Origin of the sequence: Jilunia laotingensis, from assembly GCF_014385165.1 — a bacterium.
In the GTDB taxonomy this organism is placed as follows: domain Bacteria; phylum Bacteroidota; class Bacteroidia; order Bacteroidales; family Bacteroidaceae; genus Bacteroides; species Bacteroides laotingensis.
The window spans coordinates 57672-115342 of sequence record NZ_JACRTF010000001.1 but is presented as its reverse complement, the minus strand read 5'-3'; the positions used below and the strand labels follow the sequence as shown (position 1 = coordinate 115342).

Sequence of the window (57671 nt, the reverse complement as noted above, 5' to 3'; positions counted from 1 at the left end):
TTAGAAGCAGAACAAGCCACTCTTTTAAATCAAGCGGGATATAATGTGAACAGACTGTCTAATGGAAAAAGGCTTGTACTAATAACCGGACATAGACGCGAAAATTTCGGAAATGGATTTATCTCAATATGCACTGCAATCAGAGATTTAAAAGATAAATATCAAGATGTGGACTTCGTCTATCCTATGCATTTGAATCCAAATGTCAGAAAACCCATTCACGAGGTATTTGGAGAAAACTTAGAAGGTATTGCAAATATGTTCTTTATTGAACCACTTGACTATCTTTCATTTGTATACTTAATGGAAAAATCCAATATAGTTCTTACCGATAGCGGTGGTATTCAGGAAGAAGCTCCCGGACTTGGCAAGCCGGTGCTGGTGATGCGCGATACGACCGAACGTCCCGAAGCCCTTTCTGCCGGTACCGTAAAACTTGTCGGCACTGATTACAACAGAATTGTTAATGAGGTATCTGCCCTTCTTGATGATGAGATACACTATAATGAAATGAGCCTAGCAGTTAATCCGTACGGAGATGGATTGGCTTGTGGTAGAATAGTTGATGTTTTGAGATAATGATTATTTTAGTTAGATCTAACGACATTATATCCGATTCCAGAGCTAAAAAGTATATTGATTTTTATAAGAAGAACAATATTTCTTATAAAATAATAGCTTGGAATCGTACAGGAACTCCCGACAAATTGCCCCATACTATTTATTACAACAAAGCCAGTAAATATAATCAAGGAGGATTCTATGCGGTTATTGACCGTATAAAATGGATGTACTTTGTTGTGAAAACATTATTCTCACTTAAAAGGGATTTAAAAATACATGCATGTGATTTGGATAGTGCATATCCAGCAGTAATATATAAGCGCCTGAGTAAAAGGAGTAATTATGTTCTTTTTGATGTTTTTGACTGGTTCTCTGACACTCTATATAATCAAGGAAAGCTAGTACTTCATACCTTTAAGATTATGGAAAAGGCTACTATTAGAAACTCTGACCATATTATTATCTGCGAAGAAGAAAGAGTTGGTCAAATCCCTTATAATATTAAAGGGAAGTACAGTGTCCTTCAGAATATTCCAGCATTTGACAACTCAGAGTTTTTATTCAAAGATAATTTATATCGTTTTGAAAACAATAAGTTTACGATCTCTTATGTAGGTGGTTTCTCTGAAGATAGATGTTTGGATAATTTAATTCATGGAGCTTCTGAAGGCCTTTATAATCTTTTAATAGCCGGATACGGCACGCAGTCTGTTATAGATAAATTGGCAAGTTTCAAAAGTTGTCCGAATATGAAATATTTTGGTAAGGTATCTTATACAGATGGTCTAAGAATCATGTATAATGCTGATTTAATCTATGCTATGTATTCAAAGATCAACCCTAACCACATATATGCAGCACCGAATAAATATTATGAAGCAATGTTTGTCGGAAAGCCTGTAATCACAACGGAAGGAATCATTGTAGGTGACAAAATTACAAAGAATAATTACGGATTTGCTATTGGTGAAAGATTTTTGGATTTACAGAACCTAATCATATCGTTGGAAAAAAATGATTTACTAATCAAATCATCTCTATTATTGAAGAGTTGGGCTGTATACAAAGATGTTACAGCTAATTATCTAAAAGGTTTTTATTCCCAATTATTGAAAATTTAAACACATTAATCGTTATGTCAATATTTAAAGACAAAACTTTGCTGATTACAGGTGGTACTGGCTCATTTGGAAATATGGTTCTTAAAAGATTTCTAGAAAGCGATATCAAAGAAATTCGTATTTTCTCCAGAGATGAGAAAAAACAAGATGATATGCGTCATCATCTTCAGGACCAATACCCGCCAGAAGTTGCCAATAAGGTAAAGTTCTATATTGGAGATGTACGCAATCGTCAAAGCGTAGATATTGTTATGCGCGGTGGTGTAGATTACATATTCTCTGCAGCTGCCCTAAAGCAGGTGCCATCATGTGAATTCTTTCCTATGCAAGCTGTTGAAACCAATGTTTACGGAACAAATAACGTACTTGAATCAGCCATTGCTCATGGTGTAAAAAATGTGGTAGTACTCTCTACCGATAAGGCAGCTTATCCGATCAATGCTATGGGTATCTCTAAAGCCATGATGGAAAAAGTAGCAACTGCGAAGGGACGTCAGCTTGGTACTAATGCAGAGACTACCATCTGCTGTACGCGCTATGGTAATGTGATGGCTTCCCGTGGTTCTGTCATCCCACTTTGGGTGGAGCAGATTGAAGCAGGCAAGCCTATTACAATTACAGATTCTCACATGACTCGTTTCATGATGACATTAAATGATGCGGTAGACTTGGTAATCTATGCTTTCGAACACGGGGAAAATGGTGACCTTTTTGTCCAAAAAGCACCGGCAGCAACACTTGATGTCTTGGCAGAAGCTTTAATACAAACTTATGCAAAGATTAATCCCAAATATGGCGAAACTAAAGTAAAAATTATTGGAACTCGCCACGGTGAGAAAATTTATGAAACTCTTGTCACTCGTGAAGAAATGTCACGCGCTATTGACATGGGTAATTATTATCGTATACCTTGTGATGGACGTGATTTGAATTATGATAAGGTCGAAGGTGGTAATCCTGATATTGATAAAATGGAAGAGTACCACAGTCATAATACCGCCCGTCTCGATGTTGACGGTATGAAAGAACTTCTGTTGAAACTTACATTTATCCGTGAAGATTTGGGTCTACAACCAAGAGCAAAAGCCCGTGAAATACGTTCTGAATAATGAAAATTCTGGTACTTGGAGCTACCGGTATGGCAGGGCATACCATAGCACTTTACTTTAAAGAACAAGGATATGAAGTGCATGCTTTTTCTCGCAAGCCATTTCCTTATTGTAAGTGGATTGAAGGAGATGCATTTGATACTGAAAAACTAAAGCATGTTGTCACCTCCGGTCATTATAATACCGTAATAAACTGCATAGGATTACTCAATCAGTATGCTGAATCAGCTCCAGAAAAAGCTATATACATCAACGGCTATTTACCTCATCAGATAGTAGCGTGGTTAAAAGATACGCCCACAAAATTTATCCAGATGAGTACAGACTGCGTCTTTGCAGGAAATGACGGTCCCTATGATGAGCAATCACTTCCCAACGGCCTGTCATACTATGATCGAACCAAAGCACTTGGTGAAGTAAATGATGATAAAAACCTCACATTTCGTAACTCCATTATCGGTCCAGATATAAATAAAAATGGCATAGGACTGTTCCATTGGTTTATACAGCAAAATGGTATCATTAATGGTTTTACGAAAGCTATTTGGACAGGGGTAACAACACTTACATTAGCTAAAGCTATGGATAAAGCCATACAAACTAACTTAACAGGTCTGTATAATTTAGTAAATAATGATAGTATTAGTAAATACAATCTCCTTTGCTTATTCAATAAGCATTTTAGGAATGACGAAATTAAAATAGAAAAATCGGGTAAGTTGGTTCTGGACAAAACTTTGATCTGCAAGCGTAATGATTTTGATTTTGTAGTACCTTCTTATGAACAAATGGTGATTGATATGAAAGAATGGGTAAATAATCACAAAGAATTGTATCCATTGTACATATAATGTTTAAATATGAATTTTAAGGGGAAAAAAATACTCATGTTTTATCCGTACGGCATTACAAAACACTATGGATACTACATTCAAAAAGAATTAGAGTCAAGAGGAGCCATCGTATATGCTTTTGACGAGCGGCCTTCTCAGTCATCAATGACAAAAATCATCATAAGATTGATGAAAAAAAAATTGCCACAAATTTTTATCAGTTATCTTAAAAAGGTTATTGGGCAAGTTGACACTGATTCTATTGACTATTTAATAGTTCTTAGAGGAGAGGCATTTACACCGATGTCACTTACTTATTTACGTAAGAAATTACCAAAGGCATACTTTATACTATACCTTTGGGATATATTGAAGGCTACAAATGTTTCAGAATGCTTCAATTACTTTGACAAAGTCCTTTCTTTTGATGAGGAAGACGCTAAATCTCATTTCGGTGTTCATTTTAGACCAACTTTTTTCTTGCCAATCTTTGAAACGATATCTTTACAAAAAGGAACTAAATACGACATTTCTTATGTAGCAACTATGGATAGAGTGCGTTATCCTATTTTATGCTCAATAAAAAATAACATTTATAATGACTGTAAGTTAAATATGCATTTATATGTAGTTAGCAAAATATTATACTATAGAAACAAATTTATCAGTTTTGGTAAATTCGGTAAACAAATAAAACCTCAGTATAATGCACTTAACTTATCTCAAATAGCAGAACTTACAAAACAGTCACGTTGTGTCCTAGATATTAGCTATCCAGATCAAGTTGGACTTTCGATGAGAGTTTACGAAGCTTTAGCCGCACATAGGAAATATATTACAACGAATGAATACGTAAAAAAATGCGACTTCTATTGTCCGGAAAATATTTTAGTGATAAATAGAGATAATCCGTATATTCCTCAAGAATTCGTTGAATCAAAGTATGTGGAAATTCCCAAAGAGATATTACAAAAATATTCTTTAAAACAATGGGTTGATGATGTGTTTTATCAGACCGATTCTAAAATATAAATAAGGAGGAAACCATATTATAATTGACATATTTGTTAGAATAATGAACATACTTATCACCGGAATTCACGGTTTCGTGGGAACCAATCTAGTTAGCGCCTTAAAACAACATCATGCGCTTTATGGATTGGATATTGTATTTCCTAAAAAAGAAGGAGTTGCAAAAACTTATACTTGGCATGATTTCGAACCGCAATCTTATCCTATGCAGAAGCTTCCGCAGTTTGACGCCATCATCCACCTTGCCGGCAAGGCACACGACACTAAAAATCAATCACAAACGCAAGTCTATTTCGATATTAATACAGGATTAACGCAGAAGATATTCGATTTCTTCTTGGAGAGCAATACCAAGAAGTTCATCTTTTTTAGCTCTGTGAAAGCTGCTGCCGACAGTGTGGCAGGAAATATGTTGACTGAAGATGTAATTCCCATACCGGTTGGCCCTTATGGGGAAAGTAAAATCAGGGCGGAAGAGTATATACGACAGCATCTTTCAAAAGAGAAGCAAGTTTACATTCTTCGTCCTTGCATGATTCATGGCCCCGGAAATAAGGGGAATCTGAACTTGCTTTATAATGTAGTGAAGAAGGGTATTCCATGGCCCTTGGGCGATTTTGAAAATCGTCGTTCGTTTACATCGATAGATAATCTTTGCTATGTACTAGAGGGGCTGCTGACCAGGGATGTAGCAAGTGGTATCTACCATATGGGTGATGATGAAGCAATGTCTACCAATGAACTGATCGAGACGATGTGTGAAGTGATGGGGAAGAATGCTCACATCTGGAGGATGAACAGGAAATTCATGGAAGGGTGTGCCGGACTGGGTACGTTACTGCATTTGCCTTTGAATACAGAGCGTCTTCGTAAGCTTACGGAGAATTATGTTGTGAGTAATGCCAAAATAAAAAAGGCATTGGATATTGAAAAAATGCCATTTACGGCAAAAGAAGGATTGGTGAAAACTATTCGAAGCTTTCTAGACTCCGGAAAAATATAACGGGATTACGTATAATAAAAACAATAGGTTATGTATTATCTTATCATATTGGTTCTGCTATTCCTGGCAGAACTTTTTTATTTCCGTATAGCCGATAAATGCAATATAATCGATAAGCCCAATGAGCGTAGTTCGCATACCCGGATTACTTTGCGCGGAGGCGGGATAATTTTCTATTTTGGTGCTTTGGTCTTTTTTCTGACGAACAGTTTCGAATATCCTTGGTTTATATTGGCTTTGACTTTGATTACCTTTATCAGTTTTGTGGATGACATTCGTTCCACTTCCCAAGGTTTGCGTTTGGCGTTTCATTTCGCGGCCATGGCATTGATGTTCTACCAGTGGGGATTGTTTTCGCTTCCTTGGTGGACGATTCTTGTGGCACTGATAGTCTGTACGGGTATCATTAATGCATATAACTTTATGGATGGCATCAATGGAATAACAGGAGGCTATTCTTTAATAATACTGGGTACGTTGGCTTATATAAACATTAAGATTGACTTTTTTGCAGATCAGCGTTTGATCCTTATAATGCTTTGCGCTGTATTAGTCTTTAATTTCTTTAATTTTCGAAAACGTGCCAGATGCTTCGCAGGTGATGTTGGCTCTGTGAGTATGGCTTTTGTTATTTTGTTTTTGATTGGTAAGTTGATTATAAAGACTGAAAATTTTAGTTGGGTTATTTTGTTAGTTGTTTATGGAGTTGATAGTGTCTTGACAATTATTCATCGTTTGCTGCTGCATGAGAATATCGGTTTACCACACCGGAAACATCTATATCAGATTATGGCGAACGAACTTGAAGTTTCTCATGTGATGGTATCTTTGATATATATGGCGGTGCAACTTGGAATTATTATCGGGTATATCAACTGTTATGCTTATGGGTATACATATCTTGTAGGAAGTATTATTCTGTTAAGTGTTATTTATATTTGGTTTATGAAGAAATATTTTAGTTTGCATTTACGGAAATAGTTAATGTGTTACTCCTTATTTATAATTTATATAATAATAGCCGGAACCTACGTTTTATTGGAATTCCGGCAGTTATTATTTATCCTATTTCTAAATTACTCATCCTCTCTGTCATTTGGAATTCGAACTCAGGATATTCATATAAACTGAACCGGGGTTCTGTTTTACCTGCCGTATATTTCCAAATGCTGGAATAGTCTTCCGGATCTTCTCCCATTTTTCCTAATTGCCTGAGATATGCGGCAATAGATTTGTTTTCTACTATGTAAATCTGTCCCATTTTGTCAATAATCGGGCTATGGCGACGAGTATCATCATGGTCGAAACGTAGAATGCGTTTACCATCTTCTGTAATTCCTATAAGATTGAATGTCATACTTTTGCCGATTGCTGGTAGATTGAGTACGCTTCGGTCGGTAGCAAGGAAGGGAAGATGGTGTTTTTTCATGAAACGACGGATGTGGGAGGCACTGTCTTCACCTCTCTCAAGTAAAGTGTAGAGTTCGGTAGCTTGTTCATTTGTCAATCGGCCAAATACCTTTTCTTCATATTGTTCTTGGAGTGAACGGCTGTTGGGTGTGAACATAGCGTAGTTTTCGTTGAAGCCTTTTACTGAGAATGTATAATAGCAGACCACCCCTAATGAATTGAGAATCTGGCGTAGTCGGGTGGTATGTCCCCTGCGTGAAGCTGCTACGGTATAGACCAATTGGTTAGTGATTAACCATCCGGCTGATAGTATTTTATCGATTGCTTCTTTAGTTTCGGGTGTGATCTCTAAAGGAGTCTGTAAGTGTGTTTGGATAATGAACTGTTTAACACCTATAGCGGACGCTTTGTCTTTAAATTCACGCAGTATTTCTATCAACTCATCATTAATCCGCATAGGAAGATAGGCGGGTAATCTGGAACCAAGACGTACTCGCTGTAATTCAGCATATTTTTCTCCTTCCGGCCGTCCAAGGTTTGCTTTCCGTTTTCGTGCTGCCATGCGGTAGACCGCTTCAAGAATATTCCGTAGTGTTTTGTTTTGGCTCATTAAGGCATCACCACCCGTAATTAGGATGTCACGCAGTTGTGTGTCTTCTTCAAAATAATTCATGAGCCGCCGTAGTTTATGATCCCAGCTCTCTTTGGGGCGTAATGTGGCAAACTCAAAATTGAGACGTTCACTTTGAAAGTCGTACATGCGTTGGCAAGAAGCACACAACCCGCCACAGGCGCGTCCCATAGTGTCCGGAATTAAAATTGCAACTTCGGGATAGCGGCGGTGGATGTTGTGTCCGTCCGGTAATAACCATCCGGCAGCATTGGGCTTTCCGGCTTCAACAATATCTTCTTTTTCCCAAGCATGAATATTTCCGTATGTCTCGACTAAACGTGGTGAATAGAGGATATAACTGCGTATAGCATCATCGTTATATCCATCACCGGTAATATCGAGTAATGACAGATAGTAAGGTGTGGCGAAGAATGGCATTCCCTTTTTGCGGGCACGTGAAAGCAGATACATCGTTTCTGATGATAATGAGTTGCCTAGAAAACGATTTAATTCGGCAGGGCTTTTTATCGCCATCGATAAATGGAAGCGGAAATCATTCCACCATTGACTGACAAGTAAATATTTCTCTTCATAACTTAATCCTTCGTCAAACCGAAAACGGGTGGAACCTGATTTCCGGTTTTCTATTTTTTGGATTAACAGATGTAACATTCTCTCTTTGTTTTGGTTACGAAGTTCTATGACTTCTTTATCCAATCCGGTGGGCCATCGTTCGGTCCGGTTCTTTATTCGTTGGGAGGAAGGAAGTTGCCTATCCGGTTCTTCCAGACGTTTGAAAAGATAGAAAAGATCGATGAATAAATCTGTCGGCATCTCAACATTCTCTAAAGTTCCTGTGAGGAAGTGCCGGAGAAATACAAGTGTCTGTACTGACATGTCTCGGTCTGTAGACAGTTCATGTATCTGTGTGCCGTCATAATCAATCAGGAGTCGAATTTGCTTGCCTGTACTACTTTCAACTTGTGGATGAAGTGACAAGAAGCTGTCGAGGCGGTTTCTGAAGTCTTCGTCACTAAGACTTTCAGTTGCCAGCTGGCATAACTCCGGTAACTCCTGTTGATAAAGTTGTTTTAATTGGGAAAGAGTAAAGGTTAGCATTTTCTTTTGTTTCATAAGCGATTGTTTTTGGGAAGGTTTATAATCAGAATAGTTGCCTAAAAATAACAAAAAAAGCGGAGGTAATTATCCTCCGCTTTTTGATAGCCTGTTTCTTTTACGATTCTTTTTTGTTTCGTAACATTTATGCTTTTGTTTCGTCGTCTTTACGTTTTGGCTCTTTTTTTGCCAGTAAAACGATGTTGTAGACATATTCTGTCATCCATTGTTCGGAGTAACCAAGACGTTCTTTGTACTGCCGTACAGTAGCTGCTGTTTTGTGTACGTCATCAGCTTTCCATACGGTTTTAGTACATACGTCATGTACGGTCTTTTCCGTCATGGAACGAAGTGCTTTCTTGAAGACGGAAGGCATACGGAATTTCCATTGCATAAGATTTCCCATCAACATCATTAAGTCGTTAGAGAAACCTTGATACATGAAAAGGTAGGGTTGGATGTCGTTTTGGTTACGACAGTTTTTCTTGATGGAAGTGTCGATTTCCTTGAAAAAAGATTCACTAATGCCATAATCCTCCATTAGCATTTTCCGAGATGCCGATTTTTCAGCTAATCCCAGTTTTCCACCTTGTGTCGGGACTTTAAAGAGGCGTTTGAATTGTGCCACATCCGGTAAAAATCGAATGTTAGTGATACCAAGATTGACGGCAATGACAGATTGAAAATATACGCGCGTCAATGACACGAAATCTTCTACATTGCCAACTGCTTTACCATCGGCTTCAGATTTTTTCTTGAATAAATTAGCGAATATGCTCATAGTTATGATAATTACAAATTAGAATCTTACTGTTGCGAGTGCAAAAGTACGAAATAAGTTGATTTACACCAACTATTCGTAATTCGTAATTTATACTTAATGTTCTTTACCAGCATTCAATGTCTTTTTCAATATCTTTCATTTTGTCTTTGGTGAAGACAGGGCTTTTGATGCCTGCTTTCTTTTGCGCGCGATAATCCTTTAATAATCTGAATGCATATTTTCCTAGAAAACTAATAGCTATCAGATTGCAGATCGCCATTAGCCCCATGGTGATATCCGCTAAGCTCCAAACAAAATCAAGGGTGGCAAGCGAACCGAAAAGTACCATCCCACCTACTAAAATTCTATATCCATAGACCACCCATTTCCGTTGAGTCAGATAGCGAATATTGGCTTCGCCATAATAATAATTTCCAATGATACTGCTGAATGCAAAAAAGAAGAGAGCGATCGCCACAAAGATACCTCCGGAGGCACCTATTTCGTTATTTAGGGCATGTTGTGTGAGTTGTACGCCATTGGCAGAACCATCGAGAGGGGCACCACTGAACAGAATTATAAATGCTGTACAAGTACAGATAATTAATGTGTCGGTAAAAACTCCTAACGTCTGAATCAGTCCTTGCTTCACCGGATGGGATACAAAGGCAGTGGCTGCAACATTCGGAGCTGAACCCATACCGGCTTCGTTACTGAATAACCCGCGTTTGATGCCCTGCATCAATGCTACACCAACACCTCCGGCTATAGCCTGTTGCCATCCGAATGCATGGCTGACGATTGTTTTGATGACTCCAGGCAGATGTGTAATATTTAATAATACAATGATGAGTGCCAAGCCTATGTAGGCTAATGCCATTACGGGAACAATGATACTGCTAACCTTTGCTATGCGTTGGATTCCCCCAAAAATGATGATGAGTGTAAGTCCGGTAATAATAATTCCCATAGGTACGTGATTGAATCCGAAAGCATGTTCGATAGCTGCACATATGGTGTTACTCTGTACCGAATTGAAAGCGAATCCAAATGTAATGGTGATGAGTATCGCAAATAAGATTCCCATCCATGGCTTTTTCAATCCTTTTTTCATGTAATAAGCTGGTCCGCCGATAAAAGAATCTTTGCCCTTTGTCTTGTATAACTGCGCTAAAGTGGACTCTACAAATGCACTTGAAGCTCCCAATAAAGCAATAATCCACATCCAAAATACGGCACCGGGTCCTCCAACCGCTATTGCGGTGGCTACACCTGCCAAGTTACCGGTTCCTACGCGACTGGCCAACGATATGGCAAAAGCTTGAAAAGAAGAAATATGCTTTTCTCCTTTTTCTCCTTTCCCTGTGGAATCACCTAACAGGCGTACCATTTCACGGATCATGCGGAATTGTACAAAATGCGTCTTAAAGGTAAACCATATTGCACATCCTAACAACAGGGCTATCAGGATATAAGTCCAAAGTACATCATTAATTGTAGTTATCCAATTATAAATCCAATTCATTTATTTCTTATTTCAGTCGGAAGTAAAATTTATGATTCTCGAATATCGGTTCCACTATATCGAATCGGATAAATTTTGCCAGCAGGTGTTCTGCTGCCCGGCGGGATATATTGGCTTGGCGACAGTAGCGATTCAATGAAAGTGATGAATTTTGTTCCAATAAGTCGAGTAGGAGCTGTTCGCGTTCTGTATACTCTATCAGCTCTCCTATAGGGCTGCCACTTTGTTGCCATACTTTCAAATGTACCGGAGTGGCCAGTATATTCTCATCTTTAATACGTATGTAAGCAAGTGGTTTACCTGTTTCATCTTTGGCGTATACAGGTTTGGTTTCACTTTCATCTATCTGCACTACTAATACAGAACGTCCATCTACGTGAAATGTTTGCATGGAGTAGTGAACTTCGGGCAAACAATAGAGTTGAGCCGCTGCCTCAATCATATATTTCTCTTCGTCTGAACGTACACCGGCAATTTTGCCATTATCTTTAACGCCGATTAGTAAGCGTCCTCCATCAGTGTTTGAGAAAGCTGACAGAGTTTTTGCTATTTTACGGGCATCGGAAATCTCGAATTTAAAGTCTTGTTGTTGATGCTCTCCTTCAGCTATTAAAACATGTATGTAATCGTTGTCAGTACGTGGTTTCATAGATGCAAAAGTACGGAAAAAAGGCGAATACATAGCTTTTCGATTTATTTTCGGTGATTATTTCAAAAAAAATATTGTTTTTATGTGTTTATTTCGGGAAAGAGTGTATTTTTGCCAATCATTATTAACGAAGAAATAAAAAGAATTATGAAAGAATTAGTAGAAAAGATTGCAGCTTTGGTAGCTGAATTCAACAAGGATGCAAATGCACAGATCGAGAACGGTAACAAGGCTGCTGGAACACGTGCCCGCAAGGCTTCATTGGAAATTGAAAAAGTAATGAAAGAGTTCCGTAAAGTATCTTTGGAAGAATCTAAGAAGTAATTTGCCGAATAGCAAGAAACGTGAAAGCCAAACCTAAAGAGGTCTGGCTTTTTTATTTTCCATTCAAGTTTTTATAAGTTTGATTCTTACCTATGATCATAGGTAAGAATCAAAACATTATCCGGCATATTTTTATGCCTTTGATTTTCAGTTTATCCTTTCACTGCTACCTTGAATACGTTTTCTCCCACTTTGACAATATACATGCCCTTTTGAACAGGGAAGTCTGCTCTTCCTGTAACATTGCGAGATATGATGGATATACCATCCATAGCATAAATGGTAGCCGGTTGCATGTTTTCAGTGATGATGGTGATATGATTCTTTTCACCATATACTTGGATTCCTGCTTCAATCTCACTAATGCCGCTTAAAATAGAAACTTCAACTGCTTCAGAGGCATTAGATTCACCACGATCATAAACGACAGACACCTGATATTTATGGTTGCCTTCCGGTAGATTAGTATCTACGAAGGTCGGTTCGGTCAATAAGGCGTCATTGATTTTCTGACCGTTTCGGAAGATATTGTATCCGCTTACTTTGAGTGCATATATTGCAGAAGTGTAGCTGATATCATCAATCAATATACCCCACCCGTCTTCTGCCATATAATGGATTGCAAAATAGCGGGCTTCTTCCGGTAATGTAGCTTCTACCTTTTCCCACTCAAATCCAGCTTCGCCCTCTTGAAGTACTTTGAATTCTTTGGGATCTTGTGTGGTGGTTGAATACATTATCTGATAATATTCTTCTGTTGTTTTTTCGTTGATACGATGAATATAGAAACTAACTTTTGTTCCTCCTAAAACTTCAGGGGAAATCAGGTAATCATCATTGTAAGGTGCTACTCCATCAATATTAACATTTGCATACCAAGAAATGAAGCATTGATCTCCTGTTCTTGGTTGTATGGATGGATACAATTCCGGGGTCGCTTCTATATAGGCGGGTGCCCAAACTTGGAAGGCTTGGTTTACTCCTTTATTGGGATAATCTGGCAAATCGCTCATAGAGCCGCAACCATGTTGGTCTCCATCATATGTTATCCAATTGCCTATATTGTTGATAGCGAATGGTTCATAATCTTCTACACTATCCTCGGTTTCTTTGACATCAGTCGGAATTACCGGAGGTGTCCAGGTTAAAGTAACTTCGTCCCCTTTAGCTGTACCATTTAAGTTTTCGATTCCCGGATACCAGGTACCTTTAATGGTTGTAGTAACAGAGGACGTTTGGTTGTTTTCCGTGTTTCTATCTTTATCATACGTAATAACAGCGTAGAATACGCTCTCTTTATCTGCTGTGGAAGCATTTAATATCACTTTGGCATCTACTGTTTTTGCCTCACCCGGTTCGATGTCATCTCCTTTTAAAGATTGTATCAGGTTGTCGTCCTGATATAAATCGATAGTATATCCGGAAGCTGCTTGCAGACCACGGTTAAAATATTCTATAGAATAAATACCTTCTTCATTGACATTTGCGTTGGTAGTACCACTGAATCCGGCAATTGCTAAATCGTAGTCCTCTTGTTCGTCAATATGAATATTGTCAACGTAGAAATACATCCAGTTATTATCGGTAGAACCTCTTAGACCAAATTGTACTTGTTTGGCATTTTTGAATTCGGATAAATCTATTCGGTGTTCTACCCATCCTTCTCTGTCATAAGCTGCTGTAATTGCTTCGCCTACTTGTATGAATTCACCACCATCAACTGAAATTTCAATTGCTATTTTTGTCATACCACCGTCAGCCTCTACGTCATCTGCATTCCAATGGAACATAAAGAAGCTGAAAGTGGGGTTCTTGCTACCACTCAAATCAAAAATAGGAGTTTTCAAACGGCTGTCTGCTCTGTCATCCCAACTGTTTTGGAATTTAATAAATCCTTTATCATCATCTTGCGGATAGACACCGGCACTTTTATCATTGGTGAGACATTCCCAACCGAATGATCCTTCTATTGACTCTGTAGTCCAAGGATATATATGGAATTGTCCTTTGGGGAAAGATTCCCATTCAGGTGTTGTGTATGGGGTACCTACAACGATGAAGCGTGCATCTGCGCTGCTGATTCCACTCTTTGTATCTGCAGTTACCGCATAATAATAACTTTCCTGTTTTCCTGTAACTTCCTGTTCAACTTGTATATCGGTATAAGTCAGTACTTTCAGGTCTTTTTCCAATTGCTCAAATTCGTCTCCATCCAAACTTCGCCATACGGAATAGGTTACATTATTAATATCGAAATAGCCTCCGTTAGCTCCTTTTTCTGGGGCTTTCCAAGTGAGACATACATGCATGTTGCCATCAACTGTTTTGGCTGTCATATCCTTGACAGGTTCTGAGATATCTGGGCCAATCCAGACTGTTTTAGAGTGGGCTAATCCTTCTTTTTGATCTATTAAAGCTACTATGCGATATGTGTTTTGGCCTAAAACAGGATTTTCATCTTTCCATTGAACAGGACTACCGGGAGTCGTTTCAATCTCTTTTGCTAATTCATCATTGCGATAAATATTAACTTTCAAAGGATTGGAAATTTCCGTATCGTTAATCAATTTATTCGGAGCATTAAATGATAACTCGGCAAAGGCTTCTCCCATTTCTCCCGGAATAACTTTCAGATTGTATACGGAATCTGGTATTTCGGAGGACATACCTGCTTCTAATTTTATGTCAAATAGATTTAGGTAAAAGCCTTCCAAACCGCTATAAGCATAAAATCCAATGTAATAATTACCGTCTTTCGGGGCTTTTACGACTGCTGAATAATCTGTTCTCCACCTATCATTAATATTTTGCAAATCAAGAACGGTTGAATGATCTTTCGGATCTGTAGATGTACCGATAGTTACTCTTAGATTAGAAGTAGCTCCCATATTGATGCTGAATCCGAGATCATATAAATTCTTACCGTCCAGATGAATAGCCGGTGTTATCAGCCAGTCATTGCCAACATGCTCATTATCGGAACAGAATTGCATTAATTTCTCATCTTCTTTCCAGAACCATAAGCTCATATTGTCATGACCGTCATTGTCAATGTCCAGATAGGTATATAATGCCTTGCATAACTCGCCATCACTGAAATCATCGTAAAATGGTAGTTCATACGCTCCAACGGAAAGTACTTTATTCGAAACTCCGGTTCCTCCCTCTTGTCCATTATATATGGCAGTCACTTCATAATAGTATTGTGCAGTTGCATTAGTCACTACATCCTCACAGGAAGTTACCCCTGCCTGAGTTGTTGTGATAAGCAGTCCTTCATCATCGCCAGCGTGGCGTACGACTTTATAGGATATTTCAGCCGGATTGATATATCCGTCATTCAATCCTTTTACCGGAGCCTTCCAAGTCAATGTTGCTTTTTTATCTTCTATATTAAGAATGATATCAGTCGGTGCGCTTGCATTGTCTTTCCCGATATAAACAGTTATACTGTTTTTAGGACCGTTACCGGAAGCATTTGATGCAATAGCATAGAGGGTATAAAGCTCGTTGGCTTTAAACGTATAGTTTTCTTTTTTCACGGTGGCACCAGGTGCGACATCTTGTTCGATTATTTTTTCTCCAGCTGAATAGATGGTTACTTTTACCGTACCGGATAGGTTATCTCCTTTTCTGTCTTTTATCGGTGCTACGCAGGACAGTGTTCCTGTTAAACTACCATTTTGGTCGGGCGTAAATTTAAGATCGGATACAGATGATGGTGCTGTCTCTGAAATTTCCGGGGTTTCGATAAACATTCCTACAATTTCTTCACCATTTGGCATATCATCAATTTTATATGCAGCGCCACTCTGGGTATTTACTTCATATAATGCAGATTCGGTATCATTGATAAACGCCCAGTATAGTTTTCCGGTAATTGGATCACAAGTCATGGATTGGGCATATTTAGGAGCTAAGCCCGTACTTCCAATATAGGTTTCTTTTCCATCTTTATCCAATTTGTAAAGCGCTCCGTTGTCTGAAATACCATAGAGCGTACCATCGGGTGAGGCTGCCAAAGTGATAAATGACATACTGAGGTCACAAACTTTAGTAAAAGATCCATTCTCTTTATCCATTATACTAAGATAGAAGCTGTTTGAGTCGGCTCCATATGTTATACCATAAACATTGTCTGATATGGGATCGTAAGTTAGAGAAGAAGCATAAGGAATATTGCTCCACACCGTTTCGTTTTCGTATGAATTTATTTCTTCCCAAGTGTCACTGTTGTATACAGTGCATGATAAATATAATATTGATCCAAAGAATTCGGTTACAGAATAAATATAATATTTTCCTTTTGCGAAGACCGCTCTTGGCGAATTGAAATTCTCATTCTCTTTAATTGGAGTGAGAGTGAAATTACCTTTAGCCTCGAATGAATATATACCATAATGAAGGTTTTCTTCTGTCCAATTGTTTGCGGAAATTACACAGCCATTGATAATAGTCCCATCTCCGACAGATTTAGCAAAGTGCTTACCTGATGCGTAGTCCTTGGGTAATTTGAAAGGCATTGGTGTTTTGAAAGAACCGGATAATGAAAGTGGTTTACTTCGCGTCCATTGTAAGCCTTTAGTTGTCCCAGTTCGTTGGATTGGAACTTTAGCATTGGAAGATTTTTGTGCATTTACATTCAATGAACATAAGGCACCAATAACCAAAAGTAGTGTAAACAGATGTTTCATGTTTTTTTGATTAGAATGTTAATAATAGATTTAACTCACAAGATTGGAGTGCAATGATATGAATTTTATTATTGATAACGAAAAATATTGATATGTTTAAAAGCAACTTTTATTAATATATATATAGAAAAGATAGGAAATGATGGCTGGATATTAGTGTTTATGCGATTAATGCAGGTACATTGTTAACATTACCTATAGAATATTACAATGAGAATGATGAAAATATAGTATTTAATTATGACTCTTTATGGGGGAAGTGCAATCTATGTTCAGATATAAAGTAATTGTAGTTTAGGTGTCTATTACAGTTATTTGGGGGAAGACTGATGACGAGTGTTGAACGAGTCTTCCCCTTTATATATTTTGGAATCTTATTCTTTTTATTTATCGTTATCGATCAATTTCAGATACTCTCCATATCCTTCTTCCTGCATCTTATCTTTTGGGATAAAACGCAATGAAGCACTATTGATGCAGTAACGTAATCCGCCTTTGTCTTGTGGCCCGTCCGGGAAGACATGTCCCAAATGTGCATCACCCGTTTTACTGCGCACTTCAGTACGGATCATTCCGTGGGTAGTATCGATGTTTTCTTTGATCAAGGATTTATCTATCGGTTTAGTGAAACTTGGCCAACCACATCCGGAATCGAACTTGTCGGTTGAAATAAATAATGGCTCACCGGTAGTGATATCTACATAGATTCCAGGACGTTTTTCATTCCAATATTTGTTGTGGAATGCAGGTTCGGTAGCATTTTTTTGAGTAACGGCAAACTGTTCAGCGGTCAGTGTAGAACGAAGTGTTCCTTCGTCCGGCTTTTTATAAACAGGTTTTGCGGCAGTTTTAGCTGCATTGGCTTTTTTAGCTATCTCAAACAATGCGGGGTTAATGTGGCAGTAACCTCCCGGATGCTTATCCAGATAATCCTGATGATAATCTTCTGCTTTGTAAAAGTTGGATAAAGGTTTGATCTCTACAACAATCGGTTTTGAATAGTCCTTTGCCAGAGCCTGTACGGTTGCCTGAATAACAGGGAGGTCTGCTTTATCCGTATAGTAAATTCCGGTACGGTACTGGGAACCGCGGTCGTTACCTTGGCGGTTGATGCTGGTAGGGTCAATGGTTTTGAAGTACAGATCGATCAATAGGGGAAGTTTTACTTCTTGCGGATCATATACGACTTTTACAGTTTCGGCAAAGTTTGTATTTCCACTGCATACCTGTTCGTACGTAGGGTTGGCAATGTTTCCATTGGCATACCCTACTTCCGTGCTTTCTACTCCTCTGATTTGTTTCAGAAAATGTTCCGTACCCCAGAAACATCCACCGGCAAAGTATATTTCACTCTGATTCTTCATATTACTGTTCTTTTGTTTATTAAGATTATTACTCTGCACTCCTTGTGCGTTATTTATCACCGAACTACCCATTAAGAGCAGTATAGACATGACAATTGTTTTCATATTCTTTACTATATATCTATAACAATCAAAGTTCAACGACTTACTTGTTTGAAGCGACTTTTTTTAGTTATTTCACTATATAAATAACTTCTTATGCTTGTTTTTGGCATAAACAATCTGCTACTTTGCAGCAGAATCAAAGGTATAGGATATGGCAAAGCAACAATTCAACAAACTGATCTGGCTGGTAGATACGATTTACCGGAACGGCCCTGTAACTTTTGCGGAGATAAACCACCGTTGGAGGGCAGGAGATAGTACACGTGTCGATATCCCTTTACGGACATTTCATAACCATCGGCAGGCTATAGAGGAAATGTTCGATATAAACATTGAATGTGACAAAAGTACGAATACATACTACATTGCCGATGCGGAGGGTATGCTGGGTGATAAGCTTAAAATGTGGTTGTTGAATAGCTTTTCATTGAACAATATTCTGCAGGAACATGTAGATATGAAGAATCGCATCGTATTTGAAGAGGCTCCTTCGGGTTTGCAATACATGGACATTGCCGTGGAAGCAATGCGGGCAGGTAATATAGTATTGATGGATTATCAAGCTTATAATTGGGATCGTCCTAAGCATGTGTTACTTGAGCCTTATTTCTTGAAACAGTTCCGTCATCGATGGTATTTGATCGGGATAAATCGTGAGTATAAGGCTTTCCGTGCTTACTCGCTCGACAGGGTAAAACAGATGGTAATGGGAGAAGATACATTTACATTTCCGAGGAAGTTCGTAGCCGATGATTATTTTGAAGATTGTTTCGGTATTATCAGGGAAGAGAATCTATTTCCGCAACGAACAGTGCTGAGAGTTGCTGCCGGGCAAGCTCCCTATCTGCGGAATTTACCTTTGCACCGGAGCCAAAAGGTGATTGCGATGACGAATGAATATGTTGATTTTGAACTTTGTTTGTCCCATACTTATGACTTCATTCAGGAATTGCTATCGAAAGGAGCCACAATTGAGGTACTTGAACCTCAAAGCCTGCGAGATAGAATGGAAGAGGAAGTAATGAAGATGCAAAAACTATATGGCTTATGAATGAAAATGTTCTTGGGAAGTTGAAGATATTGGCAGAGTCTGCCAAATATGATGTTTCATGTGCCTCAAGCGGTACGGTTCGTTCCAATAAGCCGGGTGCTTTGGGAAACACTGTAGGAGGCTGGGGGATATGTCATAGCTTTGCTGAAGACGGGCGATGCATCTCGTTGTTGAAAATCATGTTGACGAACAATTGTATTTATGATTGTGCATATTGCATTAACAGGAGGAGCAATGACTTGCCACGCGCCACTCTTACCGTATCTGAATTGGTGGATCTGACAATCGAATTTTACCGGCGCAATTATATTGAGGGCTTGTTTCTGAGTTCGGGAGTGATCAATAACCCGGATTATACTATGGAGCGCTTGGTCCGGGTGGCCAAAGATCTCCGTGAAGTACATCATTTCAATGGATATATACATTTGAAGAGCATACCCGGTGCCAGCCGGGAACTGGTTAACGAAGCCGGACGCTATGCCGACCGGTTGAGTGTAAATGTGGAAATACCCAAAGAAGAGAATTTGAAGAGACTTGCTCCGGAAAAGGATCATAAAAGTGTGTTTGCACCGATGAGCTACATACAGCAAGGAGTGTTGGAAAGTAGTGAAGAACGGAGGAAATTTCGTCATGCTCCCCGTTTTGCACCTGCCGGACAAAGCACTCAGATGATCGTAGGTGCTACGGCGGAGACAGATAAAGACATCCTTTTTCTCTCTTCCGCCCTTTATCAGCGGCCTACCATGAAGCGCGTCTATTATTCGGGTTATATCTCCGTGAATACGTACGATACCAGGTTGCCTGCCTTGAAGCAACCTCCTCTTGTGCGTGAACACCGCCTTTATCAAGCGGACTGGCTGATGCGTTTTTATGAATTTAAAGTGGATGAGATTGTGGACGACTCTTATCCTGACCTCGATCTGGAGATTGATCCGAAACTGTCATGGGCACTCCGGCATCCTGAGCAGTTCCCGGTAGATATCAACCGTGCCGATTATGAAATGTTGCTTCGCATTCCGGGACTTGGGGTAAAGTCCGCCAAACTAATTGTGGCATCACGGCGTTATTCCAGACTGGGTTATTATCAGCTTAAAAAAATAGGAGTGGTGATGAAAAAAGCTCAGTATTTCATTACTTGCAGTGAACTTCCTATGAAGACGGTAAATGAGATGACACCGCAAACTGTACGCAGTTTGCTGATCCCGAAATCCCATAAAAAGAAAATAGACGAGAATCAATTGTTGCTTGATTTTCAAGATTAGAACGTCCGTTTAGATAGTGCCTATGAATATATTTATCTACGATAAGACCTTTGAGGGATTGCTGACCGCTGTGTTCGATGCTTACAACCGCAAGACTTTCCCGGATTTGCTGCTTTCGGCAGGAGATGCTTTACCTTTGTTTTATGAAGAGTCTTTCACCGTGATTACCGATGAAGAGAAGGCCGGACGCGTCTGGCGCGGATTGCAGAAGAAGTTATCTTCGTCCGCCCTTTCGTCACTTACGTGGTGCTGGCTTTCGGAACTCCCCGAGGTAGGTATGCTATTGTTTCGTTACATCCGGAAAGCAATCGATTCTCCGAGGTCTATAGAAACCAATTTCAGTGATCCCGATGTGTTGGAACTTTCACGGATATGGAAACGTGTGGATTGGGAACGGCTCCGTATGGTGCAGTTTGTGCGTTTTCAGAAAGCTGCTGACGGTACTTTCTTTGCTGCTTTTGAACCGCAACACAATGCGTTGCCTCTTGTTGTCAACCATTTCAAAGACCGTTTTGCCGATCAGAAATGGCTGATCTATGATATGAAGCGACGTTATGGGTATTATTACGATTTGCAGACGGTGGAAGAGGTAACTTTTGACGATGAAAGCAGTACCTCCCATCTTATCACCGGTATGCTGGATGAAACGCTGATGGATAAGGATGAGAAACTCTTCCAGCGTTTATGGAAAACCTATTTCAAATCTATCACCATCAAAGAGAGACTCAATCCGAGAAAACATAAACAGGATATGCCGGTACGCTATTGGAAGTATATTACGGAGAAACAGAAATAAACTTCATTCGATACTGTTCACCAGTATGTCCGGAAATTCCTGTAATAAGGACAGCAAATGCCCTTCGTCATAATGCTTCTTCGATTTTAAAACCATCGTCACTTGATATATTATGGAATCTTTATATCCTTGTTTTTCCACCTGATAAGAAACGATGGTATAAGATCGGGTATTGAACTTGTCGGTAATGGCCTTCAGGATATCTTTATTGTCTGTAGAAAACGAAATCATATAACTTTTCATTCCCAACCTTTTAAATATCAGGCTCAGAGCTTCGAGTCCGATGAGTGTCAGCACGGTAGCCGAGATGCCGAGTATATACATACCTCCTCCGATCGCCAGACCTATTCCGGCTGTCGCCCATAATCCAGCGGCAGTGGTCAGGCCACGGACTATCTGTTTCTGGAAAATGATGGTTCCCGCACCGATAAATCCGATGCCGCTCACTACTTGTGCGGCAACACGGCTTGGATCGAGTGTCACGCTGCTTTCCTTTATAATATCCTGAAATCCGTATTGTGAAACGATCATGATCAAAGCACTACCCAGTGATACCAGGAAGTGAGTACGGTATCCGGCTTCTTTTGCCCGATATTCCCTGTCCAAACCGATCACGGCTCCCAATATTCCCGCCACCAATAATCTTAATGCGAAGTCAAAATCCAGTGTCATATGTGTTGCCTCCTTTCTATCTTGTTTTTATTTCATTAAATTACCTCCTAAAGATACGATTGTTTTAATAAATAACGTACTTTTGCAGTCAAAAGATTAGTGCCTACCTGCATAAAATGTTGATATGAAGAAAAGATTGATCTATCTGCTATGTTTTCTTGTCCTGCTGATAATAGAATTCTTTATCGGGGCATACGTTCATGATGCTTTTGTCCGTCCTTATATCGGTGATGTGTTGGTAGTGCTACTTATTTACTTCTTTATAAGGATTTTCATCCCCCGCTCTTTAGTTTGGTTGCCGGTCTATGTGTTTTCGTTTGCCTGTTTCATAGAGGTGCTTCAGTATTTTCAGTTTGCTGACATGCTGGGCTTGTCTGGTAACGTGTTTGCCCGGATTGTTCTGGGTTCTACTTTCGACTGGCTGGATATCGTATGCTACGCAATTGGCTGTCTGCTCTTATGGATTGCGGAATGGACAAGCCGGAGGATGGAAAGGCGCAAAAGAGCTTCTCAGGCGTATTTGGGGTATAAAAGACGGACGCATTGGTATCTTTGACCGTTGCGTTTACTTTTTCTCGTCCGGATGTAACAAGTGCCCGCAGTATTTGCAGTATGTGGCGTTCTCTTCATGTCCTGTCTTTTGGCAGTTGGGGCATGCAAAGCCTTTCAATTTCTTGTACTCTTTCATCATCGAAACGGAAACGATGCCTGTAGGAACCGCAATGATGGTATAGCCTATCAGCATGACACATGCAGAAAGGAACTTTCCGAGTGCGGTAGCGGGAGTGATATCACCGTAGCCCACGGTTGTCATGGTTACTATTGCCCAGTAGATGCTATTGGGGATGTTGTTGAACTGCGTATTGGGCTGGGTACCTTCTATCATGTACATCAGTGTGCCGATGGCGGTTACCAGGATGACGACAAAGAGAAAAAATACCGCAATCTTCTTGCTACTCTCTTTCAATGAAGTGAGCAACCTTTCACCTTCCATCCAGAAATTGAAAAGTTTGAAAATACGAAATACCCGGATGATGCGGAAAGCCCGGATCACTAACAGGTATCTTGCTCCCGGCAGAAAGAAAGCGAGATAGAGGGGCAGAGTTGCCAATAAGTCGATGATGCCGAAAAAACTGAAGATGTATTTGCGTGGATTCGGTGAACAGTAAATCCGGGTGATATACTCGAAGGTGAAGAAGGCTGTGAACAGGTATTCGAGTATGACAAAAGGAGTTGAAAGCCAGGAAGGAAGTCCTTGCAGGCTTTCGATTATAGCAAGCAGTATGCTTAGGATGATGCAAACGATGAGAACCACGTCAAACAACTTCCCTGCCGGAGTATCGGACTCGAAAATGATGACATACAACTTATGTTTCAACGCCTGATTGTGCAGAAAATGATTGAGTCGATCCTTGAGTTTCATAAATCCTGTTTGATAAATCAAATGATTAGAACATCTAATCAATCACCCACTTCGGGTTGTGCGGAACTGTCTTTTTCGGGTTATAGTTCATGCCTTCCTGCGTCGGTATATGGATAACATACCGTTTCCCGCTTTTGTTCTTTAACGAATGGGCGCGGAGCCAAGGATTCGCATCACGAAGTTGGGCATAAGTGATTCCGTTTTGCTGGGCATATTCGTCCAGATTGGCTATTTCGGTGTCCACAATTACTTCCTTATAAGGTATTTGTGGATACAAATGTTCCCGTTTCAGAAGAAAACCGTACCGCTGTGGGTTGTTGAATATCTCTTTTGCAGCCAACAGGCGGAACATGTAACGGGAAGTCTCTTCCACAAGCCAGAGATCCATTGCATGATCTGCCAGTTGTTTATCCAATTCGGTGGAGATGCGGCCTTGGCCAGCATTATAGGCAGCGGAAACGGATATCCAGTCGCCATATTTGGCATAAGCCTGTTTGAAGTAATCGCAGGCGGCCATGGTGGCTTTCCTTATATTATAACGTTCATCTACGTTATCGTTTACTTCAAGTCCGAATTCACGACCGGTGGCGGGCATGATCTGCCATAGTCCAGCGGCTCCCGACGGGGAGCGGGCGATGGGATTAAGGCTACTTTCGATGACCATGAGATATTTGAAATCGTCCGGAATGCCGTTAGCCTTCAATATAGGTTCGATGACAGGGAAATACCGGTTGGCGCGTTTCAGCATTAACATGGTAGTGGAATGCATATAGGTGAAAGCCATCATTTCCCTGTCCATCCGTTCATGACGGTCGTAGCGGCGCAGATCGATGGTTTTCCCGTCAAATACTGCCTCTTCCGGTACGCTGGGAGGAGTGACGCAATAGGGTACTTCGGATTTGATGGAATGAGGCTCACCGGGCTGAATGCTGCCGATGAGGAAAGGAATGGCGGCTCCGGCACAGAGGGCAAGCGCAAATCCGATGATATAGTTGGTACGTATAGGTTTCATTTGACTTCTTAATTTTATTGTGGGATGTAAAGATACATATTTTCTTTTTAAACTTAACCAGGGAGATTGGTCAAAATGACAATTTGTATTTTCTATCGCTTATAGATAACATTTTTCCGTGCCTTTGGTTGATAAGTTTGAAAAACTCACTCTATTTTAAATAGTGGAATATTAAAAAGGAAACCGAATGTCCGTTTGGTGCGCATATCATTGGGCATGTTTCGTATTTTGCTGATAAAAGATGCGAAACTTGCTATTCTCCGATCTTTTTGTTGCTTTAAAATCGGTCGTTCTTATCGGACGACTGGAGAAAAATAGTCCTGTTTCTGTCTACTGATGACTTCTCAAGCATCTCTTCGGTGATGTTCGACTACTTCCTCACCGATGAAGGGGCGGTTGCTCACCGATGAAGGGACGGTTGCTTACCGATGAAGAGACAGTTGCTCACCGATGAAGGGTATATGAATCTATCTTTACCGTATATTTATAACCTTTTCTCTGTCCTTTCTTGCATATTATTTCATCCGGAAGAGAAGAGGGCTATTTATCTGGAGTTTTATTTAAAAGTCTATGTTAGGAAATAGGTGTATTTTTGATCTTTCTGTCAGGAAAGGATCGGCTTTTACAGATTATTGCTTAATTGCTGGCACCCCGGCAGTGATAAATACTGCCTTAGAGGTAGTTACCTTTTACAAGGTGACTCAACTGTTCGGTCAGGTAACGGGCTTCGGGTGCTTCAATCATGGCAAGAGTTTTTTTAGGGATGCAGTAGCGTTTTTCGCTTTCATGCGTGCAAAGATAATCCCATTTCGTTTCCTGCAAAGAACTTTTCCTGCTTTTAATACGTTCTGTAGTATATATTAAGAAAACGTATCATCGCAATGAATATAGCAATCAGCGGAGCCAGCGGCTTCATAGGCAGACATCTCACAGCATACTTCACGGAGCGCGGGCACCGGGTAATACCTCTGGCACGGCCCATGTTTCGTGAAGGTATGCTGGGATATCTGACCCAAGCGCTGTCGCACTGTGATGTGGTGATCAATCTGGCGGGGGCACCCATCAGTAAGCGTTGGACACCGGAGCATAAGCGTGAACTCTATGACAGCCGAATCCGCGTGACACACCGCATTATCAGTGCGTTGAACGCTGTGCGTACCAAACCGAAAGTCCTGATCTCTGCTTCTGCCGTAGGGATTTATCCGACGGAAGGAGATAGTGACGAATATACCAATACCCGGGGTGGGGGATTTCTTGCTGATTTGTGTTATGCATGGGAGAAGGAGGCACGGCGTTGTCCATCGCAGACTCGTCTTGTCATCACCCGTTTCGGCATTGTCATCTCTCCGGACGGAGGCGCAATGGTACAGATGTTGAGGCCGTTGAAGTTAGCAAAAATAGGAACAGCCATTGGCCCGGGAACTCAACCATTTCCGTGGATAGACATACGTGACCTTTGCCGGGCAATGGATTTTATCATCCATAATGAATCTGTCAGCGGGGTGGTGAACTTGGTGGCACCTCAGCAAGTTTCGCAATGGGCTTTTACTAAAGCCATGTCAAAAGCTTACAATGCAGGGTTGACGCTCATTGTGCCAAAGTTCGTGTTTCGTTTCATGTATGGTGAAGCGGCCTCCTTTCTTACCACAGGACCATCTGTCCGTCCCACACGGCTGAAGGAAATGAATTTCCGGTTTGAGACACCTACATTAGAAAAACTCTTTTCGGGTACAGATCGCACTACAGTGGACGAACTTGATTTGAAGCGTTATTTAGGGCGTTGGTATGAGATAGCCCGTTACGATCATCGCTTTAAACGTGGCATGTCGGAGGTGACGGCTACTTACACATTGCTGCCCAATGGAACTTTGCGTGTGGAGAATGAGGGAGTTCGCAACGAGGAAGGCAAAAAGATACATAAAAAGGCGATCGGTAAGGCTTATGTTCCCGATCCGGCATTTCCGGGACGGTTGAAGGTTTCCTTCTTCCTTTGGTTTTATTCCGATTATTATGTTTTGGAATTGGATACCGTAGGGTATAACTATGCTCTTATCGGAAGCCGTTCCGACAAGTATTTGTGGATATTGAGCCGTACGCCTCATTTGCCCGAAGATATAAAGAAGAAATTGCTGCATGCAGCCGCACAGCGTGGGTATGATACGGGAAAGCTGATGTGGATTGAGCAGATTTAAAGATATGTAGAACCAGTAAATAGATTGAGTTATGGAATTTGAGATTATTCATGTGCCCGAACAGAGAATGTTCAAAACTGAAATAGAAGGCCGGACGGCTTTTGTACAATACCGTTTGTTGAACGGATGTCTGGATATAATCCATACCATCGTCCCCCGTCCTTTGGAGGGTAATGGAATTGCGGCTGCGCTTGTGAAAGCTGCTTATGATTATGCTTTGGCAAATGGTTTAAAACCGAAAGCAACCTGTTCTTATGCAGTGAAATGGTTGCAAAGGCATCCTGAACTGAATGATATCGTAGGTGTCGATTAATAAAATGCTGAGTGATAAATATATCTCATCACGGGAAATACGGATTTATGTGGGTTTGTGATCTTGGTTTAGAAATAGAATTCCTGTAAATCCGTAGGATTAGTGGTGGGATATTATTTTCTACTTTCTTTTCCGTTTTTTCTGCCATTCAAAGGACCTGTTCGTACAAAAACGGAGTTGTCTGTGATAATAAAATCATTTTTGTATGCTCATTTCATTCCTTTTGATTACAATTGCAAGATATAAACAAACTCAAAGTAATTATTAAAAGATCGTTAGTATGTCTTTAGTTGATCCAGTCTCATGTGCTTCTTCAGAAAAACCTGTCTTTGCTTTTGTCGGCAACAGTCATATCGCTTTTTGGCCGCTTGAGGTCTACTTCCCGAAGTGGGAATGTCTGAATTTCGGTGTTCCGGGTGAAGGTATCGACTATATAGAATCATTTGACAAAAATGTGAGCGATAGTAATGCCGTCGTCCAGTTTGGTACAAACGATATCTATCGGCTGACTTATGATACTATGGAAGCTTATGCAGACCGTTATGTGAAGGCGGTAAAGGCGATTTCTGCCCGGAGGACTTTTCTTTATTGTATTTTTCCACGGAACGATTATCCCGGAGGAAGCACGGCTGTGAACAAGTTTATCGCTGCACTGAACGATAAGATACGTTCAAGGGTAACGGGCAGTGATATCGTATATCTCGATGTCTTCGACCGGCTTTTATTGGATGGACGGCTGAATCCGGATTTCACTATCGATGATGTCCATTTGAATAGTGGTGGATACAGGATATTGACAAATGCCTTGAAGGAAGCTGCCGGTAAGTGTCCTGATCTTTTCTCTTGCCAGGAGATACGCGGATAACTGATAATATTTCGTACATTTGCACTCCATATTCAAAAAGAATTCATTAAATATAAAAACATGGATAAGGTAATAATTAACTCTTATGAAGATTTTGAAAAGCTGGTAGGCCAGCAAATAGGTGTTTCCGATTATGTGGAACTGCCTCAGGAACGTATCGATCTTTTCGCAGATGCAACGTTGGATCACCAGTGGATACATGTGGATACGGAACGTGCAAAAGTGGAAAGCCCTTTTCATAGCACGATTGCGCACGGTTATCTTACGTTGTCGATGCTGCCGTTTCTTTGGAATCAGATCATTGAAGTGAACAATCTGAAGATGATGATTAATTATGGCATGGATAAAATGAAGTTCGGTCAGGCTGTCTTGGCTGGGCAGAGCATCCGTCTGGTTGCCAAATTGCAGTCTCTGGCAAATTTGCGGGGGATTGCGAAAGCTGAGATTAAATTTGCCATTGAAATTAAAGATCAACCTAAGAAAGCGATCGAGGGTGTGGCAACTTTCTTATATCACTTCAATTAAAAGCATTGGTGCAAGTTTCCACGGATTACGCAACTTTCAATTTTCTAAAGCTGTGTAATCCGTGAAGAGATAATGATCCCATATGTTAGTTGGAATCATTTTGCGCAACATTACAAAGGTTTTCTTAAATAAACCATATCTGTTAACAGCTTTCCATCTTCTATAATCGGATGATCATAATTCTTTGTAAAGAAGTCAGGAATACGATGTGAGTATGTAAAACCGCAATGTTCGTAGAACGGTATGCTCAACGGGCTGTCTCCGGTGCCTACCAACATTGTATGGCCATTCTTTTTATAGTGTTGGCATAGGAAATCGATCAATCGCTTCCCATGCCCTTTTCGTTGGAAAAGTGGTGCGGTTGCAATGTTCTTGATTTCATACACGCCTTCTCCTTCATTGGTAACGACACAGACGGCAACGGTTTTATCCCCATCAGTGAGGACGAACATTTCGCCTCTTTCCAGATACCGGTCGATCATTGACTCCTGTTCATCGGCGAGCAACAAGAGGTCAAGATAATCTTTTTTGTTTTCAATAACCTGAGAGATTTTCATTAGACACCGTTTTAAAGCTTAAGTATTTTTTCATCACGAAGTTAATCATTTCCACCTGGTTGACACTAACGGTCTGTTTCCTTTCCGTCTGATAGCCCATGAACTCGAAAAAAGGTTTTGCGGTTTTACTGGCTTCTGTGAAGACGAATTCAGCATGGTGTCGGCCAGCGAAACTCTCTGCAGCTTTAAGTAAAAGGCTTGCAACCTTTTGCCGTTGATAATCCGGGGCTACAAACATGCTATGCAGATAACCTTTTTTGTTGATCGAAGTAAAACCGGCAATCATATCCTTTTCTGTATCTTCCGCTACAATGAAATGCAAATCACTTTCCAGCAATTCTTTCCATCGCTCTGGGGAGGCTTTGTTTATCCAAGCATCTATTTGCCTTTTCGAATAATGGCGAATGCAAGTTTGTCGTACACTCTTTTCAAAAACCGGTTGTAAAAGGGATAGGTCATTGAGATTGGCTTCTCTTAGAGAAAAATTCGTATTCATGCCGATTAACTTATTTATCCTCTTTTTCAGGAGGAGTTTCTTCTTGGTTCATTTTCGGTTGACGGGTGGGGATTTTACTTGTTTTCTTCTTTTTGCCAAATTTACGGGCTTTTTCCCAAGCCGCTTTTCTGGCTTCGTATTCTTCATATTGCCTTTCTATGTAATTATCTGCCATGACTTTTTGTTCCATTTATCTGATTATGAAGCAAAGGTATCAATAATTATAAGGTTTTGCAATAGTTGGGCTTGTCATTTATGCGCTCATCCAGCTTCCAAAGGCAGTTGATGTTTACAACGAAATTATATGGCATTCATTTTCAGAACTTTGAAGGACTGGCTTTGGGGCAACTATATCCTTCACGATCCCTATTAATATTCGGTTTACTAGTGATTAATAGCTATCGTGCTGGATATTAATATCCACTCTGCCGGCCTTTAATATCCAACGCGATGACTATTAATAGTTGATAATTGAAACTTAATTCCTTTATAATGAGTGTGCTGCTTAAGTGATCAATATACTCGTTCAGGAATTATATGCTTTTATGCAAGTTGTAGGTGCAATATCGGGAACGGTTTGCCGGAAGCATCGGTTGAATCCCGCCCAATTATTCTAAATCCAATGTGTAAGTAGAATTGTAGAGCTGAGGTGTTCTGTTCATTTACATCAACTTTCTTAATCTTTTTATCATTGATTGCAATATGAATCAGTTGCTTCCCCAAGCCTTTTCCTTGTTCGTTAGGATGGACAAAAAGCATCTCGATAACTTCCTCGCTCAACCCCATGAATGCAGTGATTTTATTCTGCTCATCCCGTGTTACGTAAAGATCGACTTTGGGGAAATATTGTGGTACAATGGACTTGTAGAATTGAATATCTCCTTCTGTTAAGAAGTGATGGGTACTGCGTACAGATGCCTCCCACAACTGTAGCAGTTCATTGTATTCATGTGGTGTTGGACGGTTTGTTTTCATTAAATGAGTTTATATTGGACAAAGGTGGTGAAATTCTGAACGATCATAATAAACCTATTTGATTATCTGTTTCGAGCATTACAAATCAATATCTGTATCCCAATCAGCATCCTTTTTCAGAATTGATACGTCCTTTTACCTTTTCCCAAGCATGTGTATCGAAAAGGCAACATGACTTCATTGTTTCATACATTGTCTTAAAACGGCAGTAGGGGATTACAAAACTAAGTTCATTGGCACCGACGTATGGACGGACTGATGGGTCGAACAGACCGAGAAAGGTCCGGTGTCCATTCATTCGGTTTTCCTGTACTGCGGTAGAAATAATGTTTGAGCATCCTGAGCCGAACAGGGAAGTCACTGCATCGGTATCGTTGTTGTCAAAGCATGCCCAAGTGCATAGACCGGATAGTATGTCCGGGGTTGCAAAAAAGAGCAGGCCTTCCATATTGTCGAAACTATCCAATTGATCAATGCGGATGAAGTTCAGATATTTTTTATCCGTTCGTCTCACGTCTATTAGTTTGATGAATTCAAGAACCATCTCAGGCGTTTGTTTGTATCGTTCTTTAGTAGAAACAAATCCGGGTACATGCTCCGGCAATTCGGAAAATCCGGTGTAGAACTTCCCACCTCCGCAGCCGATAACCTCTGCATTCAGGCTTATGGGATTTCCTTCACGCACAGAATGAAGTCCCTTGAAAAAACAACCGTTTATCTTTTCTGTTTCAGCCAGTGGTGTGTCACTGTAATAAAAAGAAATGGGGAGGGAAGCATACGTTCCGAAAGCCTCTCGATAGTTTTGGATAAAACTCTGAATGTTCATAATTCCTGTTTTTAAGTTTCAATAAATGAATTTGTTTATGAGCTTGCTCGATCTACATAATATTCATAGCTATTCGTTTAACCAATGATGTCTATATACAAATGTAATAGTTTTCAGTTATAATATGATAAGTTGATATGAAAATTTTTGTTTGTGCATGAAATATGAATGTATGGATGAAGTTGTGTCGAAGTGCAGTTTGATTGAGAAAAAGAGCGACTATTATAAGTAAGATAATAATGCACTTTTACAAAACCTTCCAATGAGAAGAATTGTTGTGAAAACATAAAATCAAAATTATCTCATAATGATTCAAAAGGGAAATCCGGTTAGAGGAGTGAACGTCTTTGTCGCATTTACTATAATGCTGGTACTTTATTTTATAGTAGGACTTTTTACCGTAATCAATCAACAGTTTCAGATACCGCTGCAAACGGCTATGTTGCCTCATGATGGTAATATTACAAATGCATTAGTCACAATGTTGAATTTCTCATGGTTCCTTGCTTATCCACTGTCACAAGGATTTGGGACTCGCTGGTTAGAAAAATATGGGTATCGAAAAACATCTTTTCTTGCATTGCTTATACTTGTTGCGGGACTTACAATCTATGAAATAGCCGTACTTTTCCATATCTATATTCCGACAGAGATTTCAATCCTTGGCAACGAGATATCTGTCGGTTTCTTTATTTTTTTGTTGGGTTCCTTTGTTATCGGGATGGCTGCTACTGTCCTACAGGTAGTACTGAATTTATATCTTGCCGTTTGTCAAATAGGGAGTACGACTGCCCTGCAACGGCAGATGATCGGTGGCACGAGTAATTCTATTGGCATGGCTGTTGCACCGCTTATCATTAGTTATCTTATCTTTTATGGAACACCGCTGCATGACATTAGTACTAGACAATTTGTATTGCCACTTGCAGTTTTAATCATGTTGATGATGATTATGTCGTTTTTTGTAAACAGAGTACAAATGCCATCTATGGATAACGTCATACAATCCCCGGGAGAAAAGCTTGAAAAGAGCGTGTGGTCTTTCAGGCATCTTAAATTAGGTGTATGGGGTATTTTCTTTTATGTCGGTATCGAGGTAGCTGTCGGAGCTAACGTTAATATGTATGCTTCTGAATTAGGAGGAGCTTTTGCCTCTAATGCAACTCATATGGCAGCTTTATATTGGGGGCTTCTTCTTTTAGGTCGTTTTCTTGGTTCTTTCATCAAAAAAATATCTTCAGAGAGGCAACTAGTTATAGCTTCCGTTGGAGCCATTGCGTTACTTATAGTTGCCATGTTGTTAGCAAATCCTTGGATTTTGACAGGTATTGGCTTCTTCCATTCCATCATGTGGCCTGCTATTTTTACCTTAGCTACCAACAAATTGGGCATATATACAACAAAAGCTTCCGGAGTACTCACTATGGGAGTTGTTGGTGGGGGTATCATTCCTTTCCTGCAGGGGATTCTAGCCGACCTGATGGGTGGAAATTGGCATTGGACCTGGGTATTGGTCATTCTTGGAGAAGCTTATATTTTGTATTATGGCTTAAATGGATATAAGATAAAAAATGATGTCTGAAAGGACCTAATGTATATTTCACTCATAAAATAATTGCTTTCAATTACTTAATCACAGAAATAAAGGCGTTGAACCTCAATGCTTTATTAATCGATAGTGAGCTATACTTATTGTTGGTAATTGCTGTTTCGCTTGCCTTCCGATGCAAGAATTGAAAAAATATACAACTTATATTGTTGTAAATAAGATAGTTGGCATCTAAAACACACGTCGCTGAGCAACAAATCAGCGCCAAAAGTTCTTTAAATAGCATAGGTGGTATTTCGTTTTTGAAGATATTTATTGTCTTCTCAATCTTTTATCGACTAAAGCCAGATATTTTAATCCTGTTTGATCAATTACATTTTCAGGTTTTTCAATTTTACATGCTGAATAAATAGCGTTTAGGAAGCCGGGTATAGCACCTAAAACAGGACTGGCTAGTAATCCTATTCCTGCGGAAATAGTTCCACATATTGTTCCAAAAACGATATCACCTATATGGCTTTCATTCATCCTTGCGGATAATTCTTCTTTAGCCATTTTCATATCCTCAAGAGTTATTTTGAATAATGGCGATTCCGGAGTGATTGTTGGATTTAGAACTAATAGTTCTACTTTGTTGCTAAATGCGTTTAGCAAATCACGATGCTTATCTTTAAATCGTCTAAGATTGATCAAATCTATCTGTTTAGGATATGGTATCAAATTGTTAAGTATCAAATCTCTTTTATACTGTCTTGTTCGTAATTCAATATCTTGGTTTCGCATATATGTTGTAGCGAAACTACAATCAATCTTATCTGTAGCCGGCTGATAATCGATCTTATTAGCAATTACTGAAGTTAAAAAAATCATGAGTTCATTGGCAGTTTTCTTTTCTACATTATACCAATAACCGTCTATCCGTTCTGCCAATCCCATATGAATAAGATGGTGGAAAATTTCATCATCAAATTTATTAGCATGTAAGTGAGTAGTATTTTTCCTAAATGAGAATTTGTCTCTATGAATCTGATATGTTTTATTTTTTTCCAAAGATAATCTCCTTTTTTCTAAAATATTCTGTTTCACGTTCAGATAGTCAATAAATATTTTTGAAACCTCCCATGGATTTTCAAGAACAGTCATAGGATTTATCGGAGTGAGTAATTCACGTTGAATCACCTCCCGCATGAAAGGCTCATAGTGTTCTGGTTCATGGAAATATTGAGCTGGTACTATAGAACTAATATTGTCATAGTAAAGCAGGGCTCGTATAGTCCAATCAGTATTTGGTAGATTTATGTATGGATAGTATAATAGATTGTTCATTGTTTTCGGAATTACTTATGTACAAAGGTAACAAAATATGGTAATAAGTTTACCTTTTTAAATGAGATCATTTTGTTTTGTTGTTATTGTTATATGATGCTAATCATTTGATTTGTAGCTGTTTAATCTCTTTGTTGACTTTGGTTTAAAACGTTCAAATTATTGATTGTCAATGTTTTGTATAGGCTATTTTCCGATGCAAAACTTCATAAATATATTTTGTAAAATCATATCATTTGTAACTTCTCCTGCAATATCTGATAAATGGAATATGCAATCTCGTATATCTTGTGATAAAAGATCTCCGGAAAGATTGATGTCTAACCCTTGCTGAACACGATGAATGGCATCTAAGGCGCGTGATAAGGCATGATAATGCCTAACATTACTAACAATTACATCATTTTGAGTGACGGTAGGCAGATGGGTGGCACTAATTAATAATTGTTGTAATTCTTCTGTGTTATATCTATTCTTTGCAGAAATGAAAATGGAAGAAATGTGATTATGAGCTAAGTGAGAAACTAGTGAATTAATAGATTCTTTTTGCTCTTCTAAAATTAAGTCTGATTTGTTGAATGCTAAGATTACATATTTATTTTTGCAGTGAGGAAGTATCTTGCTTGAAAGTTGCTTTATTTGTGAAGACGCGTCGGTTGCATCAATCATCCAAAGTACAATTTCGGCTTGGTCAAGCTTTTGGAAAGTACGTTCGATACCCAAATTCTCGATAGTATCATTCGTATCACGTATTCCTGCAGTATCGATGAAACGAAATGTGATGCCACCAATATTTATAGTATCTTCGATAACATCACGTGTTGTACCGTGTATATCACTGACTATGGCTTTTTCCTCATTTAATAACACATTAAGAAGCGTTGATTTTCCCGCGTTTGTTTCACCGATTATGGCAACGGGAATACCATTCTTTATTGCATTGCCCACATTGAAAGAATTAACTAGCCGTTCGATAATCTTTTCTATTCCATCTGCTAAAGTTCTAAGGGCGGAACGGTCTGCAAACTCTACATCTTCTTCGCTGAAATCGAGTTCCAATTCAATCATGGATGTGAAGTTAAGAAGTTGTTCGCGAAGATTTGCCAATTCTTTACTGAATCCTCCTCGCATTTGGCTCATGGCTAGGCGGTGGGTGGCTGCGGACGAAGAGGCTATCAGATCGGCTACTGCTTCTGCCTGACTGAGATCCATTTTACCGTTCAGAAATGCACGTTGAGTGAATTCGCCAGGTTGTGCCATCCGACAACCATTTCTAATGAGTAATTGCATGACCTGCTGAAGAATATAGGCAGATCCGTGGCAGGTGATTTCTGTACTGTCTTCTCCCGTATAAGAGTGTGGGGCACGAAACAAGCTTACGAGTACTTCATCTAATAACTCATCCCCATTGTAGATACGACCAAAAGTTAGTGTATAAGGCTTTCGATCGGTGAGTCTCTTACCAACTTTGACAGGAGTGAAGATCTGGTTTGTAATAGCTATGGCATCGGCACCGGAAACACGAATGCTTCCGATGGCTCCCCCCTGTGCGGTGGCTATAGCGCAGATGGTGTCTTGGTTCATTATCACTATTTGTTTTTTGGCTTACAAAGATAGAACTTTCTTCTATAAAATTTGAAGTAAAGTGATATAAGATATGTTTTATTGTTCTATCTTTGTTGACATACACCGAACGAAACAATAGTAAAGTATGACAAATGTGGAAAATTCATTGTTTGAGGATTTTGCAAAACTGCAAGAAGAATATTTGAAAATAACCTCTGTTCTTGCGGGGCATAAGATTGCAATGTGGGAGTATGATATCCCTACGGGGAAATGTAGTTTTACTGATGAATATTTCCACATTCTCGGATTGAAAGACGCTGGTATTTCTTTTATGGATATTGATGATTTTTATCGTTTTGCCGCTCCTGAAGACATACTTCCTTATCGAATTGCTTTTGAAAAGATGTTGGAGTCCGATACGAAGACTTCGCAGATTATTGTCCGTTGTATCGGTGTTCATGGTGAAGTTATTTGGCTGGAAGATAATTTTATCTCTTATCAGAAGAATTCGGAAGGTCATCCTACTAAGATAATTGCTTATACTGCTAACGTTACTTCTCGTTGTGAAAAAGAATTGCAGATCAGGCATTTGGAGGAGCGAAACAGGAAAGTAATCGAGGCTTTGCCGGAGTTTATTTTTATTTTTGACGATAACTTTTTTATTCGTGATGTGCTGATTGCTCCGGGAATTGAATTACTCCATCCTGTCGAAGTATTGAAAGGAATCGATGGGCGTTCGGTTTATTCTCCTGAAGTGAGTGACTTGTTTATTCGAACTATTCATGATTGTTTGAAGGATGGGCAGTTAAAAGAAATAGAATATCCTTTGGATGTGGAAAGCGGGCGATATTATTTTCAGGCACGAATTGCTCCGTTCGAAAGCAATAAAGTACTTGCATTGATCCATGATATTGGTGAGCGTGTACGTCGTTCGCGAGAATTGGTGGAGGCAAAACAACGTGCAGAAGAGGCTGACAGAATGAAATCTGTTTTTCTTGCGAATATGAGTCATGAGATCCGTACTCCTTTAAATGCTATTGTCGGGTTCTCGGAAATTATTGCGCTTACGGAAGATGAGAAAGAAAAGGAGGAATACCTTCATATAATCCAACAAAACAGTAATTTATTGTTGCAGTTGATTAATGATATTCTTGATTTATCACGTATTGAGTCCGGTAAATCTGAGATGTGTTGTCAATTAACGGAGATGAGTAGTCTGGTAGATGAAGTCGAAAAAGTGCATCGTATTAAAATGAAGGATGGCGTGGAGCTGATCGTTAGCCGTCCTGATAATGAAATATGGATATCTACGGATCGGAATCGAGTAACTCAAGTGCTTTTTAATTTTTTATCGAATGCTATCAAGAATACTAAAAAAGGAAGTATTTCCTTAAGGCTCGTCATTGAGGGAGAATGGATAAAACTTTCTGTTGAGGATACCGGTTGTGGTATTTCCAAAGAAAAGTTACCCTTGATATTCAATCGTTTTGAAAAGATTAATGATTTTGTACAAGGAACAGGTTTAGGATTGCCTATTTGCAAAAGTATCGTTGAACGACTTGGCGGACGGATAGAGGTTGAATCTAAACCGGGTGAAGGAAGCACATTTGATCTTTATTTACCATACCGACAAGACCAATCAGAGAAAAGTGGCAAATATAATACGATGAATAATATTGTTCACAAGGGTGGCAGAAAGAAGATTCTGGTTGCTGAAGATGTTGAGGCAAGTTATTTACAAATAAGTGCTTTTTTGAGGAAGGAATATACTCTACTTTGGGTATCGAATGGTGAGGAAGCCGTTAATAGCTTCCTACGAGAAAAGCCCGACATGGTATTAATGGATATCCGAATGCCTGTGATGAATGGTATTCAGGCAACTGCTAAAATACGTACTTATTCAGATTCTGTTCCGATTATAGCAGTCACAGCCTATGCCTGCTGTAAGGAAAGTGAACAAGCTTTACAGGCTGGTTGTAATGAAGTAATAGCTAAACCTTATCCTTTGGAGAAATTGAAGGAAGTTATTGAAGCTTATTTGTAGAAGGACTTTTCTTTTACTATGGCGTATGGAGTATTACTATTCTGTAATTTTAAATTGGACAAGGTTGTTTTTTCCTTTCTTTGAGGTATTCAACAATTTGTTTTTGTGAGTGTTATTTATCCGGATGCTAAATAAATTACAGTATGAAGAATATCGTATTGATCGGAGCCAGTGGCTTTGTAGGTTCGGCTATTTTGAACGAAGCTCTGAACCGAGGATTTCATGTTACGGCGGTTGTTCGTAATCCGGAAAAGATTAAGATTGAGAATGAAAACCTTCAAGTGAAGAAAGCGGATGTCTCTTCACTTGAGGAAGTATATAATGTTTGTAAAGGGGCAGATGCTGTTATCAGTGCTTATAATCCCGGCTGGGATAACCCGAATATCTATAATGAAACGATTAAAGTGTATCTCAATATTATCGATGGAGTGAAGAAAGCCGGTGTGAATCGTTTTCTTATGGTAGGTGGAGCAGGTTCATTATTCATTGCTCCCGGGCTTCGGTTGATGGATTCAGGTGAGGTACCCGAAAAGATTCTACCGGGAGTCCGGGCTTTAGGAAGTTTCTATCTGGATTTCCTGAAAAAAGAAAAAGAGATTGATTGGGTATTCTTTTCACCCGCAGCAGATATGAGGTCGGGAGTACGTACCGGCAGATACAGATTGGGAAAAGATGATATGATAGTCGATAAAGTAGGTAACAGCCATATTTCTGTTCAGGATTATGCCGCTGCCATGATTGATGAATTGGAAAAGCCGGTTCATCATCAAGAACGATTTACCATAGGGTATTGACCGGATAGTAACTCTCAAGAAAATTGAGATAAAGCATTGCGCAGCCCCGTGCATCCGATAAAGCCTCGTGATGTTTTAGTGCAATACCCTGCCTTTCGCAGCAAGCACTCAAATTGGCAGGTTTATATCCTAAAGAACGGTAGATACGACAGGTGCATTCCCATTTTTCACTAAGTAGCAGTTCATCGTAATCAAGACCGTACATGTGCATGGTATGTTGTAGGACGGTGCGGTCGAATTGTTCATTATGGGCAACAATTGTTTTTCCCCTGTAACCGTTTTCTTACTTCGGGATAGATGGCATGAAACCCGGGCAATGATTCAGTCATGTCCGGGGTGATGCCATGTATTAAAATATTCGAACGCCAATATTCGTTTTCGGGAGGTTGGATGAGGCTGTAATATTCATCGGATATTACACCGTCTGTAACTGTTACAATGCCAACGGCACAAGCACTTTCCATATAGCCTGTAGCCGTTTCAAAGTCGATGGCGGTAAATGATAAATTCATTAAATTCTGTCGAGAACTGTTTTGATCAACGTGTCTATTGTATTCTTATAGCCAGTATTTGCCTCTTTTATCAATCGGTTGGCTATTACCATACAAACGGTCATGGCTTTATGTCCCATTAGTTTGGCAAGCCCAGCCAGTGCGGAGCTTTCCATTTCGAAGTTTGTAATTTTATGTCCGTTGTATTCAAACTTCTCTATCTTATCATTTTGATGTGGGTCTGCCAATGGTACACGCAGTTCACGACCTTGGGGACCGAAGAATCCACCAGCGGCAATTGTCACTCCACGAACCATGTCCTCTTTAGCTATACGGTCGATTAGGTCAGCATCGGCAGCTATCACATACGGAGCCGGAGCGCACATATTACCCGACCAGCCCATGTGATTGAGGAATGAACGTTCAAAAGGAAGGTCGCAGACAGCATTACGTCCCTCGTAAAAATTCAACAAACCATCAAATCCGATTGACTTCTCTGAACAGACGAAAGTACCTACCGGAGTATTCGGTTGGAGTCCGCCACAAGTGCCGATACGTACTAATTCCAATGACCGGAGATGTTCTTTTTCTTCGCGAGTCTGGAAATCTATATTTGCCAGTGCATCCAATTCGTTCATCACAATGTCGATATTATCACAGCCTATGCCCGTTGAAACCACGGTGATGCGTTTACCTTTATAGGTTCCGGTAATGGTTTTAAACTCGCGGCTCTCCACTTCAAATTCTTTTTTGTCGAAATGGGAAGCCACTAATGCCACGCGTCCGGGATCACCGACCAGAATCACTTTGTCGGCCAGTTGTTCCGGCTTTACATGCAGATGGAATATTGAACCGTCTTCGTTGATAATCAACTCTGAGGAAGGAAAATACTTTTTCATGTCAATAGGAGGTTACTAATAAACAAGTTCTTTTAATAAATAACGCAGAGTTCCATAAAGTGTTTATTAAATTAGGAAAACTCAATGGAACTCCGGTATTCTCGAATAGTTGTCAATTATTCGCTGAGAGGTTTGTCCGTATTGCTACCGACCGGCTTTGCTATATTTTCGCGCATAGACGTATCGGCTTGGATATTTTTCATTTTATAATAATCCATAATTCCCAGATTACCGTTACGGAAAGCTTCTGCCATGGCTTTCGGAACTTCAGCTTCTGCTTGAATCACGTTTGCACGTGCCTCTTCGGCTTTTGCTTTCATTTCTTGTTCCCGGGCTACAGCCATTGCGCGGCGTTCTTCGGCTTTCGCTTGAGCGATGTTTTTATCTGCATTCGCTTGGTCTATTTGTAAAGCTGCGCCAATATTCTTACCTATATCGATATCTGCTATGTCGATAGATAGGATTTCAAAAGCTGTTCCTGCGTCCAACCCTTTGCGGAGTACTAGTTTTGAAATAGAGTCCGGATTTTCAAGCACCGACTTATGATTTTCTGATGAACCGATAGATGAAACGATACCTTCACCTACACGGGCGAGAATCGTATCTTCGCCAGCACCACCCACTAACTGGCGGATATTGGCACGAACTGTAACACGTGCTTTGGCAATTAACTGAATACCGTCTTTTGCTACGGCTGTTACAGGGGGAGTATCGATTACTTTCGGGTTTACCGACATTTGTACGGCTTCGAATACGTCACGTCCTGCCAAATCGATGGCTGTAGCCATTTGGAATGGTAATTCGATACGGGCTTTTGAAGCAGACACCAGTGCATGTACAACTCTTTCCACGTGTCCACCTGCCAGGTAATGTGCTTCCAATTCATCGCGAGTAATGTTACTCAAACCAGCTTTATGGGCTTCAATCATACCCGGTACAATAATGTATGGCGGGACATTACGAATACGCATTAGGAAAAGCTGTACCAAAGAGATGTTGACTCCAGATACCTTGGCTGATAGCCAAAGGAAGAAAGGTACATAATGGAAGAAAAGAACCAGGAAGACAATTCCTCCCGCTATCAGAATGATAGTCAGATACATCGGTTCAAGCATAATGAGTTTTGAATTAAGTGAATATTAGGGTTTTTGTTTCTCTACATATATTATACCATCGGTAATCCGAGTGACAATGACCGGAGTTTTTTCATTGAGTAGTCCCTCTAGCGTTTTTACTTCAATAATGTTTCCGTTGATCTCCGCGTTGCCGATTTGTGCCAGACGGGTGATAGTTATCCCTGTATCGCCCACTTTTACTTTTTCGGCAGCACTTTTGTCTATTTTGGATGTGATATCTTTCTTTAGGGCAATCTTATCCAAGGTTTTAGACCGCATGAACCAGACAAGTGATCCGATGCATGCCACTCCTGAGACAACCAGAGTGATGAATCCGGCACCTGTACCCAAATTGGCAAATGCATAATAATTCGCATAAATGATGCATCCCAGTGCTGCGAACCCGGCAACACTGATTCCAGGAATGACAAACAGTTCTACAAGGAACAGTATGACAGCGGCAATAATGAGTACAATAATTATTAGTACATCCATAGTCTTGTTATTTTATAAGTTGTTTTTCTGCATTACGCACTTGGATAGCGAGGCTTTCCAATTCTTGTGATATTTGTTGTATCTGTTTTTCCAGATCGAGAATGGCTGGAGCTATTTTTGCTTTCTCGTCTTTACCCGCGCGGGCATACCACTGGCGTTGGTCGTCGAGCTTTTCCATCTGTTGGCGGTAGTCTTTCTCCTTTTGCTGATATTTTTTAAAAAACTCTTTTCCTTTCGGAGTTTTGAAATCGCTAAGGTGATAGTAAATTGTATGATCGTCAATGACAAATTCAAAATCGGCAATAAACTGCTCTTGCGGTTTATGATGAATGGCCGCATCCAGTCTTTTTTGGGCAGCTGCAACTTCCTTTTGATCTTTCCAGGTAGCTTTTAGTGATTTAAGTTGTGCCAATGCAACGATCTGCTTAGTATCCATTGCCTCGTAATTGTATACTCGCTTCGATTCGTTTGGAATAAATACATAAATACAAACTTTATCTTCCGGTTGAAAACGGTCTGAAGCAAACCAGCCCAGATTGTTGTACTCATCGATCACATACATGTAGTCATTGTAGGGTGAGTTGAAGGGCATTCCGACGTTTTCTGGTGAAAGATATGTATCAGTGTTAGTATTATAGCGGGTTACGAAGATGTCGTAGCCACCGATAGAATTGTCACCATCCGAAGCGTAGTAGATGGTTACACCGTCAGTCAGTACATAGGGATAGTTAGTATTGCCTGTGGCATTGATTTTATCGGGTAGAGGATATCCTTTGCTCCATTCGTTTTGTAGTTTGTTTTTAGACAAGATGTTCATCAATCCGTTCTTGTCAGCTTCTCCGTAATAAATTTTATTGCCCAATTCGGTTTCATAAACCGTCCCAAGATGCTTACCTTCCGTTTTGAAATAGTCATTGTATGTGAATAACTTGCCAGATTCCTCACTGATTTTATATGTATTCAAGAAATCCGTCTTATCTACCACAAAGCTGTCTATCACGCATACTTCTTCTACTCCTTTCAGCATTCGCAGATTAGATTTAGTTTTTTCAAGTAGCTTTTCAGCATCTTCCACCGGTTTTTTTCTTTTGGTAAGTTCGGCTATATATTCTTCGTAATTCTTGATCGCATCGTCAAAGCGATATAAATCGTTGTAAGTCTCTGCCAAATAGAGTTGTCCGGTCGGGATACGCTTCTTTACAGCTGTTTCGATATACTTCAAGGCTTCTTGCGGTTCCCCTGTTTTCAAGCAACTTACCCCGTACCACAGGTTATAGTTGCCATTTGCCGGTTGAGATTTTACAAATTTCTTAAATACCGGTTTGGCTTGTTCATATTCCCCCTTATTGTACATTGCTTTTGCTTGTTCCAATGTTTGGGCAGATAGGGTCGTTAATATAAAGCAAGATAAAAGGAATAAAATATGTTTTTTCTTCATGTTTCTAAGTTTTTAGCTTTCAGTTTGCAGACAGTATTTTAGAAGCAGTTTGATTTATCTCTTTAAAAATTTTAATCTGTTTCTTCAATTGAGTACGTTTATCTTTCGATCGTTTATACGTACCGTTATAGCCTGTAACTATTTCACGAGTTCAAAAATACGAATTAATCGGGAATATTCTATTTTTATGTTATTCTATTATGTTAATTCTTCTTTAAATCAATCTTTTCGCTTACTTTTGCAGCCGATTTTTGAAACTATGACAAAGTTTACAATAGAAGAGCAGGTATTGCGTCGTATTGATCGGAGATTTAGCAAGGGAGTAGTGCAGTATGGACTGATTGAAGAAGGAGATAAAATCTTGATTGGTCTATCTGGTGGGAAAGATTCGCTTGCTTTGGTCGAACTATTGGGGAGACGGGCACGTATATTCAAACCTAGATTCTCTGTTGTGGCTGTTCATGTAGTGATGAAGAATATTCCTTATCAAAGCGATTTGATGTATTTGCGTAGCCATGCGGAAGCTTTCGGTATTCCTTTGGTGGTTTATGAAACCTCTTTCGACCCTTCTACCGATACGCGCAAATCACCTTGTTTCCTTTGTTCCTGGAATCGTCGAAAAGCTCTGTTTACAGTAGCCAAGGAACTGGGTTGCAATAAGATTGCGTTGGGGCATCATATGGATGATATTCTTGAGACTTTGCTGATGAACATTACTTATCAGGGTGCTTTCAGTACAATGCCTCCGCGGTTGGTGATGAAAAAATTTGATATGACGATTATTCGTCCTATGTGTTTGGTGCATGAGTCTGATCTGTTGGAATTGGCCGAGTTACATCAGTATCAGAAGCAAATGAAGAATTGTCCTTATGAATCACAATCGAGCCGAAGTGACATGAAAGGGGTTTTACATCAACTTGAAGGTATGAATCCGGAAGCTCGTTACAGCTTGTGGGGGAGTATGACGAATATACAGGAAGAATTGCTTCCTGATAAAATAGAATGAATTTGCCGCTCTAGGACGTTCAAGAAGCGGATTGTGGATACCCGATGAAAGGGGATATAAACAGGTTGAGAATGAGAGGGGAGTTTGTAGCTTTAGGATTATTATTAAAGAAATAAAGATTGATTATGAAAGGTGTTTTTGCTATTTCGTTGTTGATTGTGTCGAATATATTCATGACATTTGCTTGGTACGGTCACTTGAAACTCCAGGAGACTAAGATGATTAGTAATTGGCCGCTCTACTTAGTGGTTTTGTTTTCATGGCTGATCGCTTTGGCCGAGTATTCTTGCCAGGTTCCTGCCAATCGGTTGGGCTTCAGCGGGAACGGTGGCCCGTTTTCACTGATGCAGCTCAAGGTGATTCAGGAAGTGATTACCTTGATCATATTCACGGTATTCTCAACTCTGCTGTTCAAAGGCGAATCTTTGCATTGGAATCATTTCGCAGCTTTTCTTTGCCTGGTTGCAGCGGTCTATTTTGTATTTATGAAACCGTAGGACAGAAGTTGATCAATTTCTTCTCTTCTTCAGCCAATCAAGGATATTGTAAATCATTGATAATGTACAACCCGCCAAAATCGCCAAAATCGCATAATCATACATTTCGGGATTTTCTCCCATTGCCGCCAAGATAAAAGCTCCAAAATAAACTGCCACAGCGGTATAATGAATGAATCTTATATTTATTTTCTTCCATGCCATATAGAACATAATTAAAATATTAAATAATAGACTGATTCACTAAAATTTTCCACCCCTGAATGGATGTGAAGAAATAAGAGTTCGCTAATAATTTGTTATTGTATATCAGTTATTTGGTGATAGCTAATATACGAATGTTTTTTATATAAGCTGTTATATTTCAATCATTTATTTAGGGGTGAAAAACTTTAGTGTCTATCGCTTTCCACTCTGTTCAATATATATTGCAAGGGTTGAAACTCACATGTTTGTCCGTTAAATATATTAACGTTTACGTACGCTATCAATGCCGTTACGGAAGCTATTTAAACCCAAAGAAAGTACGACATCGCATACTAATAGTGTTCAGAATCCCTTGTTGCTTCCTGCCTATTATTATTACAGGAGTGAGAAACTTTAGTAATAAATCATTTTATTAAAACATTTATTCGTTTTAACTAAAACACAACCAAATTGCATGAATCGTTGTTGCTATTGAAATCATAGTATTAGTATATCCCGTTGCCATAAAACCCACACCCACAAAAGTCACATCTATTAATAGATGTACCTGATCTTTGGTTAACATAGACACCGACTGGCTCCAGATCATTCTGTCACCCGGTGATATTCTTGAAATATGATTATTATCTCGTACAAATTCATTTATACCATTTATAATAACATACCTTACCTTTTTTAAGGATTCAAGTCTTAATTTCATTTCTTGCCTAGAAGACAAATCGAATGATTTATAGATTGTACGATTATAAAAAGCATCAATCTCGTCTGCTAATTTATCCTCATCTTTTTCAAAGATTAATGGCTCTATTGACTTTATAAATCCCATAAACACATAGCGTTCTTTTCGACTAAATTCTGATGGTTCAGAAAACATATGCGAAATAAAAGCTTGTTCTTCAGATGTTAAGCTGTTTATATAATTTGTCGCATATTGTATAAGATAATCTTCAGAGGAAATATTTGATCCTAAATTTGAAATTCGTTTTTTTTCTTCCAATATGGCGTTGTATATTCCTTCAAATAAAGTAGCATATCTATCGGACAGAATCTCTATATCGTTATCAGAATAAGTTGAAATATTTATTGTATTATTAAATAAGTTTTCTTTTGATGTTTTTAATTCATCGTCACTGCCTTTACAAGCCCCAAAACACACTAACAAAGAAAGATAAAAAACAAATACCTGTGATTTACTGAATAATATTTTTTTCATATTTGCAAATATTAAGATGTTGTAAATAATATATGGAATATTGTCATCTATTTGAAATAATTCAAATTTTGTAGTGAGTGAATACTACAATCCCCACTAATATATTTGCAAGAAATGTTATTAGAGGGGATAAACTAATTGAAATTATTTTTTCCAATTAGATTTAATTTCTTAGCCATATGTGAAATAAAATATAACATAATGCCTGAAATTAAAATACATTAAACAATATTTGCGATATAGATCTGTTTTAGAATTAATGATGTTTATTCAAAATAATAGCATCTCAATTTTAAACATATCTTTAACTTTCGAACTTTAGAGAGTAATGAAATCAATCATTGCTTGCAATTTACATATTTATTTTAAAGAAACCAAAATAAATAGCCGTAAAAACTGTAATCCTATATTGTATTAACATTGTTTATGACAATGCCTTGAAATAGCAACTTAAATTTTTTCAATATTGATACTAGCTCTTCTATGAGCTGTTTCTATTTGCCCAAATAAGTAGAAGGAAGTTGTTTATAAAATATTGGTATTTAAGTGGGCCGATATTTTATTCGCGGATTTACATAAGATATTTGTCTTTTATTATTGAATGTAAATATCATTTATCGATTGTTCCTGCTCATAAGTGCATGATGCAAATAACCTATCGTTGAAAAGATGATAATTTAAATGGTTGATTATCAGGTGAAATAAAAGCCTGTTTTACCTCGGTGATGAAGGAGGTGTTCCTCGGTGATGAGGAGGGTGTTCATCGGTGAGGAAGAGGGCGTTCATCGGTGGCCTTCAATGTGTTCCTCGGAGCCGGGAAAATGGCGGCATTTAAAGGTGTGAGCCGTGTAATGTATTTTCTCTTAATCAAGGGGATTTATAAAATTATTCTTTTTATGATCTATTGCTTTGTCATGTACTTCTTCATTCCTTCGGTGAAGAACATCTTGAAATCCCCATTTTCATCACTGTAAATGAAGCAAGCATCGATGGACGGGTGAGCATTGGCATAGGCTTCGGCATCTTCCAGTCCCATAACCATGAAAGCGGTAGCCAGTGCATCGGCAGTCATGCAGTCCTCTGCAATGACGGTGGATGAAAGAATGTTATGTTGAACTGGGTATCCTGTTCTTGGGTCGATGGTGTGAGCGTACTTTTTCCCATCCTTGTAATAATAATTGCGATAGTTGCCCGAGGTAGCCAATCCTACATCGGTTAGTTCTAGGATTGTTTGTATCTCTTGATTGACAGATAATGAATCGTCTATCGGCTTATTGATGCCAATCCGCCACAAACCTCCCCGTAAGTTCTTACCGCGAGCCACTATTTCTCCTCCGATGTCTATCATGTAATTCTTGATGCCTTTGCTATCGAGTAACCGAGCTACGACGTCGACCGAATATCCTTTTGCGACCGCACTGCAGCTAAGCATGATGCGGGGATCGGTTTTCACCACTTTTCCATCAATAAGTTTCACTTTGTCGTATCCTGTGATCTGCAGCAGGCTATCTATCATCAGTGAATTGGGAAATGCGCCTTGTTTGAATCCGAATCCCCAGGCGTTAGCTAGTGGAGCCACAGTGATGTCGAATGCACCTTTCGTTTCTTTTGAGATTTCTATCGATCGGTTGAAGCAAGTTTGGAAGAAACTGTCGGTAACGATCTCTTCATTTCTGTTGACTTGTGAAATGACGGAAGAATCATTGAAAGGTGAGAGTGAATTATCGAAACGTTTTAGTTCGGCCTCAATTTCGTTTTTTAGATCACCGTCATATTGGTAAGTGATGTTGTAAACAGTACCGAATACTAATCCATTGATGCTTTGGTACGGAGCGTTGTTATTGCGGATCAGTATCCAAACAGTGGCAAGTAGGAGTATGGCGAGCCAGATAAGACTTTTTTTTGACTTCATAATAAATTCCGGTTTAGTTAGTTGAAAAACAGATGTTCAATTAATATTTTGACCCCAATAAGTATCAGTATAATGCCTCCCCAGAGTTCGGCCCGTAGTTTGCGGGCAATTCCGCAACGACATTTGATACCGAAAAAAAGTCCGATGAGTGACATCACGAAAGAGACTAATCCGATAATGCCGATAGGATAGAGGATGGCTGAGTAATCTCGTATTCCCAGAAATGCGAATGATACACCTACTGCCAGTGCATCTATGCTGGTTGCTACGGCCATTGTGAACACCACTTTCAAGCTTGCCGGGTTGATGTCTTGACGGCAATCTTCGTCCTTGAAAGATTCAATAATCATTCGTCCACCCAGAAAAGCGAGGATGCCAAAGGCGATCCAGTGGTCGACACTTTCGATGAGATGGCTGAACGTGCTGGCACCTATCCACCCCAATAGAGGCATAAGAGCTTGGAAAAAGCCAAAAGCGAGTGCCATCGTCAGCATCGGTTTCCATTGGATACGTTTTAAAATAATACCGCTTGCAATAGAGACAGCGAAACAGTCCATCGCCAAACCAATTGCAAGCAGCCAAATCTCTAATCCTGTCATTGTAATTAATAAGGTAGTTTATACGTAAGAGTGTAAGTGATTCCCATATTTTTGGAACTGTATTTCCCAAATCCCGGTACCATCCAGGGATTGCCATGTTCACTGACGGAAGCAGATAGTCTGTATTTCATGCGTAATGCCCATCCCATATAGAAGTTTTTGTAAATCTTTACTCTTACTCCCGCCACTATTTCGAACCATTGCATGGTAGCTTTGAGTCCGGCATAGTCGTAAGGTACACTTCCTCCCCAGATAGGGTCCATGAGGCTTGGGTTTTCCATTGAGCCACCGAATTCTGTATCAGGTATAGGTAAACTGCTAATGTCGTATTTCATCGGGCAGAAAGCATAACGGAGACCCACGTACAAATAACTGTTCTTCTCTTTCTTTTTGGACATGGTGTTGTAATCCATTCCGATGCGGAAAAAGGGAGAACTACCTTTATAGTGAATACCCGTATCGTTCCAAGTATCGGTGGTGCCAAAACCTACTTCAGCTGTAGGTAGGAACTTGTTTTTCAGGTTCACCGTAACATTTACTTCCGAACTCAGGAAATCTCCACCGAAAAGTTTACTTCCGATGCCAAAAATATCTACGCCAACGTATGTGCCGTTGTAGAGGGGAACTATTTCTTTAGGTTCCTCTTTCACGTTCTTTTTCTGATCTCTTTTAGGGGTAGGATTGACATACGGCCGTTGCTGGGCACATACCGAAGTTCCTACTACTAACAGGATCAGAATAAAGCTAATCGCTGAAGCGGTAGAGTAATTTAAGATTTTCCGTACCATCCGTATTGGCTTGTTTGTTGACTATTAAGATTGTATCTAATTCTTGCCTGCTCGAACGAACGTCGAGGATGCTTTGCTTCATGCTGTAACCACAATCCATTGATTCAAAGTAAGGGGTGTTACTTTGTTTGATATATACCGTATCGCACAAAGTACGGTCGGCTCCATAGGCATAATAAAGAATGAAGACCGTTGAATCGGATGTAAAACGTAGTGGAAGCATCAGGGTGTGAACATCTTTTTGATTGTTGATGATGATAGAATCCGTTCCAAGCGCTGTTACCGTTAGCGAATCAAGCGTATCTTTCAATTGTTCTTTAGTGTCTGGATTTGTAGTAAAGAGCGTACAATTTATCATGGGCCGGCCGGTTATCGAACAGTCGCTATCATCGGAACACGATGAATAAGTACCGATGGTAGTACCGGCAATGAGGAAAATCAGGAATAGTCGAATTAAATTCTTCATAATGGGTTGTTTTTTTTATGTGGTTTAGATTATTTTCTCTATCTGGTAATTGTTACGCTCCGGAGAATTACGCGAAATCAGTTCACCAATAAATCCCGCCAAGAACAACTGCGTGCCGATGATCATAGCCGTAAGTGATAAATAGAAATAGGGGGAATCTGTCACCAAACGGTAGGGCAAACCATTGTACATGCTATATAATTTGGTAACACCCACAATGATGACCGAAATAAATCCTAGAATAAACATCAGTGAACCTAGAAGCCCGAAGAAGTGCATGGGCTTTATTCCGAAGGTAGAGAGGAACCAAAGTGTGATCAAATCCAGATAACCATTGAAGAAACGATTCATGCCTCCGAATTTAGTTTTACCAAACTTCCGTGCCTGATGCTGTACCACCTTTTCTCCTATTTTCTTGAAACCTGCGTTTTTTGCCAAATAGGGGATATAACGGTGCATCTCGCCATAAACCTCAATGTTTTTCACTACTGCTTTGCGATAAGCTTTCAGTCCGCAGTTGAAATCGTGCAGATTTTTGATGCCTGAAACCCTTCTTGCCGTGGCATTGAACAGTTTGGTCGGTATAGTTTTGGAAAGTGGATCGTATCTTTTTTGTTTCCAACCGGATACAAGGTCGTAACCTTCCTTTGTAATCATGTCGTAAAGTTTCGGTATTTCATCGGGACTATCTTGCAAGTCGGCATCCATTGTAATGACAACTTCTCCTTCTGCTTGTTCGAATCCACAGAACAATGCCGGAGATTTGCCATAGTTACGACGGAATTTAATTCCTTTCACAGCTTTCGAATTAGCTTTGAGCTGTTCGATAATCTCCCATGAACGGTCTGTGCTGCCATCGTTGACAAAGATGACTTCGTATGAATAACCGTTAGCTTTCATAACTCTTTCAATCCAGGCATATAGTTCCGGGATTGATTCTTCTTCATTGTACAAGGGAATAACGACAGATATATCCATTTTCTTCAAATTACGAATTACAAATTACGGTTGTGGGGTAATATTCGGGGTTTCAGCCCGGTTCCCACGTTTCATAACGAACAAGCCAGTAGGAATTGCCAATAAACTACCGACAATTACATCCCATGATAAGAATTGCATGGTAAAATCAACCGGTGTAAGCGTACGTGCTGTATCGATTACGTTTCTTATGAATTCCTTTTCCTCATCTGTCCTCTGGAGTATTTTGGATGCTTCATCCACCAACTTTGAATATTCATTCAGTACAAAACCGTGATCAATAAATTGGAAGTATATGTAATGAGCAACTGCTACAAGCAGGGAGGCGAACATGTACATAAACAGGGTAAAAAGGCAGGCATGTGCAAAGCTGATTACTCCTCCGCATACTTTATTACGGTATGTCTTGGCATAGTGGTATCCTAAAAATGGTACACCAAGCGTCAGGCTCAAATAAAGAAAAGAGAGGAACGGGATAGTAAATCCAAGTGGAAATAAAATAAATTTGAATATCCAGTACGCTCCCATATATGTGCCGAAATGCATGGCATATTTTTGCAGGTAATTTCTGTTCTCTATCATATTTAAGTTCTAAAATAGCGCACAAAGGTACAAATAATATTGTTTGGTGACGGAGATCGGGCTGTTAAAGTTAATAAAGGTCATAAAGATGCGTGTAGGAAGTCATTTTGCCTTCGATAAATGCTTGTGATACAGTGAAATGATTTTTTATATCTGAAAAAATATAGCATAACTATTGCAGATTAAAGAAAAAGGCGTACCTTTGCAACCGCAAAACGGGTAAGTCCTATACGGCCAGCTCCCTTCGAATCCTCCAGGGCTTGATCGCAGCAAAGGTAGTTGGTTGTAGCGGCGCGATATAGTAAGCTTACCCACCCGCCTCTTTAGCTCAGTTGGCCAGAGCACGTGATTTGTAATCTCGGGGTCGTTGGTTCGAATCCGACAAGAGGCTCAAAATGATGGAAGCATCTTCGGCAATACCGGGGATGCTTTTTTATGTTTGGAGGATTGGCATTAATCAATAGCGGGCAATGATTTACATTTGATGGATCAATGTAATAAGCGAGTATATAAGAAATGGGCGCGATGTTTATAATTATATATAAACGCCACGCCCAATATCTGTTTATGCAAAGGATTTATTTCCGAGAAATCTTTTTATATCCATATACGGCACGATCACCCAATTCTTCCTCGATGCGTAACAATTGGTTGTATTTTGCCATACGATCCGAACGGCTCAGTGATCCGGTTTTAATTTGTCCACTGTTTGTTGCTACAGCAATATCTGCAATGGTAGCATCTTCTGTTTCACCGGAACGGTGGGAGGTTACAGTGGTATAACCATTGCGGTGTGCCATTTCTATGGCATTCAACGTTTCCGTCAGTGAACCTATCTGATTTACTTTGATAAGGATAGAATTTGCACATCCTTCTTCGATACCTTTTTCCAAGAAGTCGACATTGGTTACGAATAGGTCATCACCAACCAATTGGCAACGGTTGCCTATGCGTTCAGTAAGTTTCTTCCAACCTGCCCAGTCGTTTTCACTCATACCATCTTCGATAGAATCGATTGGATATTCGTTGATAAGCTTTTCTAAGTAATCAATCTGTTCATCTGCAGTGCGCTTCTTACCTTTGGCTCCTTCAAATTTGGTGTAATCGTAAATTCCGTCTTTATAGAATTCGGATGAAGCACAGTCCATAGCAATCATTACATCTTTTCCAGGAACATATCCGGCAGCTTTGATAGCAGCAATGATAGAATTCAGTGCATCTTCGGTTCCTTCCAGGTTGGGGGCAAAACCACCTTCATCACCTACAGCGGTGCTGAGACCTCGGTCTTTTAATACTTTTTTCAGCGCATGGAATACTTCGGCACCCATTCGTAGCCCTTCTTTAAATGATTTGGCACCGACGGGCCGAATCATGAATTCTTGGAAAGCTATCGGGGCATCACTATGAGAACCGCCATTGATAATATTCATCATCGGAACCGGTAATACATATGTATTTGTGCCACCGATATATCTGTAGAGAGGAATGTCAAGATAGTTAGCAGCTGCCTTTGCAACAGCGAGCGATACGCCTAATATGGCATTTGCACCCAGATTCGATTTTGTCTTCGTACCATCGAGAGCCAGCATGGCTTTGTCAATACCCATCTGGTCAAGAGAAGACATTCCTATCAAATGAGGAGCAATGATGTTATTAATATTTTCAACTGCTTTCAATACACCTTTACCGCCATAGCGATTTTTATCGCCATCGCGTAATTCCAATGCTTCATGTTCACCTGTTGATGCTCCCGATGGAACCGATGCACGCCCCATGATGCCTGATTCTAATACTACGTCTACTTCTACTGTGGGGTTACCTCTGGAGTCGAGGATTTCGCGTCCTGTAATTCTTTCTATTTTCATTGTTTCTCTTATTGTTTTTAGATATTTGCAAATATACTTACTTAGAAGGAGTAGAGGAATCACTATGAATAGGTATATGGTGAATCTCTCCCTACCGATAAGTCAGTAATTAAATAACATACAATAAGTGATGTTTGTTCAATTACCCACTTGTTTTCCTATTTCATCCAGATTCTTCTGAATATCTTCGTCGGTTAAAGAGTAATTGACCAGGTCTCCGGAAAGATATTTATCGTAGGAAGCCATATCTATCAACCCATGTCCGGACAGGTTGAATAATATAACTTTTTCTTCTCCGGTCTCTTTGCATTTTTCAGCTTCGCGAATAGTTGCAGCTATGGCGTGGCAAGATTCGGGAGCCGGAATAATTCCTTCTGCTTGGGCAAAAAGACAACCGGCATCGAATGATTCCAATTGCTTTATATCTACTGCTTCCATTAATCCGTCTTTTAGTAATTGTGATACAATCACACCGGCACCGTGATAGCGCAAGCCACCTGCATGGATATTTGCCGGAGCAAAATTATGTCCTAATGTGAACATGGGTAATAAAGGGGTATATCCGGCTTCATCACCAAAATCGTATTGGAATTTACCCCGCGTCAATTTAGGACAGGAAGCCGGTTCGGCAGCGATGAAACGAGTTTTTTTCCCCTCCAGTATATTGTGACGCATAAACGGAAATGTGATACCACCAAAATTGGAGCCTCCTCCGAAGCAAGCTATTACCATATCGGGGTACTCACCGGCCATTGCCATTTGCTTTTCTGCTTCCAGTCCGATTACTGTTTGATGCAAAGTAACATGGCTGAGTACGGAACCTAATGTATATTTACAGTCGGGAGTAGTTTGTGCCAGTTCAATGGCCTCTGAAATGGCTGTTCCGAGTGATCCCTGATGATTGGGGTGTGCTGTTAATATATCTTTGCCAGCACGGGTGGACATAGATGGGGATGGAGTTACTTGGGCTCCGAATGTTTGCATGATACTACGTCGGTAGGGTTTCTGTTCATAACTGATCTTTACTTGATACACGGCAGCTTCCAGCCCGAAAAGTTTGGCGGCATAAGCTAATGAAGCTCCCCATTGCCCTGCTCCGGTTTCGGTAGTTACATTTTTGACTCCCTCCTTTTTGCAGTAATACGCTTGGGGGATAGCAGAATTTAATTTGTGTGATCCCATTGGGCTTACACTTTCATTCTTGAAATAAATGTGCGCAGGTGTTCCTAAGGCCTTTTCTAAACCGTAGGCACGAACTAGTGGGGTACTGCGGTAGTATTTATACATTTCTCGTACCTCCTCGGGTATTTCAATCCATCGATCACTTTGGTTCAATTCTTGACGGCATAACTCTTCTGCGAAAATTGGATACAAATCTTCAGATCGCAGTGGCTGTTTTGTGACCGGGTTTAATGGGGGCATCGGTTTATTCACCATGTCTGCTTGGATATTATACCAGTAATGTGGGATTTCCTCTTCAGGTAATATATACCTCTTTGTTCTGTTACTCATGTAATTGTAGTTTTTATTCTTTTGAGTGCCAAATGTAGATATAAAATTTAATATTCATATAAAAGGAAAACAAACAATAGGGATTTATTGTTATTTTAATTAAGTTTGCAGACACATTAACACATAGCAGATAATGAAGATTTATCATAAACTCCTGTTATATCAAAATAAGCTTCTACAGCCTTATGTGCAATTTTTCCTTAGACTGATAGCTGCCTTAACGTATGTGGCATCTTTACTCCTCATAATGGGGGTGGTATATGAACATGGTTTTCCACTTTCTACAACGGATATAACTAATCTGAATATACTTTACAAGTCGGTATGGATCATTTTCTTGATCGACACTACTTTGCATATTTTACTCGAATATAGATCAACGAAGAAAAGTTATCGGAAATTTGGTTGGATATTGAGTTGGTTACTCTATATGACATTGATTCCTGTTGTGTTTCATCGCCCAGAGGAGAATGGTGCCATATTGTACTTTTGGGAGTTTCTGGATAGTAAACTATATCATTCTCTGCTTTTATTATTACTTTCTTTTCTGAATCTTTCCAATGGTCTGGTTCGATTGCTCGGAAGGCGGACTAATCCATCTCTGATATTGGCAGCGAGCTTTCTGGTGATTATACTGATTGGTACAGGCCTGTTGCTGTTACCTCGTTGTACCGTGGAGAGCATTTCGATATCCTGGGTTGATGCGCTGTTTACATCAACCAGTGCTGTCTGTGTTACAGGGTTGGTGCCAGTGGATGTTTCAGCTACTTTCACCCCTTTAGGGTTGACGGTTATTATCCTTTTAATACAAGTAGGTGGACTTGGGGTGATGACATTGACTAGCTTTTTTGCCATGTTCTTTATGGGAAATACTTCGCTTTATAACCAGCTGGTGGTTCGTGACATGGTAAGTTCCAATTCTTTGGGATCATTGCTTTCTACCTTATTATATATATTAGGCTTTACACTTGTTATTGAGGGGGGCGGTATGGCTTCTATCTGGTTCAGTATTCACGGTACTTTAGGAATGGATTTAGAGGATGAACTTGCCTTTTCTGCTTTTCACTCTATTTCTGCTTTTTGTAATGCGGGATTCTCTACACTTCCCGGAAATCTTGGCAATCCGATGGTAATGACCGGTCATAATTCACTCTATATATCCGTTTCATTATTAATAATCTTAGGAGGAATAGGATTTCCCATTTTGGTAAACTTTAAGGATATCGTGCTTTATTATCTTCGTCGTTTTTGGAAATTCCTTCATACATGGGAACCTGATAGACATAGTAGGAAGCATCTATATATCCTGAATACAAAGATCGTATTGATAATGACCTTTTTGTTATTATTGTTTGGGACATTAGCTATAGCCGCCTTTGAATGGAATGGTTCTTTTGCGGGTATGTCTGTAGCTGATAAATGGACACAAGCTTTTTTTAATGCTACCTGTCCGCGTACGGCAGGGTTCACCAGTGTAGATTTGGCAACGTTGAGCATGCAATCCATATTAATTTATATCTTATTAATGTGGATTGGTGGTGCTGCTCAGTCCACTGCAGGTGGCGTCAAGGTAAACGCTTTTGCCGTAGTTGTCTTAAATTTATTTGCGGTGCTTCGCGGAGCTGAGCGAGTGGAAGTCTTTGGACGTGAATTATCGCATGATTCTATTCGACGTTCTAATGCTACAGTGGTGATGTCTTTGGGAGTGTTATTTCTTTTTGTTTTTATTTTGAGTATACTGGAGCCGGAGATGTCTATTATGACTTTGACATTTGAATGTGTTTCTGCTTTGAGTACTGTTGGCTCAAGTCTAAATGCTACTCCTTTGTTGCGAGATGAAAGTAAATTATTAGTCGCCTTGTTGATGTTTGTTGGTCGAGTGGGGCTGATTACTTTGATGCTGGGCGTTATAAAGCAGAAAAAGAATACAAAATATCGTTATCCGAAAGATGACATTATAATCAACTGATATGAAATATATTATTATTGGTCTTGGTAATTATGGACGTGTGTTGGCAGAGGAACTTTCTGCTTTGGGACATGAGGTGATAGGAGCGGACAACAGTGAGAGCCGTGTGGATTCTATAAAAGACAAAGTCGCTACAGCTTTTGTAATTGACGCTACTGATGAGCAGGCACTTTCGGTACTACCATTAAATAGTGTCGATGTTGTGATTGTGGCAATCGGTGAAAATTTTGGAGCATCAATTCGTGTGGTAGCATTGTTGAAACAGATGAAAGTCGAGCATATTTATGCACGGGCAATTGATTTGGTGCATCGTTCCGTACTTGAGGCTTTCAGTCTGGATCGTATTCTGACACCGGAAGAGGATGCTGCTAGGAGTTTGGTCAGACTATTGGATTTTGGAACGAGTATTGAGGCTTTCCGTATTGATTCGGAATATTATGTAGTCAAATTTGCTGTTCCGGAGAAGTTTATCGGTTATTTTGTAAATGAATTAAATTTGGACGGTGAGTTTCATCTGAAACTTATTGGACTGAAGCGCGCTCATAAGATCGAAAATTGTTTGGGTATTTCGTTAACGGAACATAAAGTTGTAAATGAACTGCCGGAAAATGATAAGATTCAAGAAGGAGATGTATTGGTTTGTTATGGGAAATATAAAGACTTTCAAAAATTTTGGAAAGCCTTATGAAAATAAGAGTTTTGTAAAGGTGAGAATCGATCTAATCTAATGTTTTGGATACAGATTACATGAGTTTCATGACTCTGTGTCTTTTGTGCGTATGATTTTCTTTATTATCATTGATTTGGATAAATAAAATTATTATTGGTATTAAGCAAAGAGCGACTTATTTGATGAAATTAATGTCTTTTTGTTTTTCGAGAGTGACGTATATAAAAGAACTAATGTACAGTGTTGGTATATTCGATTACTTTGAGAACAAATAACATTTATATAATAGCAATAATTAAATCTTTTGTATTTTAAGGTTTTGATTATAGAAAAACTCTTTATCTTTGCAACATCGTTTGAAAAAAGTGGTTGGTGCTGTATTTATCATTCGTTAGGTAAATGCTTTATTTATTGGAATTTGAATCATGGAAGAAGAACTGTATGATTGTCCCTGTCTGATGAAAAAAGATATGGAGAATGCTGAGAATATCTTAGCTTTT

General features: G+C 39.6%; 54 protein-coding genes, 1 tRNA gene and 2 pseudogenes (2 of these 57 cut by a window edge). 25 read left to right on the top strand and 32 right to left on the bottom strand.

Annotation, left to right across the window (positions count from 1 at the left end; genetic code table 11):
• The 7 genes in view from wecB to H8744_RS00525 are tightly spaced (at most 43 nt apart) and all read left to right on the top strand, a layout consistent with a single transcriptional unit that may run on beyond the window.
• On the top strand, window positions 1–579 hold the 3' portion of the coding sequence (wecB, locus tag H8744_RS00555) for a non-hydrolyzing UDP-N-acetylglucosamine 2-epimerase (protein WP_262432969.1). It extends 573 nt beyond the left edge of the window; 579 of the gene's 1152 nt are visible here — the last part of the coding sequence; its start codon lies off the left edge, out of view; the stop codon is at window positions 577–579.
• Window positions 579–1685, top strand: a complete 1107-nt coding sequence (locus tag H8744_RS00550) for a glycosyltransferase family protein (protein WP_262432968.1) — start codon at window positions 579–581, stop codon at window positions 1683–1685. The genes wecB and H8744_RS00550 overlap by 1 nt, the downstream gene beginning before the upstream one ends.
• 14 nt (window positions 1686–1699) lie before the next feature.
• Window positions 1700–2794 (top strand): polysaccharide biosynthesis protein, encoded by a 1095-nt coding sequence (locus H8744_RS00545; RefSeq protein ID WP_262432967.1) that lies wholly within the window; start codon window positions 1700–1702, stop codon window positions 2792–2794.
• Window positions 2794–3645, top strand: a complete 852-nt coding sequence (locus tag H8744_RS00540; RefSeq protein WP_262432966.1) for an SDR family oxidoreductase — start codon at window positions 2794–2796, stop codon at window positions 3643–3645. Before H8744_RS00545 ends, H8744_RS00540 begins: the two co-directional genes overlap by 1 nt.
• A gap of 9 nt (window positions 3646–3654) precedes the next feature.
• On the top strand, window positions 3655–4659 hold the full coding sequence (locus H8744_RS00535) for a WaaS/CpsH family glycosyltransferase (RefSeq protein ID WP_262432965.1): 1005 nt from the start codon (window positions 3655–3657) through the stop codon (window positions 4657–4659).
• A 43-nt stretch (window positions 4660–4702) separates the two neighbouring features.
• Window positions 4703–5662 carry an NAD-dependent epimerase/dehydratase family protein gene (locus H8744_RS00530; RefSeq protein ID WP_262432964.1) on the top strand — a complete coding sequence of 320 codons (960 nt, stop codon included), beginning with the start codon at window positions 4703–4705 and terminating at the stop codon, window positions 5660–5662.
• Window positions 5663–5692: 30 nt separating this feature from the next.
• Window positions 5693–6643, top strand: a complete 951-nt coding sequence (locus H8744_RS00525; protein ID WP_262432963.1) for an MraY family glycosyltransferase — start codon at window positions 5693–5695, stop codon at window positions 6641–6643.
• Window positions 6644–6722: 79 nt separating this feature from the next.
• Here H8744_RS00525 and H8744_RS00520 read toward each other — a convergent pair whose 3' ends face one another.
• The 4 genes from H8744_RS00520 to H8744_RS00505 all read right to left on the bottom strand — a co-directional run bounded on the left by H8744_RS00520 (window position 6723) and on the right by H8744_RS00505 (window position 11738).
• Entirely contained in the window at window positions 6723–8819 is a 2097-nt protein-coding gene (locus H8744_RS00520; RefSeq protein WP_262432962.1) for a KamA family radical SAM protein, read from the bottom strand.
• 127 nt (window positions 8820–8946) lie between these two features.
• Window positions 8947–9582, bottom strand: coding sequence for a DUF8491 family protein (locus H8744_RS00515; RefSeq protein WP_262432961.1), 636 nt, complete (start codon window positions 9580–9582; stop codon window positions 8947–8949).
• A 106-nt stretch (window positions 9583–9688) separates the two neighbouring features.
• A complete protein-coding gene (locus tag H8744_RS00510; protein ID WP_262432960.1) occupies window positions 9689–11089 on the bottom strand; it encodes an alanine/glycine:cation symporter family protein in 1401 nt (466 codons plus the stop codon).
• 7 nt (window positions 11090–11096) lie between these two features.
• Window positions 11097–11738, bottom strand: coding sequence for an AlbA family DNA-binding domain-containing protein (locus H8744_RS00505; protein ID WP_262432959.1), 642 nt, complete (start codon window positions 11736–11738; stop codon window positions 11097–11099).
• A gap of 147 nt (window positions 11739–11885) precedes the next feature.
• Between H8744_RS00505 and H8744_RS00500 the strand changes: the two genes are divergently transcribed.
• A complete protein-coding gene (locus H8744_RS00500; RefSeq protein ID WP_262432958.1) occupies window positions 11886–12062 on the top strand; it encodes a BF3379 family histone-like protein in 177 nt (58 codons plus the stop codon).
• 152 nt (window positions 12063–12214) lie between these two features.
• Here H8744_RS00500 and H8744_RS00495 read toward each other — a convergent pair whose 3' ends face one another.
• Both H8744_RS00495 and msrA read right to left on the bottom strand, forming a co-directional pair.
• Entirely contained in the window at window positions 12215–16756 is a 4542-nt protein-coding gene (locus tag H8744_RS00495; protein ID WP_262432957.1) for a choice-of-anchor J domain-containing protein, read from the bottom strand.
• A gap of 383 nt (window positions 16757–17139) precedes the next feature.
• Complete coding sequence (gene msrA / locus H8744_RS00490; RefSeq protein WP_262436246.1) at window positions 17140–18120, bottom strand: peptide-methionine (S)-S-oxide reductase MsrA; 981 nt, start codon at window positions 18118–18120, stop codon at window positions 17140–17142.
• Window positions 18121–18376: 256 nt separating this feature from the next.
• Here msrA and H8744_RS00485 point away from each other — a divergent pair, with 256 nt between their 5' ends.
• From H8744_RS00485 to H8744_RS00475, 3 genes are read left to right on the top strand one after another with little or no spacing between them, the layout of a single operon-like run.
• Window positions 18377–19276: a helix-turn-helix transcriptional regulator gene (locus tag H8744_RS00485; protein ID WP_262432956.1), complete on the top strand. Its 900-nt coding sequence runs from the start codon at window positions 18377–18379 to the stop codon at window positions 19274–19276.
• Window positions 19273–20538, top strand: a complete 1266-nt coding sequence (locus H8744_RS00480; RefSeq protein WP_262432955.1) for a putative DNA modification/repair radical SAM protein — start codon at window positions 19273–19275, stop codon at window positions 20536–20538. Before H8744_RS00485 ends, H8744_RS00480 begins: the two co-directional genes overlap by 4 nt.
• 22 nt (window positions 20539–20560) lie before the next feature.
• Window positions 20561–21334, top strand: coding sequence for a TIGR03915 family putative DNA repair protein (locus H8744_RS00475; protein WP_262432954.1), 774 nt, complete (start codon window positions 20561–20563; stop codon window positions 21332–21334).
• A gap of 3 nt (window positions 21335–21337) precedes the next feature.
• On the opposite strand, the gene H8744_RS00470 is transcribed toward H8744_RS00475, so the two are convergent.
• A complete protein-coding gene (locus tag H8744_RS00470; protein ID WP_262432953.1) occupies window positions 21338–22006 on the bottom strand; it encodes an MgtC/SapB family protein in 669 nt (222 codons plus the stop codon).
• A 124-nt stretch (window positions 22007–22130) separates the two neighbouring features.
• On the opposite strand from H8744_RS00470, the gene H8744_RS00465 reads away from it, so the two are divergent.
• Window positions 22131–22562: a ribosomal maturation YjgA family protein gene (locus H8744_RS00465; protein WP_262432952.1), complete on the top strand. Its 432-nt coding sequence runs from the start codon at window positions 22131–22133 to the stop codon at window positions 22560–22562.
• A 9-nt stretch (window positions 22563–22571) separates the two neighbouring features.
• On the opposite strand, the gene H8744_RS00460 is transcribed toward H8744_RS00465, so the two are convergent.
• The 3 genes from H8744_RS00460 to H8744_RS00450 all read right to left on the bottom strand — a co-directional run bounded on the left by H8744_RS00460 (window position 22572) and on the right by H8744_RS00450 (window position 25263).
• The gene (locus tag H8744_RS00460; RefSeq protein WP_262432951.1) at window positions 22572–23429 is read right to left on the bottom strand and encodes an ion transporter; all 858 of its coding nucleotides are present in this window, start codon (window positions 23427–23429) and stop codon (window positions 22572–22574) included.
• A gap of 34 nt (window positions 23430–23463) precedes the next feature.
• Window positions 23464–24441: a lytic transglycosylase domain-containing protein gene (locus H8744_RS00455; RefSeq protein ID WP_262432950.1), complete on the bottom strand. Its 978-nt coding sequence runs from the start codon at window positions 24439–24441 to the stop codon at window positions 23464–23466.
• Window positions 24442–25113: 672 nt separating this feature from the next.
• The gene (locus tag H8744_RS00450) at window positions 25114–25263 is read right to left on the bottom strand and encodes a hypothetical protein (protein ID WP_262432949.1); all 150 of its coding nucleotides are present in this window, start codon (window positions 25261–25263) and stop codon (window positions 25114–25116) included.
• Window positions 25264–25322: 59 nt separating this feature from the next.
• Between H8744_RS00450 and H8744_RS00445 the strand changes: the two genes are divergently transcribed.
• From H8744_RS00445 to H8744_RS00430, 4 genes are all read left to right on the top strand, one after another.
• Window positions 25323–26633 (top strand): TIGR01777 family oxidoreductase, encoded by a 1311-nt coding sequence (locus H8744_RS00445; RefSeq protein ID WP_262432948.1) that lies wholly within the window; start codon window positions 25323–25325, stop codon window positions 26631–26633.
• 31 nt (window positions 26634–26664) lie between these two features.
• Window positions 26665–26946, top strand: coding sequence for a GNAT family N-acetyltransferase (locus tag H8744_RS00440; protein WP_262432947.1), 282 nt, complete (start codon window positions 26665–26667; stop codon window positions 26944–26946).
• Window positions 26947–27226: 280 nt separating this feature from the next.
• A complete protein-coding gene (locus H8744_RS00435) occupies window positions 27227–27811 on the top strand; it encodes an SGNH/GDSL hydrolase family protein (protein ID WP_262432946.1) in 585 nt (194 codons plus the stop codon).
• A gap of 60 nt (window positions 27812–27871) precedes the next feature.
• Window positions 27872–28336 carry a MaoC family dehydratase gene (locus H8744_RS00430; RefSeq protein ID WP_262432945.1) on the top strand — a complete coding sequence of 155 codons (465 nt, stop codon included), beginning with the start codon at window positions 27872–27874 and terminating at the stop codon, window positions 28334–28336.
• Between the two features lie 110 nt (window positions 28337–28446).
• On the opposite strand, the gene H8744_RS00425 is transcribed toward H8744_RS00430, so the two are convergent.
• From H8744_RS00425 to H8744_RS00405, 5 genes and pseudogenes are all read right to left on the bottom strand, one after another.
• Window positions 28447–28893 carry a GNAT family N-acetyltransferase gene (locus tag H8744_RS00425; RefSeq protein ID WP_262432944.1) on the bottom strand — a complete coding sequence of 149 codons (447 nt, stop codon included), beginning with the start codon at window positions 28891–28893 and terminating at the stop codon, window positions 28447–28449.
• Window positions 28871–29389, bottom strand: coding sequence for a GNAT family N-acetyltransferase (locus H8744_RS00420; RefSeq protein ID WP_262432943.1), 519 nt, complete (start codon window positions 29387–29389; stop codon window positions 28871–28873). The genes H8744_RS00425 and H8744_RS00420 overlap by 23 nt, the downstream gene beginning before the upstream one ends.
• Window positions 29390–29470: 81 nt before the next feature.
• Window positions 29471–29564, bottom strand: a pseudogene (locus H8744_RS18795) (SDR family NAD(P)-dependent oxidoreductase); the annotation flags it as partial.
• A gap of 368 nt (window positions 29565–29932) precedes the next feature.
• The gene (locus H8744_RS00410; protein ID WP_262432941.1) at window positions 29933–30364 is read right to left on the bottom strand and encodes a GNAT family N-acetyltransferase; all 432 of its coding nucleotides are present in this window, start codon (window positions 30362–30364) and stop codon (window positions 29933–29935) included.
• A gap of 103 nt (window positions 30365–30467) precedes the next feature.
• Window positions 30468–31190 carry a DUF169 domain-containing protein gene (locus H8744_RS00405; protein ID WP_262432940.1) on the bottom strand — a complete coding sequence of 241 codons (723 nt, stop codon included), beginning with the start codon at window positions 31188–31190 and terminating at the stop codon, window positions 30468–30470.
• A gap of 307 nt (window positions 31191–31497) precedes the next feature.
• On the opposite strand from H8744_RS00405, the gene H8744_RS00400 reads away from it, so the two are divergent.
• Window positions 31498–32772, top strand: a complete 1275-nt coding sequence (locus tag H8744_RS00400) for an MFS transporter (protein ID WP_262432939.1) — start codon at window positions 31498–31500, stop codon at window positions 32770–32772.
• Between the two features lie 279 nt (window positions 32773–33051).
• Here the strand turns inward: H8744_RS00400 and H8744_RS00395 are convergent, their stop codons facing one another.
• A complete protein-coding gene (locus H8744_RS00395) occupies window positions 33052–34065 on the bottom strand; it encodes a hypothetical protein (RefSeq protein ID WP_262432938.1) in 1014 nt (337 codons plus the stop codon).
• A gap of 186 nt (window positions 34066–34251) precedes the next feature.
• Window positions 34252–35649: a tRNA uridine-5-carboxymethylaminomethyl(34) synthesis GTPase MnmE gene (gene mnmE, locus H8744_RS00390; RefSeq protein WP_262432937.1), complete on the bottom strand. Its 1398-nt coding sequence runs from the start codon at window positions 35647–35649 to the stop codon at window positions 34252–34254.
• Window positions 35650–35776: 127 nt separating this feature from the next.
• On the opposite strand from mnmE, the gene H8744_RS00385 reads away from it, so the two are divergent.
• Both H8744_RS00385 and H8744_RS00380 read left to right on the top strand, forming a co-directional pair.
• Window positions 35777–37675: a PAS domain-containing hybrid sensor histidine kinase/response regulator gene (locus H8744_RS00385; RefSeq protein ID WP_262432936.1), complete on the top strand. Its 1899-nt coding sequence runs from the start codon at window positions 35777–35779 to the stop codon at window positions 37673–37675.
• A gap of 143 nt (window positions 37676–37818) precedes the next feature.
• Complete coding sequence (locus tag H8744_RS00380; protein WP_262432935.1) at window positions 37819–38469, top strand: NAD(P)-dependent oxidoreductase; 651 nt, start codon at window positions 37819–37821, stop codon at window positions 38467–38469.
• Here the strand turns inward: H8744_RS00380 and H8744_RS18790 are convergent.
• The 5 genes and pseudogenes from H8744_RS18790 to H8744_RS00350 all read right to left on the bottom strand — a co-directional run bounded on the left by H8744_RS18790 (window position 38453) and on the right by H8744_RS00350 (window position 42907).
• A pseudogene (locus H8744_RS18790) lies at window positions 38453–38981 on the bottom strand (3'-5' exonuclease). The gene H8744_RS00380 and the pseudogene H8744_RS18790 overlap by 17 nt on opposite strands.
• Window positions 38981–39859 (bottom strand): nucleoside phosphorylase, encoded by an 879-nt coding sequence (locus tag H8744_RS00365; protein ID WP_262432932.1) that lies wholly within the window; start codon window positions 39857–39859, stop codon window positions 38981–38983. The pseudogene H8744_RS18790 and the gene H8744_RS00365 overlap by 1 nt, the downstream one beginning before the upstream one ends.
• A 116-nt stretch (window positions 39860–39975) precedes the next feature.
• Window positions 39976–40974, bottom strand: coding sequence for a flotillin-like protein FloA (gene floA / locus H8744_RS00360; protein WP_262432931.1), 999 nt, complete (start codon window positions 40972–40974; stop codon window positions 39976–39978).
• Between the two features lie 24 nt (window positions 40975–40998).
• On the bottom strand, window positions 40999–41469 hold the full coding sequence (locus H8744_RS00355; RefSeq protein ID WP_262432930.1) for an NfeD family protein: 471 nt from the start codon (window positions 41467–41469) through the stop codon (window positions 40999–41001).
• 7 nt (window positions 41470–41476) lie between these two features.
• Window positions 41477–42907, bottom strand: a complete 1431-nt coding sequence (locus tag H8744_RS00350) for a tetratricopeptide repeat protein (RefSeq protein WP_262432929.1) — start codon at window positions 42905–42907, stop codon at window positions 41477–41479.
• Window positions 42908–43166: 259 nt separating this feature from the next.
• Here H8744_RS00350 and H8744_RS00345 point away from each other — a divergent pair, with 259 nt between their 5' ends.
• Together H8744_RS00345 and H8744_RS00340 are read left to right on the top strand one after the other, a co-directional pair.
• Entirely contained in the window at window positions 43167–43913 is a 747-nt protein-coding gene (locus H8744_RS00345; RefSeq protein WP_262432928.1) for a PP-loop family protein, read from the top strand.
• 125 nt (window positions 43914–44038) lie between these two features.
• Entirely contained in the window at window positions 44039–44410 is a 372-nt protein-coding gene (locus tag H8744_RS00340; protein ID WP_262432927.1) for a DMT family protein, read from the top strand.
• Between the two features lie 12 nt (window positions 44411–44422).
• Here the strand turns inward: H8744_RS00340 and H8744_RS00335 are convergent, their stop codons facing one another.
• The 8 genes from H8744_RS00335 to H8744_RS00300 form a co-directional block, all read right to left on the bottom strand.
• Complete coding sequence (locus tag H8744_RS00335) at window positions 44423–44614, bottom strand: hypothetical protein (RefSeq protein ID WP_262432926.1); 192 nt, start codon at window positions 44612–44614, stop codon at window positions 44423–44425.
• A 433-nt stretch (window positions 44615–45047) separates the two neighbouring features.
• Window positions 45048–45830 (bottom strand): hypothetical protein, encoded by a 783-nt coding sequence (locus tag H8744_RS00330; protein ID WP_262432925.1) that lies wholly within the window; start codon window positions 45828–45830, stop codon window positions 45048–45050.
• Between the two features lie 901 nt (window positions 45831–46731).
• Complete coding sequence (locus H8744_RS00325) at window positions 46732–47742, bottom strand: FAD:protein FMN transferase (RefSeq protein WP_262432924.1); 1011 nt, start codon at window positions 47740–47742, stop codon at window positions 46732–46734.
• A gap of 17 nt (window positions 47743–47759) precedes the next feature.
• On the bottom strand, window positions 47760–48341 hold the full coding sequence (locus tag H8744_RS00320; RefSeq protein ID WP_262432923.1) for a manganese efflux pump MntP: 582 nt from the start codon (window positions 48339–48341) through the stop codon (window positions 47760–47762).
• A 5-nt stretch (window positions 48342–48346) separates the two neighbouring features.
• Window positions 48347–49129 carry a DUF6048 family protein gene (locus H8744_RS00315; protein WP_262432922.1) on the bottom strand — a complete coding sequence of 261 codons (783 nt, stop codon included), beginning with the start codon at window positions 49127–49129 and terminating at the stop codon, window positions 48347–48349.
• Window positions 49086–49595, bottom strand: coding sequence for a DUF6452 family protein (locus tag H8744_RS00310; RefSeq protein WP_262432921.1), 510 nt, complete (start codon window positions 49593–49595; stop codon window positions 49086–49088). Before H8744_RS00310 ends, H8744_RS00315 begins: the two co-directional genes overlap by 44 nt.
• A 24-nt stretch (window positions 49596–49619) precedes the next feature.
• A complete protein-coding gene (locus tag H8744_RS00305; RefSeq protein WP_262432920.1) occupies window positions 49620–50573 on the bottom strand; it encodes a glycosyltransferase family 2 protein in 954 nt (317 codons plus the stop codon).
• A gap of 24 nt (window positions 50574–50597) precedes the next feature.
• Window positions 50598–51155: a DUF4199 domain-containing protein gene (locus tag H8744_RS00300; RefSeq protein WP_262432919.1), complete on the bottom strand. Its 558-nt coding sequence runs from the start codon at window positions 51153–51155 to the stop codon at window positions 50598–50600.
• A gap of 317 nt (window positions 51156–51472) precedes the next feature.
• On the opposite strand from H8744_RS00300, the gene H8744_RS00295 reads away from it, so the two are divergent.
• Window positions 51473–51546, top strand: a tRNA-Thr gene (locus H8744_RS00295).
• 187 nt (window positions 51547–51733) lie between these two features.
• Here H8744_RS00295 and eno read toward each other — a convergent pair.
• Window positions 51734–53020, bottom strand: a complete 1287-nt coding sequence (gene eno / locus H8744_RS00290) for a phosphopyruvate hydratase (RefSeq protein ID WP_262432918.1) — start codon at window positions 53018–53020, stop codon at window positions 51734–51736.
• 138 nt (window positions 53021–53158) lie between these two features.
• Window positions 53159–54532, bottom strand: coding sequence for a TrpB-like pyridoxal phosphate-dependent enzyme (locus H8744_RS00285; protein WP_262432917.1), 1374 nt, complete (start codon window positions 54530–54532; stop codon window positions 53159–53161).
• A 133-nt stretch (window positions 54533–54665) separates the two neighbouring features.
• Here H8744_RS00285 and H8744_RS00280 point away from each other — a divergent pair, with 133 nt between their 5' ends.
• From H8744_RS00280 to H8744_RS00270, 3 genes are all read left to right on the top strand, one after another.
• The gene (locus H8744_RS00280) at window positions 54666–56501 is read left to right on the top strand and encodes a TrkH family potassium uptake protein (protein ID WP_262432916.1); all 1836 of its coding nucleotides are present in this window, start codon (window positions 54666–54668) and stop codon (window positions 56499–56501) included.
• A gap of 1 nt (window position 56502) precedes the next feature.
• Window positions 56503–57189 (top strand): potassium channel family protein, encoded by a 687-nt coding sequence (locus H8744_RS00275; RefSeq protein WP_262432915.1) that lies wholly within the window; start codon window positions 56503–56505, stop codon window positions 57187–57189.
• A 407-nt stretch (window positions 57190–57596) separates the two neighbouring features.
• A protein-coding gene (locus H8744_RS00270; RefSeq protein ID WP_262432914.1) for a hypothetical protein crosses the window boundary here: on the top strand, window positions 57597–57671 show its 5' portion. 270 nt of this gene lie beyond the right edge of the window; the window shows 75 of its 345 coding nt (coding positions 1–75); it begins with the start codon at window positions 57597–57599; the stop codon falls past the right edge of the window.

Excerpts from the sequence above, each read along its gene's own strand:
- H8744_RS00550 (WP_262432968.1), top strand. The coding sequence starts at position 579 with ATGATTATTTTAGTTAGATCTAACGACATTATATCCGATTCCAGAGCT.
- H8744_RS00545 (WP_262432967.1), top strand. The coding sequence starts at position 1,700 with ATGTCAATATTTAAAGACAAAACTTTGCTGATTACAGGTGGTACTGGC.
- H8744_RS00540 (WP_262432966.1), top strand. The coding sequence starts at position 2,794 with ATGAAAATTCTGGTACTTGGAGCTACCGGTATGGCAGGGCATACCATA.
- H8744_RS00535 (WP_262432965.1), top strand. The coding sequence starts at position 3,655 with ATGAATTTTAAGGGGAAAAAAATACTCATGTTTTATCCGTACGGCATT.
- H8744_RS00530 (WP_262432964.1), top strand. The coding sequence starts at position 4,703 with ATGAACATACTTATCACCGGAATTCACGGTTTCGTGGGAACCAATCTA.
- H8744_RS00525 (WP_262432963.1), top strand. The coding sequence starts at position 5,693 with ATGTATTATCTTATCATATTGGTTCTGCTATTCCTGGCAGAACTTTTT.
- H8744_RS00520 (WP_262432962.1), bottom strand. The coding sequence starts at position 8,819 with ATGAAACAAAAGAAAATGCTAACCTTTACTCTTTCCCAATTAAAACAA.
- H8744_RS00515 (WP_262432961.1), bottom strand. The coding sequence starts at position 9,582 with ATGAGCATATTCGCTAATTTATTCAAGAAAAAATCTGAAGCCGATGGT.
- H8744_RS00510 (WP_262432960.1), bottom strand. The coding sequence starts at position 11,089 with ATGAATTGGATTTATAATTGGATAACTACAATTAATGATGTACTTTGG.
- H8744_RS00505 (WP_262432959.1), bottom strand. The coding sequence starts at position 11,738 with ATGAAACCACGTACTGACAACGATTACATACATGTTTTAATAGCTGAA.
- H8744_RS00500 (WP_262432958.1), top strand. The coding sequence starts at position 11,886 with ATGAAAGAATTAGTAGAAAAGATTGCAGCTTTGGTAGCTGAATTCAAC.
- H8744_RS00495 (WP_262432957.1), bottom strand. The coding sequence starts at position 16,756 with ATGAAACATCTGTTTACACTACTTTTGGTTATTGGTGCCTTATGTTCA.
- msrA (WP_262436246.1), bottom strand. The coding sequence starts at position 18,120 with ATGAAGAATCAGAGTGAAATATACTTTGCCGGTGGATGTTTCTGGGGT.
- H8744_RS00485 (WP_262432956.1), top strand. The coding sequence starts at position 18,377 with ATGGCAAAGCAACAATTCAACAAACTGATCTGGCTGGTAGATACGATT.
- H8744_RS00480 (WP_262432955.1), top strand. The coding sequence starts at position 19,273 with ATGAATGAAAATGTTCTTGGGAAGTTGAAGATATTGGCAGAGTCTGCC.
- H8744_RS00475 (WP_262432954.1), top strand. The coding sequence starts at position 20,561 with ATGAATATATTTATCTACGATAAGACCTTTGAGGGATTGCTGACCGCT.
- H8744_RS00470 (WP_262432953.1), bottom strand. The coding sequence starts at position 22,006 with ATGACACTGGATTTTGACTTCGCATTAAGATTATTGGTGGCGGGAATA.
- H8744_RS00465 (WP_262432952.1), top strand. The coding sequence starts at position 22,131 with ATGAAGAAAAGATTGATCTATCTGCTATGTTTTCTTGTCCTGCTGATA.
- H8744_RS00460 (WP_262432951.1), bottom strand. The coding sequence starts at position 23,429 with ATGAAACTCAAGGATCGACTCAATCATTTTCTGCACAATCAGGCGTTG.
- H8744_RS00455 (WP_262432950.1), bottom strand. The coding sequence starts at position 24,441 with ATGAAACCTATACGTACCAACTATATCATCGGATTTGCGCTTGCCCTC.
- H8744_RS00445 (WP_262432948.1), top strand. The coding sequence starts at position 25,323 with ATGAATATAGCAATCAGCGGAGCCAGCGGCTTCATAGGCAGACATCTC.
- H8744_RS00440 (WP_262432947.1), top strand. The coding sequence starts at position 26,665 with ATGGAATTTGAGATTATTCATGTGCCCGAACAGAGAATGTTCAAAACT.
- H8744_RS00435 (WP_262432946.1), top strand. The coding sequence starts at position 27,227 with ATGTCTTTAGTTGATCCAGTCTCATGTGCTTCTTCAGAAAAACCTGTC.
- H8744_RS00430 (WP_262432945.1), top strand. The coding sequence starts at position 27,872 with ATGGATAAGGTAATAATTAACTCTTATGAAGATTTTGAAAAGCTGGTA.
- H8744_RS00425 (WP_262432944.1), bottom strand. The coding sequence starts at position 28,893 with ATGAAAATCTCTCAGGTTATTGAAAACAAAAAAGATTATCTTGACCTC.
- H8744_RS00420 (WP_262432943.1), bottom strand. The coding sequence starts at position 29,389 with ATGAATACGAATTTTTCTCTAAGAGAAGCCAATCTCAATGACCTATCC.
- H8744_RS00410 (WP_262432941.1), bottom strand. The coding sequence starts at position 30,364 with ATGAAAACAAACCGTCCAACACCACATGAATACAATGAACTGCTACAG.
- H8744_RS00405 (WP_262432940.1), bottom strand. The coding sequence starts at position 31,190 with ATGAACATTCAGAGTTTTATCCAAAACTATCGAGAGGCTTTCGGAACG.
- H8744_RS00400 (WP_262432939.1), top strand. The coding sequence starts at position 31,498 with ATGATTCAAAAGGGAAATCCGGTTAGAGGAGTGAACGTCTTTGTCGCA.
- H8744_RS00395 (WP_262432938.1), bottom strand. The coding sequence starts at position 34,065 with ATGAACAATCTATTATACTATCCATACATAAATCTACCAAATACTGAT.
- mnmE (WP_262432937.1), bottom strand. The coding sequence starts at position 35,649 with ATGAACCAAGACACCATCTGCGCTATAGCCACCGCACAGGGGGGAGCC.
- H8744_RS00385 (WP_262432936.1), top strand. The coding sequence starts at position 35,777 with ATGACAAATGTGGAAAATTCATTGTTTGAGGATTTTGCAAAACTGCAA.
- H8744_RS00380 (WP_262432935.1), top strand. The coding sequence starts at position 37,819 with ATGAAGAATATCGTATTGATCGGAGCCAGTGGCTTTGTAGGTTCGGCT.
- H8744_RS00365 (WP_262432932.1), bottom strand. The coding sequence starts at position 39,859 with ATGAAAAAGTATTTTCCTTCCTCAGAGTTGATTATCAACGAAGACGGT.
- floA (WP_262432931.1), bottom strand. The coding sequence starts at position 40,974 with ATGCTTGAACCGATGTATCTGACTATCATTCTGATAGCGGGAGGAATT.
- H8744_RS00355 (WP_262432930.1), bottom strand. The coding sequence starts at position 41,469 with ATGGATGTACTAATAATTATTGTACTCATTATTGCCGCTGTCATACTG.
- H8744_RS00350 (WP_262432929.1), bottom strand. The coding sequence starts at position 42,907 with ATGAAGAAAAAACATATTTTATTCCTTTTATCTTGCTTTATATTAACG.
- H8744_RS00345 (WP_262432928.1), top strand. The coding sequence starts at position 43,167 with ATGACAAAGTTTACAATAGAAGAGCAGGTATTGCGTCGTATTGATCGG.
- H8744_RS00340 (WP_262432927.1), top strand. The coding sequence starts at position 44,039 with ATGAAAGGTGTTTTTGCTATTTCGTTGTTGATTGTGTCGAATATATTC.
- H8744_RS00335 (WP_262432926.1), bottom strand. The coding sequence starts at position 44,614 with ATGGCATGGAAGAAAATAAATATAAGATTCATTCATTATACCGCTGTG.
- H8744_RS00330 (WP_262432925.1), bottom strand. The coding sequence starts at position 45,830 with ATGAAAAAAATATTATTCAGTAAATCACAGGTATTTGTTTTTTATCTT.
- H8744_RS00325 (WP_262432924.1), bottom strand. The coding sequence starts at position 47,742 with ATGAAGTCAAAAAAAAGTCTTATCTGGCTCGCCATACTCCTACTTGCC.
- H8744_RS00320 (WP_262432923.1), bottom strand. The coding sequence starts at position 48,341 with ATGACAGGATTAGAGATTTGGCTGCTTGCAATTGGTTTGGCGATGGAC.
- H8744_RS00315 (WP_262432922.1), bottom strand. The coding sequence starts at position 49,129 with ATGGTACGGAAAATCTTAAATTACTCTACCGCTTCAGCGATTAGCTTT.
- H8744_RS00310 (WP_262432921.1), bottom strand. The coding sequence starts at position 49,595 with ATGAAGAATTTAATTCGACTATTCCTGATTTTCCTCATTGCCGGTACT.
- H8744_RS00305 (WP_262432920.1), bottom strand. The coding sequence starts at position 50,573 with ATGGATATATCTGTCGTTATTCCCTTGTACAATGAAGAAGAATCAATC.
- H8744_RS00300 (WP_262432919.1), bottom strand. The coding sequence starts at position 51,155 with ATGATAGAGAACAGAAATTACCTGCAAAAATATGCCATGCATTTCGGC.
- eno (WP_262432918.1), bottom strand. The coding sequence starts at position 53,020 with ATGAAAATAGAAAGAATTACAGGACGCGAAATCCTCGACTCCAGAGGT.
- H8744_RS00285 (WP_262432917.1), bottom strand. The coding sequence starts at position 54,532 with ATGAGTAACAGAACAAAGAGGTATATATTACCTGAAGAGGAAATCCCA.
- H8744_RS00280 (WP_262432916.1), top strand. The coding sequence starts at position 54,666 with ATGAAGATTTATCATAAACTCCTGTTATATCAAAATAAGCTTCTACAG.
- H8744_RS00275 (WP_262432915.1), top strand. The coding sequence starts at position 56,503 with ATGAAATATATTATTATTGGTCTTGGTAATTATGGACGTGTGTTGGCA.